The sequence below is a fragment of the Streptomyces sp. NPDC087422 genome (assembly GCF_044744145.1).
Lineage (GTDB): Bacteria > Actinomycetota > Actinomycetes > Streptomycetales > Streptomycetaceae > Actinacidiphila.
Genome location: NZ_JBIUXT010000011.1, coordinates 1 through 57,671 on the forward strand (window position 1 = coordinate 1; position 57,671 = coordinate 57,671).

A 57,671-nucleotide genomic window follows, 5' to 3' on the forward strand; every position below is an offset into this window, starting at 1 on the left:
GCCCCGCGGGCCCCGCGCCCCCATTTTGTGGCCCCTTAGACACCCCGCCCCCCGCCCCCCCCCCCGGGGGGGGGGTGGGGGGGGCGGCGGGGGGCCCCCCCCCCGCCCCAGGACCCGGGCGGAGGAACTCGCCGGGACAAGATCGACCGGAGGCCGCAGGACTCTGGTAGGCTGGTCGCGTTGCAGTTGTGGTACCCAGAACTTTTTGTGCGCCTGGATGATTGCGATTCCGGGCGCACTTTTGTTTTGCCGGATTTCTCCGGTGTGGGGTGATCATCTACAGCGACCCATATCCGTACAGTGCGGGTTTGGAAACTGCCCCACCATAGGGAGATTGTTATGGCTACCGGAACCGTGAAGTGGTTCAACTCGGAAAAGGGCTTCGGCTTCATCGAGCAGGAGGGTGGCGGCCCGGACGTGTTCGCCCACTACTCGAACATTCAGTCCCAGGGCTTCCGTGAGCTGCTTGAGGGCCAGAAGGTCGAGTTCGACGTCACGCAGGGCCAGAAGGGCCCGCAGGCGGAGAACATCCGTCCGCTCTAATTCAGAGTAACCGGGCCGCGACGCTCGGTAACGGGAGGCCCGCACCGCACGGTGCGGGCCTCTCGCGTGCAGCCGCCGCAATGGCTCCCGCCGTGGCGGCCCGAGGAAGGAATCCCGCTTTTGTCACCCGTGTCCCCCGTAAAGCTGTTCTCCGAGCTTCCGCTCGACCCGGCGCTGGTCGCCGCCCTGGACGCCGACGGGGTGACAGAACCGTTCCCGATCCAGGCCGCGACGCTGCCGGACTCGCTCGCCGGCCGTGACGTGCTCGGCCGCGGCCGTACCGGCTCCGGCAAGACGCTGGCCTTCGGCCTGCCGATGCTGACCCGCGTCAAGGCGCTCGGCCGCCGCGCCGACGCCAAGCGTCCGCTGGCGCTGGTGCTGGTGCCCACCCGCGAGCTGGCCACCCAGGTGACCGACGCGCTCGCGCCGTACGCGAAGGTGCTCGGGCTGCGGACCACCGCGGTGGTCGGCGGCGCCTCCATCACCAAGCAGATCGCCGCGCTGCGCGGCGGAGCCGAGATCCTGGTCGCGACGCCCGGACGGCTCTTCGACCTGATCGAGCGGCACGCCTGCTCGCTGGACCAGGTCGGCGTGACGGTACTGGACGAGGCCGACCAGATGGCCGACATGGGGTTCCTGCCGCAGGTCACGCGGCTGCTGGAGCAGGTCAAGCCGGGCGGGCAGCGAATGCTGTTCTCGGCGACGCTGGACCGCAATGTCGACAAGCTGGTCAAGCGGTTCCTGAAGAATCCGGTCACGCACTCGGTGGACCCGTCGTCCGCGACGGTGACGACGATGGAGCACCACGTGCTGCACGTCGACGAGGCGACCAAGCGGGCGGTGACCGCGGAGATCGCCGCCCGGCAGGGCGGCGTGATCATGTTCGTCGGCACCAAGCGCGGCGCCGACCGGCTCACCAAGCACCTGCTGGGCCTCGGGGTGCGGGCGGTGGCGCTGCACGGCGGCAAGTCGCAGCCACAGCGGAACCGGGCGCTCGACCAGTTCCGTACGGGGACGGCCGACGCCCTGGTGGCCACGAATGTCGCGGCGCGCGGGATTCACATCGAGGGTCTCGACCTGGTCGTGAACGTCGATCCGCCGACCGAGGCCAAGGACTATCTGCACCGCGGCGGGCGTACGGCGCGGGCCGGTGAGTCCGGCACGGTCGTCACGCTGGTGCTGCCCGAGCAGCGGCGCGAGAACGCCCGGCTCATGACGCAGGCCGGTATCCGGCCGCACACCGCCCGGGTCCGTCCGGGCGACGCGGATCTGGTCAGGATCACCGGTGCCCGGCAGCCGTCCGGCACCCCGGTCACGCTGCCCGCCGCCGAGGTCCCGGCGCCCAAGGCCAAGGCTCCCGGCGCGGCCCCGTCCCGCCGCCGTCGTGGCGGCAGTGGGCGCGGCGGCGCCGCCACCGCCGGTGAGCGTCAGCAGCCCGCCAAGAAGGCCGCATCCCGCCGTACCGGCGCCACCGCCAACGAGGGCGCCGCCGGCCGCGGCCGCCGCACCGGCCCCGGCGCCGCCGCCGGCCGCGGCGGCGCGGTGGGCCGCCGCGCCCGCGGCGGCGACACCGGCAGCTCAGGCCGCGCGGCCTGACCCCACCCCGCACACCGAAGCGCCCCCGCCGATCCCCTCGGCGGGGGCGCTTCCCCCTCTCCGCCGCACCGCCTCGGCCGGCGAGCGGCTCCGAAACAGCCCCCGCCCGCAGGCCGAATCGGCGACCCGAAGCCTCCGCCCCCTGCACCACACGAGCCGGAGGCACCGGGCAAAGCCCCGGCCGAAAGGCCGACCCCACGCCGGAGGCAAGCACCCGGCCGGAGGCCAGCTCCGCTGAGGAGGCGGGCCCCGGTCGGAGGGCGGTTAGCGGAGGAGGCCGGCGGTCATGCCCTCCGTTTCCGGGGGGATGGCCATCAGGCCGAGCTCGGCGGGAGTGGCCAGGTGGGGGTGGGTGGGGAGGACGCGGACGGTGTAGCCGAAGGGGCCGGTGCGGTCGAGGGTGAGAGGCCCTTCGTAGTGGTAGCGCCCCGCGCTGTCGGTGCGGGAGGTGGGCTTGAGCGAGGCGACGGTGGGATCGGCGAGCCGGTCGGCGGCGTCGACGCGGCCGGACAGGAGCTGGACGTCGACGTCCGTCGGGTCCAGCTCGCCGAGGGCGACCTCCACCCGGAGGGTGAGCGTGGAGCCCAGCTCCGGGGTGCCGCCGACCGAGCCGGTCTCCACGTGCTGGACCGAGACCCGCGGCCACTGCTGCCGTACCCGCCGCTTCCAGGCGGCCAGCGCCCCGGCCTCCTCCCCGTGTACGGCGCGGTGCGAACGGGCGGCGGGCGCGTACAGCGTGCGGACGTAGTCCTGGACCATCCGGCCGGCCACCACCTTCGGGCCGAGGGTGGTGAGGGTGTGCCGGACCATTTCGATCCAGCGGCCGGGCAGGCCCTGCGCGCCCTGGTCGTAGAAGCGCGGCGCGACCTGCTTCTCCAGCAGGTCGTAGAGCGCGGCGGCCTCCAGCTCGTCGCGGCGGTCCTCGTCGATGACGCCGTCGGCGGTGGGGATCGCCCAGCCGTTGTCGCCGTCGAACCACTCGTCCCACCAGCCGTCGAGCACCGACAGGTTGAGGCAGCCGTTGAGCGCGGCCTTCATCCCCGAGGTGCCGCAGGCCTCCAGCGGACGCAGCGGATTGTTGAGCCAGACGTCGCAGCCGGGGTAGAGCAGCCGCGCCATCCGCATGTCGTAGTCCGGCAGGAAGACGATGCGGTGCCTGACCCGGGGGTCGTCGGTGAACCTGACCAACTCCTGGACCAGCCGCTTGCCGCTGTCGTCGGCCGGGTGCGCCTTGCCCGCGACCACGATCTGGATCGGCCGCTCGGCGTGCAGCAGCAGGTCCATCAGCCGGTCCTGGTCGCGCAGCATGAGGGTGAGCCGCTTGTACGACGGGACCCGGCGCGCGAAGCCGATGGTGAGCACGTCGGGGTCGAGGACGCTGTCGGTCCAGCCCAGTTCTGCCTCTCCCGCGCCGCGCTGCCGCCAGGACTCGCGGACCCGGCGCCGTACGTCCTCCACGAGCTGTTCGCGCAGTTCGCGGCGGAGTTCCCAGACGGCGGCGTCGGGGATGTCGGCGATGCCCTCCCAGCGGTCGGCGCCGCCGACCGTCAGGGCGTCCTCGGCGCGCTGCGTGCCGATCTGCCGGGCGCCGAGCCGGAACACCTCGGGGGCGACCCAGGTGGGCGCGTGCACGCCGTTGGTGATGGACGTGATCGGCACGTCCTCCGGGTCGAAGCCCGGCCAGAGCCCGGCGAACATCTCGCGGCTGACGGAGCCGTGCAGGGTGGAGACGCCGTTGGCGCGCTGGGCCAGCCGCAGGCCCATCACCGCCATGTTGAACAGGTTGGGGTCGCCGCCGGGGTAGGTCTCCATGCCCAGTTCGAGGACGCGGCCTATGTCGACGCCGGGCAGCTCGCCGCCGTCGCCGAGGTGGCGGCCGACCAGTTCGCGGTCGAAGCGGTCGATGCCCGCGGGGACGGGGGTGTGCGTGGTGAACACCGTCCCGGCCCGTACGGCCTCCAGCGCCGCGTCGAAGTCGAGCCCTTCGAGGGCCAGTTCGCGGATGCGCTCCAGGCCGAGGAAACCGGCGTGGCCCTCGTTGGTGTGGAACACCTCGGGTTCGGCGTGGCCGGTGATCCGGCAGTAGGTGCGGACGGCGCGGACGCCGCCGATGCCCAGCAGCATCTCCTGGAGCAGCCGGTGCTCGCTGCCGCCGCCGTAGAGCCGGTCGGTGACATCGCGCTCGGCGGGTTCGTTGGCCTCGACGTCGGAGTCGAGGAGCAGCAGCGGGACGCGTCCGACCTGGGCCTTCCAGATCTGGGCGCGCAGCGATCGGCCGCCGGGCAGGACGAGGGAGACCTCGGCGGGGGCGCCGTTCGTCTCGCGGAGCAGGGTGACGGGCAGTTCGTTGGGGTCGAGGACGGGGTACTGCTCCTGCTGCCAGCCCTCGCGGGAGAGGGTCTGGCGGAAGTAGCCGTGCCGGTAGAGCAGGCCGACGCCGATGATCGGGGCGCCGAGGTCGCTCGCGGCCTTCAGGTGGTCGCCGGCGAGGATGCCGAGGCCGCCGGAATACTGCGGCAGCGCGGCGGTGATGCCGAATTCGGGTGAGAAGTAGGCGATGGCTGCGGGCAGGTCGCTCTGTTCCTGATACCAGCGGGGGTTGCTGGTGTAGTCGGCCAGTTCCTCCGCCGCGGCGGCCAGGCGGCGCAGAAAGCGCCGGTCCCCGGCGAGCGCGGCGAGCCGTTCCTTGGACACGGCGCCGAGCAGCCGCACGGGGTCGCCTTGGGCGGCCCGCCAGCCCACGGGGTCGACGCTCTGGAACAGCTCCCGGGTCTCCGGGTGCCATGACCAGCGTAGGTTCTGGGCCAGCTCCCCGAGCGGGCGCAGAGGTTCCGGCAGGACGGTGCGCACGGTGAATCGACGGATTGCCTTCACGTATTCGACCGTAGACCCGATGGCGGGGGGCCTGCGGCCAGTGTCCACGATCCGGTGGTTCAAACGCGCGAACGGCGGCTCACGGAAGCGACCGGTCGCAGTGCGGATCACGCCGGTGGGCGGGGCAGGTCGTACGGGCCCGGTCGGGGGTCACCGGCCCGGCGCGTGACCGCCGTCGCCCTGGGGGTTCCGGGTGACGTGAGGGTACGGCCGTACGCGGGCGTGTCGGGTGCTTCGCGTACGGTGGGGGCGTGCGCGGGGGCGCTCTCGGGGGCGCGTGTCAGGCGCGCCCGTGGTCGGCCCCACAATGGCGTCAGGGGCAGGTCGGGGGTGGCGGATTGAGCATTCGTGACGCGCTCCCGAAACGCTTCGGTGAGGTGCTTTCGTCTCGCGGAGCGTGGGCAGGCTCCGATTGCGGGGCTTCGCGCGGAGCACGAGACTGCACCACACAGCGTCACAACGCACCGTCAGGTCCCACGGCACCACACGTACGGCACCACAGTCATGGCAGCAATCGTCCCGGATCGTCACCTATCACCTCCACACGAGTGAACGCGGACTGGAGCGGCCATGCAGGCAAGCCCGCACTGCCCGGAACAGCTAAAAAGAGCGGGGGCCCGCGAGGGAGCGGCCCGTCGCGACGCTGCTCGCCGCCGCCGTGGGCCGCTGTCCGGCGCCCCCCATCTCCGCCGTCCCATCCACAGCGCTGTCAGGTGAGGCAATGATCGGTCGTATTCCCGTCGTCGATGTCCGTCCGTTGGTGGACTGTGGCCGCCGCCCGGCGAAGGCGGTGGCAGGAGAGACCTTCGAGGTGACCGCCACCGTGTTCCGGGAGGGGCACGACGCGGTGGCCGCGAACGTGGTGCTGCGGGACCCGACCGGCAGGTCGGGGCCGTGGACGCCGATGCGCGAGCTGGAGCCCGGCACGGACCGGTGGGGCGCGCGCGTCACCCCGACGGCCGAGGGGCGCTGGACGTACTGCGTGGAGGCCTGGTCCGACCCGGTGGCGACCTGGCGGCACGCGGCGGGCATCAAGATCCCCGCCGGGATCGACACCGAACTGGTGCTGGCCGAGGGCGCGCTGCTGCACGAGCGGGCGGCGGCGGGGGTGCCCAAGAGCGACGGCAGGGCGGGGGTGCTGGCCGCGGTGGACGCGCTGCGGGACGCCTCGCGCACCCCCGCCGCCCGGCACGCGGCGGCGCTGGCGGACGACGTGGTCGGCGCACTCGACCGGTATCCGCTGCGCGAGCTGGTCAGCGCCTCCCGGCCGCTGCCGCTGCACGTGGAGCGGGAGCGGGCGCTGTACGGGTCCTGGTACGAGCTGTTCCCCCGCTCGGAGGGTGCGGTGCTCGAAGAGGGCGCCCCGCCGCGCTCGGGCACCTTCCGTACCGCGGCCGAGCGGCTGCCCGCGGTGGCCGCGATGGGGTTCGACGTGGTCTATCTGCCGCCCATTCACCCGATCGGCACAGCTTTCCGCAAGGGCCCGAACAACAGCCTGACGCCCGGCCCCGACGACGTCGGCTCGCCGTGGGCGATCGGCTCCCCCGAGGGCGGGCACGACGCCGTCCACCCGGACCTGGGCACCCTGGCGGACTTCGACCACTTCGTGGAGCGGGCCCGCGAGCTGCGGATGGAGGTGGCGCTGGACTTCGCGCTCCAGTGCTCGCCCGACCACCCGTGGGTGGCCAAGCACCCGGAGTGGTTCGCGCACCGCGCGGACGGCACGATCGCGTACGCGGAGAATCCGCCGAAGAAGTACCAGGACATCTACCCGATCGCCTTCGACGAGGACTTCGCGGGCATCGTCAGGGAGACCCTGCGGGTGCTGCGGCACTGGATGGCGCACGGGGTGCGGATCTTCCGGGTGGACAATCCGCACACCAAGCCGGTGGTGTTCTGGGAGAAGGTCATCGCGGACATCAACCGCACCGACCCGGACGTGATCTTCCTGGCGGAGGCGTTCACCCGTCCCGCGATGATGGCCACCCTCGGCCAGATCGGTTTCCAGCAGTCGTACACGTACTTCACCTGGCGTAACGACAAGAGCGAACTGACCGACTACATGCGGGAGTTGAGCGGGGAGGCGGCAGCGTGGATGCGGCCCAACTTCTTCGTGAACACCCCCGACATCCTGCACGCCTTCCTCCAGCACGGCGGCCGTCCGGCCTTCGAGGCGCGGGCGGTGCTCGCCGCGACGCTCTCGCCCACCTGGGGCGTCTACGCGGGCTTCGAACTGTGTGAGGGCACCCCTGCCAAGCCCGGCAGTGAGGAGTACCTGCACTCGGAGAAGTACGAACTCCGGCCGCGGGACTGGGCGGCGGCCGAGGCCGAGGGCCGCTCGCTCGCCCCGCTGATCACCACGCTCAACCGGCTGCGCCGCCGTCACCCGGCGCTCCAGCAGCTACGGGACATCACATTTCACCCAGTGGACAACAGCGCGGTACTGGCCTACTCCAAGCGCCGCGACGACGATGTCGTACTGGTGGTCGTCAACCTGGACCCGTTCCACACCCAGGAGGCCACCGTCTCGTTGAACATGCCGGCACTCGGGCTCTCCTGGCACGAGTCATACCCGGTGCGCGACGAGCTCACCGGGGACACCTACCACTGGGGCAGAGACAACTATGTGCGCCTTGAGCCGGGCCGCGCGCCCGCGCATGTCCTGTCGCTGCGACCGTCTCCTTCGATCGGAGGGTCACTCAGTTGATCGTCAACGAACCCGTCCCTGACACCTTCGAGGACACACCGGCCAAGGACCGTGATCCCGACTGGTTCAAACGGGCGGTGTTCTACGAAGTCCTCGTCCGGTCCTTCCAGGACAGCAACGGAGACGGCGTAGGCGACCTGAAAGGCATCACCGCCAAGCTGGACTATCTCCAGTGGCTCGGCGTGGACTGCCTCTGGTTGCCGCCGTTCTTCGCGTCACCGCTGCGGGACGGCGGATACGACGTGGCCGACTACACGGCCGTGCTGCCGGAATTCGGCGACCTGGCGGACTTCGTGGAATTCGTGGACGCCGCGCACCAGCGCGGCATGCGCGTGATCATCGACTTCGTCATGAACCACACGAGCGACCAGCACGAGTGGTTCCAGCAGTCTCGCAGCGACCCGGAGGGACCGTACGGGGACTTCTACACCTGGGCGGACGACGACAAGCAGTACGACGGCGCCCGCATCATCTTCGTCGACACCGAGACCTCGAACTGGACGTTCGACCCGGTGCGCAAGCAGTACTACTGGCACCGGTTCTTCTCCCACCAGCCGGATCTCAACTACGAGAACCCGCGGGTGCAGGAGGAGATCCTGGCCGCGCTGCGCTTCTGGCTCGACCTCGGGATCGACGGTTTCCGGCTGGACGCGGTGCCCTATCTCTTCCAGGAGGAGGGCACCAACTGCGAGAACCTGCCGCGTACCCACCAGTTCCTGAAGAAGGTGCGCTCCGAGATCGACGCGCACTACCCCGACACCGTGCTGCTGGCCGAGGCCAATCAGTGGCCCGAGGACGTCGTCGACTACTTCGGCGACTTCCGCAAGGGCGGCGACGAATGTCATATGGCGTTCCACTTCCCCGTCATGCCGCGCATCTTCATGGCGGTCAGGCGGGAATCGCGCTACCCGGTGTCGGAAATCCTGGCGAAGACTCCCGCCATCCCGGCGAGTTGCCAGTGGGGCATCTTCCTGCGGAACCACGACGAGCTGACCCTCGAAATGGTGACCGACGAGGAACGCGACTACATGTACGCGGAGTACGCCAAGGACCCGCGGATGCGCGCCAACATCGGCATCCGCAGGCGGCTGGCACCGCTGCTGGACAACGACCGCAACCAGATCGAGCTGTTCACCGCGCTGCTGCTCTCCCTGCCGGGATCCCCGATCCTGTACTACGGCGACGAGATCGGCATGGGCGACAACATCTGGCTCGGTGACCGGGACGCGGTCCGTACACCGATGCAGTGGACCCCCGACCGCAACGCGGGCTTCTCGTCCAGCGACCCCGGACGGCTCTACCTGCCCACGATCATGGACCCGGTCTACGGGTACCAGGTCACCAATGTCGAGGCGCAGATGAGCTCACCCAGCTCGCTGCTGCACTGGACGCGGCGGATGATCGAGATCCGCAAGCAGAACCGTGCCTTCGGGCTCGGTTCCTACACCGAGCTGCCGTCGAGCAACCCGGCCGTGCTGGCGTTCCTGCGCGAGTCCGGCGACGACCTCGTGCTGTGCGTGAACAACTTCTCGCGGTTCGCCCAGCCCACCGAGCTGGATCTGCGGAGCTTCGCCGGGCGGCACCCGGTGGAGCTGATCGGCGGGGTGCGCTTCCCCGCGATCGGTCAACTGCCGTACCTGCTCACCCTCGCGGGCCACGGCTTCTACTGGTTCCGGCTCCGCCGCGAGCAGGTGTGACGGCGGGGGGCCGGAGCGACCGGCCCCCCGCAGCCGACGCGGGTGGCGCACCGCCCCCGCGGCCGGCCCCCGCTCCGAGTAGCGGGCATCCCGGACCCCTGGCAGTATCCGGAGTACCCCAGCAGCACCCGCGGGGCGCATTCCGTCGTACGTCGGCTCGCTGACACATGATCGTCACGCGGGCGGGCCGTACGGCGGTTTCCTGTCACCCGCCCGGGGCAGGCTCCCCGTGTCGCCGGACAGCCCGAACCCGTCATCCGGGAGGCTGGCGCCCCCGCCGCGCGTCGAAGCGGCCGGGTGCGCGACTCCCCGGGGAAAGGACGTCATGTCGGACCGCTCCTGGACCCGTGCTCCTTCCGTACCCACCTCACCATCCGGATCCACCTCACCGTCCGTATCGAATTCACCATCGAGTTCACCATCCGTGTCGGGGTCACGCCCCGTGACGGACGCGCGCTCGGCCGCGGCTTCCTCATCCGCTCCGGCCGCCGCCTCGGCCGCCGCTTCGCCGACCGGCCCGGACGTGCCGTCCGCGAGCGGTGTGCCGCCCGTCGCCGGGCGGCCGCTGGCGCCCGGCCTGCTGCGGTCGCTCGAACCGCTGCTGCGCTCCTGGCTGCCCAAACAGCGCTGGTTCGCCGGCAAGGGCCTGCCCATCGGCGGCTTCCGGCTGGCCGCGGCCACCGAGCTGATGCCTCCCGGCGGCCGGCTCGGCCCGCTGGGGCTGCTGCACGTCCTGGTGGACGTCGAGCAGCCCGGCCGCCCCGCCGACTGCTACCAACTGCTGCTCGGCGCGCACCCGCTGCTGCCGTCGGCGCTGGTACGGGCCGCGCTCGGCCCGGCCGTCGGCGGCCCGTACGACGGCCTGACGCTCTACGACGCGCCGCACGACCCCCGGCTGGCCGCGCTGCTGCTCGAACGGCTCCGCGCGCCCGGCACCACCGGGCGGCTGCGTTTCAGCGTCGAACCGCAGGAGGAGTTCCCGCCGGGGCTGACCCCGCGCGTCTCCACCGCCGAGCAGTCCAACACCTCGGTCGTGTACGGGGACGCCTACATCCTCAAGCTGTTCCGCCGCGTCTCCCCCGGCACCAACCCGGACCTGGAGCTGTCGCTCGCGCTGGCCCACAAGGGCTCGCGGCGGGTCGCGGAGCCGGTCGCCTGGTTCGAGGCGCTGCCGCCGGAGGGCGTCATGGGCCCGCAGGGCGCGGCGGCGGGCACGACGGAGCCGACCACGCTCGGTGTGCTCCAGCGCTTCCTGCCCGGCTCGTCCGACGGCTGGGCCCTGGCCCTGGCCTCGGTCGCCGAGGACGGCGACTTCACCGGCGAGGCGGCGGCGCTCGGCCGCGCCACGGCCGAGGTGCACGGCGCTCTGGCCGACGCGCTGCCGGTCCGTACCCTGGACGGCCCAGCGCTGGAACGTATCGCCTCGGCGATGACCCGGCGGCTGGACGAGACCGCGAAGGAGGTCCCGGCCGTACGGCCGCACGTCGCGGCGCTGCGCTCGGCCTTCGACGACCTCGCGCGGCTCGGCGCGGCACCCGGCAACGCGGTGACCGCCCAGCGGATCCACGGCGACCTGCACCTGGGGCAGGCGCTGCGCGGTCCGGACGGCGAGTGGGTGCTGATCGACTTCGAGGGCGAGCCCGCCCGGCCGCTGGCCGAACGGCGCCGGGCGGCGCCGCCGGTCCAGGACGTGGCGGGCATGCTGCGGTCCTTCGACTACGCCGCCCACCACAGCGGCAACGGTCCCTGGGCCGCCCGCCACCGGGACGCCTTCTGCGCCGGGTACGCCGCCGTGTCCGGGGTGGACCCGCGCGAACAGCCCGTGCTGATACGGGCCTTCGAGACCGACAAGGCGGTCTACGAGGCCCGGTACGAGGCGCGGCACCGCCCCGCCTGGCTCCCCATCCCGCTCTCCGCCCTGGCCCGCCTGGCCGCCGCCACTTCTGACGCCGCCCCTTCTGAGGAGTCCAGCCCGTGACACGCCCCGACGACCGTTTCCTCCCCGAGGCCCAGGCGCGCGGCTACGACCGCGGCACCCCCCACCCGGCCGCCTCCGGCACGGCTCCGGTGCCGGCCCCGCTTGCGGATACGACCCCGCCTGCCCCCTCGTCCGACGCCGCGGCGGTACCGGCCGCCCCGGTGCCGGGCGCGGGTCCTGTGGCACCGGCGGTCACGGTGCCCGGCGCGGGCCCGGCCGCGACCGGCCGACTCGCGGAGAGCGCCCCGCAGGGGCGCGGGGCCGAGTCCGACGTGCCGCTGCCGCCGCGTGAGCGCGAGCAGCCCACCACCGGCGGGAGGTCCGGGGCCGACCCCGAGCCCTCCTTCGGGCCGGAACCCGGAAGCCTGGTCGGCGACGACCGCCGACGGCTGCTGGACGGCGCGCACCACGACCCGCACGGAGTGCTGGGGGCGCACCCGGTGGACGGCGGCGTCCGGATCAGGGCGCTGCGGCCGTTCGCACGGGCGGTGGCGGCCGTCGTGGACGGCGAGCGGTTCGACCTCACCGACGAGGCCGACGGCCTCTTCTCCGCGGTGCTGCCCCGCACCGACGTGCCGGAGTACCGGCTGGCCGTCACGTACGACGACGGCGAGCACATCGTGGAGGACCCGTACCGCTTCCTGCCGTCCCTCGGGGAGCTGGACCTGCATCTGATCGGGGAGGGGCGGCACGAGGAGCTGTGGAAGGCGCTGGGCTCCCGGCCGATGACGCACGGCGGCGTGACCGGTACGCGCTTCGCGGTGTGGGCGCCGAACGCGCGCGGGGTGCGCGTGGCCGGGGAGTTCAACTACTGGGACGGCACCGGCTTCCCGATGCGCTCGCTGGGCGCGACCGGGGTGTGGGAGCTGTTCGTGCCGGGCGTCGGCGCCGGGACGGCGTACAAGTACGAGATCACCCGGCCCGACGGCTCGCGCGGGATGAAGGCCGACCCGATGGCGCGGGCCACCGAGGTGCCGCCCGCGACCGCGTCGGTCGTCACGGAGTCGGCGTACGAGTGGGCCGACCAGGAGTGGATGGCCCGCAGGGGCGAACTCCCGGTGCACCGGGCGCCGTTCTCGGTCTACGAGCTGCACCTGGCCTCGTGGCGGCCGGGGCTGACCTACCGTGAGCTGGCCGAGCAGTTGCCCGCGTATGTGAAGGAACTCGGCTTCACGCACGTGGAGTTGATGCCGGTCGCCGAGCACCCCTTCGGCGGCTCCTGGGGCTACCAGGTGACGTCGTACTACGCGCCGACCTCGCGGCTCGGCTCGCCCGACGACTTCCGGTACCTGGTGGACGCCCTGCACGCGGCCGGGATCGGCGTGATCATGGACTGGGTGCCCGCGCACTTCCCCAAGGACGACTGGGCACTGGCCCGGTTCGACGGCGCGCCGCTGTACGAGCCCGCCGACCCGCGCCGGGCGGAACACCCGGACTGGGGCACCCTGGAGTTCGACTTCGGCCGTACCGAGGTGCGCAACTTCCTTGTGGCGAACGCCGTGTACTGGTGCGAGGAGTTCCACATCGACGGGCTGCGGGTGGACGCGGTGGCCTCGATGCTCTACCTCGACTACTCCCGCGAGGGCGGCGACTGGCTGCCCAACGCGTACGGCGGCCGGGAGAATCTGGACGCGGTGGCGTTCCTCCAGGAGATGAACGCGACCGTCTACCGGCGCTGTCCCGGCACCGTCACCATCGCCGAGGAGTCCACGGCCTGGGACGGGGTCACCCGGCCCACCCACCTGGTCGGCCCGGCCGGCTTCGGCGGCCTCGGCTTCGGCCTGAAGTGGAACATGGGCTGGATGCACGACTCGCTGGACTACGTCTCGCACGAGCCGGTGCACCGCAAGTACCACCACAACGAGATGACGTTCTCCATGGTGTACGCGTACTCGGAGAACTACGTGCTGCCCATCTCGCACGACGAAGTGGTGCACGGCAAGGGCTCGTTGGTGGCGAAGATGCCCGGCGACTGGTGGCAGCAGCGGGCCACCGTACGGGCGTACCTGGGCTTCATGTGGGCGCACCCCGGCAAGCAACTGCTCTTCATGGGGCAGGAGTTCGCGCAGGGCGCCGAGTGGTCGCACGAGAACGGCCCCGACTGGTGGCTGCTGGACGAGAGTTACCCGGCCGCGGCCGACCACAAGGGCGTACGCGACCTGGTCCGCGACCTGAACGCGGCGTACACGGCCGCGCCCGCGCTGTGGCAGCTCGACACCGACCCCAGCGGTTTCACCTGGATCGACGGCGGCGCGGTGGAGGACAACACCTTCTCCTTCCTCCGCTACGACGAGGCGGGTGACCCGCTGCTGTGCGTCAGCAACTTCTCCCCCGTCGTCCGCGAGAACTACCGCCTCGGCTCCCCCGACGTCGTCTGGAAGCAGGTGCTGAACACCGACGAGGCCCGCTACGGCGGCAGCGGCGTCGTGGTCGCCGAGCCCGTCAAGAGCGAGCCGACGCCCTGGAACGGCCAGCCCCACAGCATCTCGCTGACCCTTCCCCCGCTGGCGACCCTCTGGCTGCGCCCGGCGTAGCCCCCGCATGACGGACACGGCCCCCGCGGGCCGGGCGACGGCCCGCCCCGCGGGGGCCGTTTGCGCCCCACCAGCAGGACAGGAAAGTTTCCTAACCAAAACCCTTGTTGCGGACACGCCAGCGCTACTACCGTTCCGGCAACGCCTTTCCGGGCCCTTCCGGAAGCTCGACTCCCCGCTCAGGCAAGGAGTGTCCCCCCATGTCGTCCTCCGCAACCCCCCGCCTCCGCAGGACCGCCCTCGCCGCCGCCACCGGGCTGACCGCCGCCCTCGCGCTCGGCCTCGGCACGGCGGCCGGTTCCGCCCACGCGGCGGCGACCGCGCTGCCCAGCGGCATCTCGGCGCCCTATCTCTACCTGGGCTGGGGCAACCCGCCCTCGGCCACGTCGGTGATGTCGGCGACCGGCATCAAGCAGTTCACGATGGCCTTCATGCTCTCCGACGGCGGCTGCAACCCGAAGTGGGACGGCAGCCGCGCGCTGACCGGCGGCACCGACCAGTCCACGATCAACGCGATCAGGAACGCGGGCGGTGACGTCACCGTCTCCTTCGGCGGCTACAGCGGCAACAAGCTGGGCCAGAAGTGCACATCGGCGTCCGCGCTCGCCGGGGCGTACCAGAAGGTGATCGACGCCTACTCCCTGAAGTCGATCGACATCGACATCGAGGCGGGCGAGTTCAGCAACGCGACCGTGCGGCAGCGGGTGGTCGACGCGCTCAAGACGGTCCGCGCGAACAACAGCGCCCTGAAGATCTACGTCACCTTCGGCACCACGCCGACCGGGCCCGACTCCGCGGGCAAGGACCTGATCAAGAAGGGCGCCGCCGCCGGGCTGAACATCGACGCCTGGGCCGTCATGCCCTTCGACTACGACCAGGGCGGCACCACCGACATGCTGGCCACCACCAAGTCGGCGGTGGACGGCCTGAAGAACGCCGTCGCCAGCGCGTACGGGCTGTCCTCCGACGCCGCCTACCGCAAGGTCGGCCTGTCCTCGATGAACGGCAAGACCGACAGCGCGGGCGAGACCGTCTCGCTCGCGGACTTCAAGTCGATCGTGTCCTACGCGACCGGCCACCACCTGGCCCGCGTCAGCTTCTGGGCCCTCAACCGGGACCGCAAGTGCGGCTCCGGCGAGTCCGCTGGCGACTCGTGCAGCGGCATCACGCAGAACACGTACGACTTCACCAAGGCCCTGGCCGCGTACACCGGCTGAGGCCGCGTCAGACGGCCTCAGCCGGCCTCGGGCGAGGGCAGCAGCGGAAGGGGCGGGGTCAGAAGACCGACTCCGCCTCTTCCATGCGCTCCTCGGGGACGGTCTTGAGCTGGGTGACGGCGTCGGCCAGCGGGACCAGGCCGATCGTCGTGCCCTGGAGCGAGGTCATGTGACCGAAGGCGCCCTTGTGGGCGGCCTCCACCGCGTGCCAGCCGAAGCGGTTGGCCAGCACCCGGTCGTACGCGGTCGGCACGCCGCCGCGCTGGACGTGGCCGAGGATGACCGGGCGGGCCTCCTTGCCCAGCCGCTCCTCCAGCTCCATGGCCAGCGTGGCGCCGATGCCCGCGAAGCGCTCGTGCCCGTACTTGTCGATCTCGCCGACGCCGTAGTCCATGCTGCCCTTGGCCGGGTGGGCGCCCTCGGCGACGCAGATGACGGCGAATTTCTTGCCGCGCGCGAAGCGTTCCTCGACCATCGCCACCAACTGGGACGGCTCGAAGGGGCGTTCGGGGATGCAGATGCCGTGCGCGCCGCCAGCCATGCCCGCCTCCAGGGCGATCCACCCGGCGTGCCGGCCCATCACCTCGACCACCATCACGCGCTGGTGGGACTCCGCGGTGGTCTTCAGCCGGTCTATGGCCTCGGTGGCGACGGTCACGGCGGTGTCGAAGCCGAAGGTGCGGTCGGTGCCGTTGATGTCGTTGTCGATGGTCTTGGGCACGCCCACGACCGGCATCCCGGCGTCGGAGAGCATCCGGGCGGCGGTCAGCGTGCCCTCGCCGCCGATCGGGATCAGCACGTCGATGCCGTACTCGGCGCACATCTCGTCCGCGTTGTCCGCCGCCTCGCGCAGCCGGGCGCGCTCCAGCCGGGCCGAGCCGAGGATGGTGCCGCCGCGGGCGAGGATGCCGCTCACCGAGTTGAGGTCGAGCGGCCGGAAGCGGCCCTCCAACAGGCCGACGAAGCCGTCCTCGAAGCCGATGACCTCGTCGTCGTACCCGGTCAGCGCGCGGTGCACGACCGACCGGATGACGGCGTTGAGGCCGGGGCAGTCGCCGCCGGCGGTGAGGACTCCGATACGCATGGGCCTGTCTCTCCAGACGGTCGTCGGCTGCTGCTGTGGCGCGTGCTGTCACGCGCTGTCGGTATCCAGTGGATCACAGCGCCTGGTCACCCCGGAGCGGGGCTCCAGGTCACGGGGACTTCGGGACCAGCGTGCACTCGGTGATCCGGCCCGCCACATAGTCGTCCACATTGCGGACGGTGGCGGCGACGATCTCGTCGATCGCGTCCACCGTGAAGTACGCCTGGTGCGAGGTGATCAGCACATGCGTGAAGGTCAGCAGCCGGGCCAGGGTGTCGTCCGTCATCACCTCCAGCGACTTGTCGTAGAAGAAGACCCCGGCCTCCTCCTCGTACACGTCGAGCCCGACGCCGCCGAGCCTGCCCTCGCGCAGCGTCTCGACCAGCGCGGCGGAGTCGATCAGGCCGCCGCGGCTGGAGTTGATCAGGATCGCGTCGTCCTTCATCAGCGCCAGCCGCCGCTCGCCGACCAGGTGGTGGGTGGAGGGCATCAGCGGCACATGGAGGCTGATCAGGTCCGACTCCCGGAAGAGCCGGTCCAGTTCGACGTACTCCATCCCCAGTTCGGTGCAGGCGGGGTTGACCGCGATGTCCCAGCCGAGAATCCGCATGCCGTAGCCGCGGGCGATGGCGGTGAATGCGGTGCCGATCCTGCCGGTGCCGACCACGCCGACCGTACGGCCGTGGAAGTCCCGGCCGAGCAGGCCGTCGAGCCGGAAGTCGAAGTCGCGCGTGCGGCTCGCGGCCCGGACGATCCGCCGGTTCAGCGCCGAGGCGAGCGTCCAGGCGAACTCCGCCACCGAATACGGGGAGTAGCGGGCCACGCGCGCCACCGTCATCCCCAGCCGCTCCGCGTGGTCCAGGTCGATGTTGTTGTAGCCCGTCGAGCGCTGCGCGATCAGCTTCGTGCCGCCGCGCACCAGGGCTTCGAGCACCGGCGCGTCCAGCACCGCGTTCACACTCGTCGACACGGCCTCGTACCCCGCCGCCAGCGGCAAGGTGTCCTTGGTGAGGAACGTCTCAAGACACCGCACCTGATGGCGCGCCCCGAAGGCCGCCTCCAGCAGAGGGCGCTCGTCGCGCTGCACCCCAGTCGCCAACACGTCCACAGGACCGGCCCTCCTTACGTGAGTCCTTCCTCACTCTACGTGCGCGCCGCGCGCCCCGCGCCACGCCTCGCGGAGGCGGGCAGGTGCCCCTGGGCGGCAGGCGGTACCCGGGAGCGTTAGCGTCAGGGGTGCGTACGGCCGTACGCGAAGGGTTCAGGGCAGAACGGACGGATCAAGCGTGACGCGCAGCGTCTACCTCACGGGGATCGGCCGCGGCGACGGCCGCCAGGTGATCGAGCTGGGGGTGATGGAGCTGCTGACCCGCCAGGTCGACCGGGTCGGCGTCTACCGCCCGCTGGTCCACGACACCCCCGACCGTATTTTCGAGCTGCTGCGCAGCCGCTACCGGCTGACCCAGGACGCGGCGAGCGTCTTCGGCATGGGGTACGAGGAGGCGGCGGCGCTCCAGGCCGAGCAGGGCCAGGAGGCGCTGACCGCCCGGTTGGTGGACGGCTACCTGAGGGTGGCGGCGGAGTACGAGACGGTGCTGATCCTGGGGTCCGACTTCGCGGGCACCAACCTCCCGGCGGAGCTGGGCGTCAACGCGCGGCTGGCGAACGAGTGCGGCGCGTCGGTGCTCGCGGTGATCGGCGGTCTGGAGCAGTCGGCGGAGTCGGTGGTCGCCGAGGTGCGCAACGCGTACCACGCGTACACGAATCTGGGCTGCGACGTGATCGCGATGATCGCGAACCGGGTGGCCCCGGCGGAGGTCGCGGAGGCGGCGGAGCGGCTGGGCCGGGTCCCGGACGTGCCGGTGTACGTGCTGCCGGACGAGCCCGCGCTGTCGGCGCCGACGGTGGCGCAGATCGCGGAGACGCTGGGCGCGCGGGTGCTGCTGGGCGACGACGCGGGGATGTCCAGGGACGCGCTGGACTTCGTGTTCGGCGGCGCGATGCTGCCGACGTTCCTGCCCGCGCTGACCCCCGGCTGTGTGGTGGTGACGCCCGGCGACCGGGCGGATCTGGTGATCGGGGCGCTGGCGGCGCACTCGGCGGGGTCGCCGCCGATCGCGGGGGTGCTGCTGACGCTGGACGAGAAGCCGCCGCCGCACATCCTGGCGCTGGCGAACCGGCTGGCGCCCGGCACCCCGGTGCTGTCGGTGGCGACCGGCTCCTTCCCGACGGCGGCCGGGCTGTTCGCGCTGGACGGCAAACTGGGCGCGGGCACACCGCGCAAGGCGGAGACGGCGCTCGGCGTGTTCGAGACGCATGTGGACACCGCGGAGCTGACCGAGCGGCTGTCGGTCGCCAGGTCGGCGCGGGTGACGCCGATGATGTTCGAGCACGCGCTGATCGAGCGGGCGCGGTCGGCGCGCAAGCGGATCGTGCTGCCCGAGGGCGGCGAGGAACGAATCCTGCGGGCCACCGAGGTGCTGCTGCGCCGCGGGGTCTGCGACCTGATCCTGCTCGGCGAGGAGGACACGCTGCGCAAGAAGGCGGCCGACCTCGGGATCTCCCTCGACCAGCCGGGCGTGAGCGTCGTCGACCCGCAGACCTCACCGCTGCGGGACCGGTTCGCCGCGCTGTACGCGCAGCTGCGCGCGCACAAGGGCGTCAGCTACGAGCTGGCGTACGACGTGGTCGCGGACGTGTCGTACTTCGGCACCCTGATGGTCCAGGAGGGCCTGGCCGACGGCATGGTGTCGGGCGCGGTGCACTCCACGGCCGCGACGATCCGCCCGGCCTTCGAGATCATCAAGACCCGCCCCGACGCGGCGATCGTCTCCTCGGTGTTCTTCATGTGCCTGGCGGACAAGGTGCTGGTGTACGGCGACTGCGCCGTCAATCCGGACCCGGACGCCGAGCAGTTGGCGGACATCGCCATCCAGGCGGCGGGCACCGCGGCCCGCTTCGACGTACAGCCGCGGATCGCGATGCTGTCGTACTCGACCGGCACCTCGGGCTCGGGCGCGGACGTCGACAAGGTGCGGGCGGCCACCGAGCTGGTCCGCGAGCGGCGGCCCGACCTGCTGGTGGAGGGGCCGATCCAGTACGACGCGGCGGTGGCGCCCTCGGTGGCGGCCACCAAGATGCCGGGGTCCGCGGTGGCCGGGCAGGCGACCGTGCTGATCTTCCCCGACCTGAACACCGGCAACAACACGTACAAGGCGGTGCAGCGCTCGGCGGGCGCGGTCGCCGTCGGACCGGTGCTCCAGGGTCTGCGCAAGCCGGTCAACGACCTGTCGCGCGGCGCGCTGGTGCAGGACATCGTCACGACGGTCGCGATCACCGCGATCCAGGCCCAGGGAGAGAACCCGTGAGCGCGACCCGTGTACTGGTCATCAACTCCGGCTCCTCGTCGGTGAAGTACCAACTGCTGGACATGGCCGACCACGCGCGTCTGGCGACCGGTCTGGTGGAGCGGATCGGCGAGGGCGGCGGTGCGCCCGACCACGCGGCGGCGCTGCACACCGTGGCGGAGCAGCTCGACGGGCAGGGCCTCGGCCTGGACTCGCCGGAGCTGGCGGCGATCGGCCACCGGGTGGTGCACGGCGGTACGCGTTTCACCGAGCCGACGCTGATCACCGACGAGGTGGTGGCCGCGATCGAGGAGCTGGTGCCGTTGGCACCTCTGCACAATCCGGCCAACATCACCGGTATCAAGGTGACGCGTGAGCTGCGGCCCGATCTGCCGCAGGTCGCGGTCTTCGACACGGCCTTCCACTCGACGATCCCGGAGGCCGCGGCGCGGTACGCGATCGACGCGGCGACCGCCGACCGGTACGGCATCCGCCGCTACGGTTTCCACGGCACCTCGCACGCCTTCGTCTCGCGGGCGACGGCGGAGCTGCTCGGCAGGGAGCCGGCCGACGTCAACGTGATCGTGCTGCACCTGGGCAACGGCGCGTCGGCCTCCGCGGTGCGCGGCGGGGTGTGCGTGGACACCTCGATGGGCCTGACGCCCCTTGAGGGCCTGGTCATGGGCACCCGCTCCGGCGACCTCGACCCGGCGGTGGTGTTCCACCTGGAGCGGGTGGCCGGCATGGGCACCGACGAGATCGACACGCTGCTGAACAAGCGCAGCGGTCTGCTGGGCCTGTGCGGTGACAACGACATGCGGGAGATCGGCCGCCGGATGGCCGAGGGCGACCGGGCGGCGCAGCTCGCCTTCGACGTCTACGCGCACCGGATCCGCCGTTACGTAGGGGCCTTCAGCGCGGTGCTGGGCCGGGTGGACGCGATCGCCTTCACGGCGGGCGTCGGCGAGAATTCGGCCGCAGTTCGCGAAGCGGCTTTGTTGGGTCTCGACAATCTAGGTGTCACTATGGACCCTGTACGCAACGCGCTTCGCGGCACTGCGGCCCGGCTGGTCTCGGCGGCGGCGTCGCGGGTGGCCGTCGCGGTGGTGCCCACTGACGAAGAGCTGGAGATCGCCCGCGATACTTACGTACTGGCGACCGAATAAGCATGGCTGACCGTCCCGCAGCCACGACCGCCCCTGGAATATTCCGGAGCGGAACAAACCGATAGGATAGCGCCCATGCGCCGAGCCAAGATCGTCTGTACCCTGGGTCCCGCCGTCGACTCCTACGACCAGCTCAAGTCGTTGGTCGAGGCGGGCATGAACGTGGCCCGTTTCAATTTCAGTCACGGCAGCCACGCCGAGCACGAGGAGCGCTACCAGCGCGTCCGTAAGATCGCCGCCGAGACCGGCCGGGCGATCGGAGTCCTCGCCGACCTCCAGGGTCCCAAGATCCGCCTCGCCAAATTCGCCGACGGACCGGTCGAGTTGATCGCGGGCGACGAGTTCACCATCACCGTCGAGGACGTCGCGGGCGACAAGTCCATCTGCGGTACCACGTACAAGGGTCTGCCGGGCGATGTCTCCAAGGGCGACCCGATCCTGATCAACGACGGCAACGTGGCGCTGCGCGTCATCGAGGTCGAGGGCCCGCGGGTCCGCACGCTGGTGGTCGAGGGCGGCGTGATCTCCGACCACAAGGGCATCAACCTGCCGGGCGCCGCGGTGAACGTGCCGGCGCTGTCCGAGAAGGACATCGACGACCTGCGGTTCGCGCTCCGGATGGGCGTCGACATGGTCGCGCTGTCCTTCGTGCGCGACGCCAAGGACGTCCGTGACGTGCACCGCGTCATGGACGAGGAGGGGCGCCGCGTCCCGGTCATCGCCAAGGTGGAGAAGCCGCAGGCGGTCGAGAACATGGAGAGCGTCGTCGCGGCGTTCGACGCGGTGATGGTGGCGCGCGGCGACCTCGCCGTGGAGTACCCGCTGGAGCAGGTGCCGGTCGTGCAGAAGCGGCTGGTCGAGATGTGCCGGCGCAACGCCAAGCCGGTGATCGTGGCGACCCAGATGATGGAGTCGATGATCACCAACTCGCGGCCCACGCGCGCCGAGGCGTCCGACGTGGCCAACGCGATCCTGGACGGCGCGGACGCGGTCATGCTGTCCGCCGAGTCGTCGGTCGGCAAGTATCCGATCGAGACCGTCAAGACGATGTCGCGGATCGTCGTGGCCGCCGAGGAGGAGCTGCTGTGCCGCGGGCTCCAGCCGCTGGCCCCCGGCAAGAAGCCCCGCACCCAGGGCGGCGCCGTGGCCCGTGCCGCCGCCGAGCTGGGCGACTTCCTGGACGCCAAGTCCCTGGTCGCCTTCACCAAGTCCGGTGACACCGCCCGCCGCCTGGCCCGCTACCGCGTGCCCGAGCCGGTCCTGGCCTTCACCACCGACCCCGCCACCCGCAACCAGCTCGCGCTGACCTGGGGTGTGGAGTCCTTCGTGGTCGAGCACGTCGACAACACCGACGCCATGGTCGAGCTCGTCGACCGCGAGATGCTCAAGCTCTCCGAGTACGCCAAGGGCGACACCGTCATCATCACCGCCGGCTCCCCTCCGGGCGTCCCCGGCACCACCAACCTCGTCCGCGTCCACCACCTCGGCGACTGACCACCCCCTCCCCCGTAGAAACCAGAGACCAGCGACCAGCAACCGCCCGCGGCCCGCGCCCCTTCCGAAAGGGGTGCGGGCCGCGCGGCGTTGGGGGCTCGGCTAGCCGGGGGTGCCGTAGATGTGCATGCCGGGGACGTGGAGGGTGCCGCCGAACTGGGCCGCCTGGATGACGGTGGCGTTGGTGAAGAACAGTTCGGGGAGGGTCAGCGGCGGGGGCGCCTTCGGGGTGAAGGTGATGGGGATCAGCCCGAGGAGATTGCCGCTGAGGGACTCGGTGTAGAGCGTCACCGTGCCGTTGGTGAACTTCGAGGTGGAGCCCTTGGCCGCCTCGACGTTCGTCTTCGTGCCCTTGGGGCCGTCGACTATCTGGTGCAGATTGTCGATGTCGATGCCGGAGACGGTGAACTTCAGGACGTCCTTCACCGTGCCGTTGTGCGTCTTGACCTTGACTATGCCGTGGTACGACAGGCCGTGCAGGGTCAGCTTCGTGGTCTTCAGGACCCACGGGGTGTCCGGCAGCAGGGGTATGCCCTGCTCGACATCGGCGTCGGCGAGCGCCTTCGCGTCGTACACCGGGCACGGGTAGGACTGCGGGTCGTCGGTGCCGCCCGCGCTCGGGGTGGCACTGGGCGACGCCTTGTCCTTGGCGTCCTTGGCCGCGTCCTTGGCGTCCTTGGCGTCCTTGGCGTCCTTCACCGTCTTGTCGAGACCGCCGACGGCGGTGTCCACGGTGTCCTTGACGGTCTTGCCGGCCGTGCCCACCGGGTCGTCGCCCTTGGCGGGCGCGCTCGCCGACGGCGACGTGCTCGGCTCGGGCTTCGCGGTCGTCGGCGCCGGGTCCGGCTGCGGGGCCTGGGTGGTGGGCGTCGCGGTCGGGGTCTTGCCGCCGCCGAGCAGCCCGCTCACCAGGTCGCCCAGGCCCAGCGGGTCCCACGGGTTGACCGACTTGGTCGGGCTCGGGGTCGCGCTCGGCGTGCCGGTCGCCCGGGACGTGTTCTCGGTCTTGCTGTCGGCGCCGCTGTCGGACGACGGGGCCTTCGCCGAGTCGGTCGGCGCGGGCGCCTCCGGGCTCGTGGAAGGACTCGGACTGCTCGACGGGCTCGGGCCGGTCGTCGGCTTCGACGTCTCCTGCCCGCCCGGCTTGTCCGTGGCCTTGCCGTCCGCCGCGCTCTTGGAGGCCGAAGGGCTCGGGGTGTCCGACTGGGTCACGCAGGGGCCGGGCTTGTACGGGTTCTTGGGCATCTCGTCGGCCTGCGCGAGGTGCGGCGTGAAGCCCATGCCCATCAGCACGGCCGTGGGCATCGCGGCCAGGGCGACCGCCTTCCCGGCGGGCACGTGCAGCTTGGTCAGCAGGGACTTGCGGGGAGCCGCGTGCCGCGGTCCCGAGGTGGCCCGGTTACGGGACCCGTCGCTCTCGGCCTGCTGAGCGTCGTCACCCAGCACGGTGCCTCCCGTTCTCCTCGGTGTTCTCTTCGTCGGGCCGCGCTCCGGCGTGGACCGGCTCGGGCTGTCCGTACGCCTCAGCGGGCTCGTGGGGCCCCTGGGACTGCGCGGGCAGGGTGGGCGGAGCGTTCTCGTCGCCGCCGCCCTCAGGGGCGCCGTCGGGCAGCTCCGCCTTCTCGCCCGGCTCGTCGGTCGCCGGGACACCCGGCGCCCAGGAGACGGCGAGCGCGCCGCCGAGCAGCGCGGGCAGGAAGCCGACGAGGAAGCCGCCGAAGTTGGAGACCACCAGCGACACCAGGGCGAGCAGGATCGACGCGACACCGGCGAAGATGCGTACCGCGCTCTGGAACCACATGGTGAGGCCGAGCACGAACAGCAGGACACCGATGATCAGCGAGCCGGAGCCCGCGGTCGTCGCCATCCGGACGGTCAGTTGGCCGAGCGTGAGGTTCGCGTACGGGAAGTAGGCGATCGGCACTCCGGCGAGGAGGGTCAGCAGACCCGCCCAGAACGGGCGCCCCCAACGCCAGTGGCGGAACGACAGCCGCCAATAACGGATCCGGGCACTCAGTCCTGTTGACTCGGCGCTCATAGGAAACAGCTCCCTGGGACTGGCTTTGCTGAGAGATCGATCGGTGGCGCCGGGTGAGCCGCGTCCCGCGCGGCTCACCCGGACCACTCAGGCGGTGCTTAGTAGCACTCCACCCCGGCGCCGGAGCCCTTCTTGACGCCGAGGCTGAGGCCCGCGAGCTTGAAGGTGCCCGCGCTGGTGGCCCAGGCGGTCTGGTGCACGCCGTCGAGGATGGCCCGGTCGGCCTCCTGGGCGAACGACCCTGGGTCCGTCGCGTCCTTGTCCTTGATGCCAGGACCCTTGTGACTGTCACCGGCCGCGACACCGATGTTGATGTTCCGGAACTCCGCATCGGCGTCGAGCTGGTCGAGGTCGATGTAGAGGTTGTGTGCCACAACCGGCTTCTTCGGGTCCTTGCCGGCGGTCAACTTCAGGGTCACGTCACCGATCGGCGTCGGGACGACCACGGACTGGCACAGGCCGTTGATGGTGGCGTCGGTGAACGCCGAGACCGCGACCGGAATGTACTTGCCACCGTGCTGAACGTCGAGCGCGCCGTACTGCTCGAAGCCGGTGCCGTCCAGGTGATCCGCCGTTACCTTGAACTGCTGACCTGACACGCTGAATGACGCGGCGAGCGCGCCCTGAGCGATGGCTATACCCACCGCGGCCGTAGCCGCGACACTCGGCACCATGACGACGGCGAACCGCCGCCATCTGGTACCGCCACGAACGAGCGACTCCATTTTTCCTCCTTCTCGGACGTACATCTCCGGCCGGGATGTTCGGGTCCTGGCCTGGGATGGGAGAAGTGCTACGTCCTCGGGAAGGAGAGCGCCGGTGATCGGCGGACCGTCCCTCCCCACGAAGAAGCAAGGAGTACGGACGGCGGTGTCCGAATCTTCGGCGATCACCCCCGAGCGACAACCACTGGCCACGCTCTCGCGCAACCTGCTGGACAGGCTCCGCCGGTAGGCGAAGACCCCCCTGTCCCGGAGCGGCGGCATGAGCCGTACGCACCCACTCGGCGGGGACCCGCGGACCGTGGCGCCGACTGGCGGCCGGGCTGTGGCAACGGACCGAGCTTGGCCGATCGTGGTCCATTCGGGCGCGCCGCACAAGGGGCTCATTACTAGCGAGTAACGGATGGGTGTCGCGGCCGTGCGCCCCGGACGGGGCGATTTCACGCAGAGTGAGGAAGACCGGGGCAGGTAAATCCGGCATAAAGAACATCAGCGGTCGAAACGGAGCTGATTTCTTACCGGAGGTAACGGCGACCGCTCATTGTCACGGTTTGATAAAGTGCGGTCGCCGTATCGCTAAATCTCTGAGTAAAACCGGGGCGGGCACTCGGGGAACCGGCGGTAACTGACCGCAGGGTCAGCTCGGCGGAGCGTCCCGTTCAGCCGCCCGGCCGCCTCAGAAGAGGACTCTGATCAGCGCCGTACGCGCGGCGACCACCCGGGGGTCGTCGGGGCCGATGACCTCGAACAGCTCCAGCAGCCGTACGCGGACCGCGTCGCGGTCGTCGCCCGCGGTGCGGCGCACGGTGTCCACCAGCCGCGAGAAGGCGTCCTCCACATGACCGCCCACCAGATCGAGGTCGGCGGCGGCGAGCTGCGCGGTGACGTCGGAGGGTGACGCGGCGGCGGCCTCGCGGACCGCCTGCTGGTCGGCGCCCTGCACGCGGTCGAGCAGCTCGGCCTGGGCCAGGCCCAGCTTGGCCTCGGCGTTGCCCGGCTCGTCGGAGAGCACATTGCGGTACGCCTGGATGGCGCCGCCCAGGTCACCGGCGTCCAGCGCGTCGTGCGCGGCGGACAGCGCCAGCTCCTGCGGGGTGGCCGGGCGCGGCGGCGCCTCGGCGGCCGGGGCCGCGCCCTGGGCGGCGGCGTCCGTGTCGACCTCGGGGCCGACGATGCCGAAGCGCTGCTCGGCGACGGCGATCAACTGGTCGAGCACTTCGGTGATCTGGTCCTCGGGCGCGCTGCCCTGGAAGAGCGGCATGGCCTGCCCGGCCAGCACCGCGAAGACCGCGGGCACTCCCTGGACACCGAACTGCTGGAAGAGCATCTGGTTGGCGTAGACCTCGGCGGTGGCGAGGACGAAGCGCCCGCGGTACTCGGCGGTGAGCCGTTCCAGTACCGCGTTGAGCTGCTTGCTCGCGTCGGCCTGGTCGGCCCAGAAGCTGATGACGACCGGGACTTCGGCGGAGCGCTGGAGGACGTCGCTCTCGAAGGTCTCCTCGGTCACCTCGATGACGAGCGGCGAAGCGGTGTGGGCGTCGGCGTTCGCGGGGTCCTGCCGCTGCGCCCTGGCCTGCTCGGCCTTCACCTTGGCCTCACCGGCCGCCTTCACCGCGGCGAGGTCGACCACGCCGCTCATGGACATGTTCCGTGGCTGCATGAGGTCAATCCTCCCCCCTACCGGAGCCGATCGTGCACAGACCCCGGATAGACCCCGGATCTGGTGGTGCTGAGCGGTGCTGTCGGTACGGATCCCCATCCGCACCCGTGGTTGTCGCACGTTTCGCTACGGGTCGTAGCGTAACTGCCCTGAGCTGCCCGGCGGAAGCCGCCCGATGTGATACCGGTCACTCGTCACGTAACCTACCGGCCGGTATGGTCCGCCTTATGGAGCCGCTCGTGGAGCCCCCCGCCCCTCACAGACGCACCGGCCGCCCGCGAAGTGCCGAGGCGGACCGCGCGATCCTCGGCGCCACCCGCGAGGCGCTGGTCGAACTGGGCTGGGGAAAGCTGACGCTGAGCGACGTGGCGGCCCGCGCGGGCGTCGCCAAGACCACCCTCTACCGGCGCTGGAACGGCAAGAACGAGCTGGTCGTCGACGCCATCGCCGCCCTGTTCGAGGAGCAGCTCGACCTCCCGGACCTCGGCAGCCTGCACGCCGACATCCGCGGCGTGGTCCTGCGCTTCGCCGAACTCCTCAACCGGCCCGCCATCAGAACGGGCCTGATGGCCGTCGTCGCCGAGGCCACCCACGACGACGCCCTGCGGCTGCGCATCCGCGAGGCGATCGTCGACCGCCAGAAGCACCTCGTCCTCCTCGGCCGACACCGCGCCCAGCAGCGCGGCGAACTCCCCCCGGACCCGCCCGCTCCGTGCGACCCCGCCCTCGCCGGCCGCGACGCCGACCTCATCTTCGACGTCATCGCCGGCACCGTCGTCCACCGCGTGATGGTCAGCGCCGGCCCGGTCGACCCCGACTGGGCCGACCGCCTCGCCCTCCTCCTGACCACCGGCCTCACCGGCGTCAGAAGCTAGGGGGCCGGAGCCAGGGGGCCGGAGTCAGGGGGCCGGAGGCGGCCGGCCCCGGCGTCAGGGGGTCGCGTTCACAGCGCCGCACTCCGGGGTCTCCACGCCTGCCACGAAGTGGTCGAACTCCCCGGCGCGGACGCCCTTGACGAAGGCCTCCCATTTGGCGGGGGTGGTGACGGCCACGATCTCCGGCTGCTCGGTTTCGCGGATGTGAATCATCCCGTCGTCGCCGACGGTCGCTTCAAGGGCCACGAACGTCCTTTCGCTGGAGGGCCGGTGGATTGCGCACGAGATGTCGAGGCTACCCAGCGAACAGCGAACGGAACGGGCCGTGACGACGACGGACTACACGGCGCGCCGGACGGACGACAGGCCACGGCCCGACCGGCGGCGTACCACCGCGGGTCAGAAGCGGGCGGGCTCGGTGTAGGTGCCCCATTCGGCGCGCAGGGCGTCGCAGATCTCGCCGAGGGTGGCCTCGGCGCGGACGGCGTCGAGCATGGGCGGGATCATGTTGGAGCCGTCGCGGGCGGCGGTGAGCATGGCGTCCAGGGCGGTGCGGACGGCGGCGTCGTCGCGGGCGGTGCGGCGGGAGGCGAGGTCGCGGACCTGGTCGCGCTCGACCTCGTGGCTGACCCGCAGGATCTCCAGGTCGCCGGTGACGGAGCCGTGGTGCACGTTGACGCCGACGACGCGCTTGTCGCCCTTTTCGAGGGAGCGCTGGTACTGGAAGGCGGACTCGGCGATCTCGCCGGTGAAGTAGCCGTCCTCGATGCCGCGCAGGATGCCGGAGGTCATCGGCCCGATCGGGTGCTCGCCGCTCGGCACGGCCTTGGCGCCCAGCGCCCTGATCCGGTCGAAGATCTTCTCCGCGTCGGCCTCGATGCGGTCGGTCAGCGCCTCGACGTACCAGGAACCGCCCAGCGGGTCCGCGACGTTGGCGACGCCGGTCTCCTCCATCAGCACCTGCTGCGTGCGCAGCGCGATCTCGGCGGCCTGCTCGCTGGGCAGCGCCAGCGTCTCGTCGAGGGCGTTGGTGTGCAGCGAGTTGGTGCCGCCGAGCACGGCGGACAGCGCCTCGACGGCGGTACGTACGACGTTGTTGTACGGCTGCTGCGCGGTCAGCGACACCCCGGCGGTCTGGGTGTGGAAGCGCAGCCACTGCGCCTTGTCGCTGGTGGCGCCGTACTCGTCGCGCATCCAGCGGGCCCAGATACGGCGCGCGGCGCGGAATTTGGCGATCTCCTCGAAGAAGTCGAGGTGTGCGTCGAAGAAGAAGGACAGGCCGGGCGCGAAGGTGTTGACGTCCAGGCCGCGCGACAGGCCGAGCTCCACGTAGCCGAAGCCGTCGGCCAGGGTGTACGCCAGCTCCTGCGCGGCCGTCGCCCCGGCCTCGCGGATGTGGTAGCCGGAGACGGACAGCGGCTTGTACGCGGGGATGGAGGCGGCGCAGTGCTCCATCAGGTCGCCGATCAGCCGCAGGTGCGGGGCGGGCTCGAAGAGCCACTCCTTCTGGGCGATGTACTCCTTGAAGATGTCCGTCTGGAGCGTGCCGTTGAGCACGGCCGGGTCGATGCCCTGCCGCTCGGCGGCGACCAGGTACATGCAGAAGACCGGGACGGCGGGTCCGGAGATGGTCATCGAGGTGGTGACGTCGCCGAGCGGGATGTCGTCGAACAGAACCTCCATGTCGGCGGCCGTGTCGATGGCGACACCGCAGTGGCCGACCTCGCCGAGCGAGCGGGGGTCGTCGGAGTCGCGGCCCATCAGGGTCGGCATGTCGAAGGCGACGGAGAGGCCGCCGCCACCCGCGGCCAGGATCATCTTGTAGCGCTCGTTGGTCTGCCGCGCGTTGCCGAATCCGGCGAACTGCCGGATCGTCCACGTACGCCCCCGGTAGCCGGTCGGGTGCAGTCCGCGTGTGAACGGGTACTCGCCCGGCCAGCCGATCCGCTCGAACCCGGGGACGTCCGCACCCGCCGGCGGGCCGTACACCGGCTCCACGGGGTCGCCCGAGAGCGTGCTGAAGTCGGCCTCCCGCTTACGGGCTGAGTCGTACCGTGCCTGCCAGCGCTGGCGGCCTGTCTCGATGCCTTGGGAGTCCATACCCTTGAATTTACTAGGACGTCCTAGTAAATGTCGATGGGAACACGGCTCACCCTTGGGGTGAGCCGGGTCTCAGAGGGCCGGGGCCCGGGCATGACGGCCCAGACGTGACGGCCTTGACGGGCTCGGGCTTGACGCGCTCAGGCTTGACGGGCGCGGGCTTGACGCGCCCAGGCGGTCGACGGGCTCAGGCGTTGACGGGCTCGGTCTTCTCGGGCTGGATCACCTTCGGCGCCAGCTCACGCGTCACGCGGCGCTCCACGAAGAACGCGGCGGTCGGGACGGTGCCCGCCAGCAGCACCCAGGCCATCCGGCCGATCGGCCACTTCGCCTTGTTGCACAGGTCGAAGGCCATAACGAGGTAAACGACATAGAGCCAGCCGTGGGCGAAGCCCACCGCGCTGGTGAAGGTGCCCGCGCCATTGATGTCGAACACGTACTTGGCGATCACGCCCAGGGTGAGCGCGATCAGCAGCACGCCTGTCACGTAGGCCATCACGCGGTAGCGGGTCAGCACGCTGGATTTCATGGCATCGAGCCTAGCCGCCCCGAAATGCCGGGCTCATCCGGGTCGGGGGACGACGGGACGCGCGGAGCCGACCGCAGGTCAGGACTCCTCGAAGTCGCCCGCCGCTATCCGCAGGGGGCGCAGGAGCGCGAAGATCTCGCCGCACTCCTCCGCGTCGTAGGCGCTGAGGCCGAAGTCCATGGCGACCAGATCGCGGGTGGCGGACTCGACGATCTCGCGGCCCTTGTCGGTGATCGAGGCGAGGGTGCCGCGGCCGTCGTTGGGGTTGGGGCGCTTGGCGACGAGACCGGCGGAGACCAGCCGGTCCACGGTGTTGGTGACGGACGTCGGGTGCACCATCAGCCGCTCGCCGATCTTGGACATCGGCAGCTCGCCCGCCTTGGAGAAGGTGAGCAGCACCAGCGCCTCGTACCGCGCGAAGGTCAGCCCGTACGGCCTGACCACCGCGTCGACCTGGCCGAGCAGGATCTGCTGGGCGCGCATGATCGAGGTGATGGCACCCATCGAGGGGACCCCGCCCCAGTGCCGGGTCCACAGCTCGTCGGCGCGGGCGATCGGATCGAAGGGCAGGCTCAGCGGCTTTGACACGGCGAAGAGCCTACCCGTCGGTCACATAGTGGGCACAAGTGTCTCGTCAGGCGAGCGCGCTGAGCCGGCGCCACGCGTCCTTGCCGAGGTTCCACTCACCGAAGCCGTTGCCCTTGTCGACGGTGGCGCGCGTGGAGCCCGAGGTGATCACCAGGTCGCCGCGGACCGCCCGGTCGAAGAACCACTTGGCGTCCGCGGTGTGCATGCCGATGCACCCGTGGCTGCCGTTCTGCACGCCCATCATCGCGTCGTTCCAGGGCGCCGCGTGGGTGTACGTGCCGGAGGTGGTGATGTGGACCGCGTACTTCACGTCCTTGTCGTAGAAGTCCGCCGAGTCCTCGGAGGTGGCGATGCCGACCGACGAGGACGTCATCCGCACGGTGGACTGCTTGCTGATCACCACCATCTGCCCGTTCCAGGTGGGGAAGGCGGGCTTGCCGCCGGAGATCTTGAAGTTCTTGACGGTCTTGCCGTTCTCGGTGACCCGCATGGTGTGCGCCTTGAGGTCGACGTACGAGATCCGGGCGGTGCCGATGGTGAACGTGTCGTGGATGTCGCGGCGCAGATAGCGCCCGCCCCCGGTGTCGATGCCGCTGAGCCTGGCGGTCAGCGTGACCTTGGTGTTCGGCGTCCAGTACGTGTCCGGCCGCCAGTCGACCCGCTGAATGCCGGTCAGCGGGTCGGTGATCCAGCCCCAACTGCCCTGGACGGCCGGGCTGGTGGTGACGGTCAGCGCCTTCTCGACCGCCGCCCTGGCCGCCTTGTCGGTGACCGGCTTGTCGAAGGCGAGGGAGACGGGCAGGCCGACGCCGACGACCGCGTTGTTCAGGGGGGTCGGGGTGACGCCGTTGACCTTGGCCGCCGTCAGGGTGCGGAAGGCGCTGGTGGTACGGGTCTGCTTGCCCGCGCTGTCGGCCGCGGTGACCTGGACGGTATAGGCGGTGCCGGGGGTCATCGTGCGGTCGGAGGTCCAGGTGTGCTTGGCGGCGTCCAGGGCGCCGGTCACCTCGATCGGCGTCACGCCGTCCTTGGACGTGCCCTCGGGGGTCACGGTGACCGTGCCGAGGGTGCCGCCGTCGACGGTGACCTTGACCGGCGCGGCCGGGTCGACGTCCGCGGTGTCCTTGGCCGGTGTGACGGTGATCCGCGCGGCGGAGTCGGCGGACGCGGACCGGCCCGCGCCCTTGCCGTCGGACGAGCCGCCCGCCTTGTCGCCGTCGTGGCCGCCGCACGCGGTGACGCCCATCGCCACGGCCAGCAGGAGGGCGGGCACGGCGAGCGCCCGCGGTCGGGGGTTGCGTATGCGAGTGCGGTACACGGCAGTCGGTTCCTTGTCAGAGGTGGTCGGGGCGAAGAGTGTTTGGATCGGCGGCGGGCGGGTCGGCGGCGGGTGAGGTCAGGACAGAACGCGGCGGCTCAGCACGACTTCCCGTCGCCGACGAAGCCGCGCGACATCGTGGACCCGCCGCCGACCCCGCTGCCGACCCCGCCGCTGGTGCCGTCGATGGAGACGTCCGGCGGCGACATGGAAGCGCTCGGTCGCGCGCCGGCCTCCGTCAGCCGGTTCAGCGACGCCGCGATGCAGGCGATCGGCTGCGGGTGCTTGTTGGCATAGTCGCTCCCGGAGCCCAGCGGGTTCCCCAGCCCGCGGATCAGCAGCACGGCGAGGTAGGCGCCCTGCCGGTTCATCAGGATCTGCACCCCGGTGCCCGTTCTGCTGCTGCCCTGGTAGGTGACCGGACTGTCGGCGGCCTCACCGGTCGTGCCGAGGTCGGTGGTCAGCTCGACACCGCACGTGTCCTTCACCGCCTCGCCGAACCGTTCCGTCCGGTAGCGGGCGGCCTCGGCGTCGGTGAACGCGTAGAGCAGGTACTCCGCCTCCTCCCCCGCCGACGCGCCGTACAGCCGCACCGCGCCGGCCCGTACGTCTCCGGCGGGAGACGGCACCGGGCAGGCCCCCATGAGCTTGAGCGCGGTGCCCGGGGCGAGGGTCTTCCAGGGGGCCACCGGGAAGAACGGCAGGGCGCCGGGCGGCAGCAGCTCGTCGGTGAGGCGGTGGGCCAGGGCGGCCGGGTCGGGCGGCTCCGGCGGGGGCGTGGTGGACGCGACGGTGCCCGGCAGCGCGCCGGTGCCGCGCGGGCCGTCGGAGCCGGGCAGCAACTGCCAGGTGCCGACGGCGACCGCGAGAGCCGCGACCAGCGACACGGCCCCGGTCCTGCGGCGGGCGCGCCGCCGTTCGCCGAGCCTGCGGGCGGCCGGGGCCCCGGCGAGTACGACCAACGGCTCGGTGTCGCGGGCGAGTCCGCGCAGCCGCTCGTCCAGCGGATCGGCGGAGTCCGAGCCGATGTCGGAGTGCGAGCCGATGTCGGTGTCCATGTCGGCGGCGGGGGTGTCATCGGCGGTGCCGAGGGGGTCGGGACCGGCCGGGCGGCCGAACGGGTCAGCCATGGAGGGGCACCTCCTCGGTGCGGTGGCGCGCCGCACGTGCGTGGCGTGCGTCGTCGGCGGTGGCTGTGGCTGTGGCAGTGGCGGTAGCGGTAGCGCTGGCGGTGGCGGCGTCCCGACCGGCGGGGTCGTGAGCGCCGCGACCGGCGGTGTCGTGGGCGGCGGACGCGTACGCGGCGGGTTCGGGCTCCGCGTCGTCCGCCGGGTCGTCCTTGAGCAGGGCCCCCAGTGCTCTCCTCCCCCGGCTCAGCCGGGTCCGTACGGCGGCGCTGGACACGCCGGTCTGCCGGGCGATCTCCTCCACCGGCAGGTCGAGGAGGTGGTGCATGACCACGGCGGTGCGCTGGTCGTCGCCGAGTGCGCGCAGGGCGTCGATCAGCGCGACCCGGTCGGGTGCGAGCGCCGGGGCGTCGGGCGGCGGCCCGTGCCGGAAGTGCGCGCGCACCCGGTTGCGGGCCTTGCGCCAGGTGCTCACCGCCAGACGTACGGCGACGGTACGCACCCAGGGCGCGGGGTCGCCCTCCGCGGTGAGCTTCGGCCAGCGCTGCCATGCCCTGGCGTACGCCTCCTGCACGGCGTCCTCCGCCTCACCCAGGTCCCCGGTGATCGTGTAGACGACGGCCACCATGCGCTTCGCCGTGGCGGCGTAGAACTGGTCGAAGTCCGCCGCCGGTTCTGGCTGTGCGGTCATGTGGTTCTTCCCTCCCTCAGAACTACACGCGCGGCGGCGGCCTTATGTGACGGGCGGACGGGAGTTTTTTTCCGTGGGCCCCGCGCCGCGCCTCTTGGCAGGCCCTCCCGTGAGCCGCGACACCGGTCCGAGGTCGAGCCCGAGCGGCCGGGCCAGCACCAGCGCGGGCAGGCACAGGGCGGCGGCGCCCAGCAGCAGGCCCGTGAGGTCGCCTGCCGGGCCGCCGCCGAGCCGGGCGGTGACGGCGTGGGCGGTGAGCAGCGCCAGGGCGGCGCCCGGCAGGAAGGCCGCGGTGAGCCGTACGTGGTGGCCCAGGACGCGGGGCCGCCAGCCCAGGCGGCGGCGCAGCAGCGCGGCGGTGGCCAGCAGGCCGACCGTACAGGCGAGCGCGTATCCGGCGGCCATGCCGGTGACCGCCCAGCGGGCCGGGAGCAGCGCGTAACAGGCGGCGGCGCTCGCGGCGTTGACGGCGGCGATGAGGACGTTGAGGAAGAAGGGCGTACGGGTGTCGCCGAGCGCGTAGTAGCCGCGCGCGAGCAGGTACTGGCCCGCGAAGGCGGGCAGGCCGACGGCGAAGGCGACCAGCATCCAGGCGATGGCGCGGGCGTCCGCCTCGCTGGTGGCGCCGTGCTGGAAGACGACGCCGGTGATCTGCGGGGCGAGCGTGAGGAAGGCGAAGACGGCGGGGACGACGGCGGTGCCGGAGACGGTGAGGCCGCGCGTGAGGTCGGCGCCGATCGCCGCGTGGTCGCCGTCGGCCGCGGCCCGGCTCATGCGCGGCAGCAGCGCGGTGGCCAGCGACACGGTGACGATGCCCTGCGGGACGACCCACAGGCTGTACGCGTTGCTGTAGGCCGCGTAGCCGACGCCGGTGGAGTGGCCCGAGGCCAGCGCGCGCAGTCCGGCGGAGGTGGACAGCCGGGTCACCACCCAGTACGCGCCCTGGTTGACCAGGACCAGCAGCAGCGTCCACACGGCGGCCCGCATCGGCTGGGTGAGTCCGGCGCCGCGCCAGTCGAACCGCGGGTGCCAGCGGAAGCCGGTGGCGCGCAGCGACGGCAGCAGCGCGAGGGCCTGCACCGCGATGCCCGCGGTGCTGCCGAGGCCGAGCAGCAGCGCGTCCCGGTGTCCGATGCCCCCGCTCGCGACCGCGAGGTACAGGCCGAAGACGGCGATCACGACGAGGTTGTTGAGCACCGGGGTCCACATCATGGCGCCGAACCGGTCGCGGGCGCCGAGGACCTGGCCGAGGAGCGTGAACAGGCCGTAGAAGAGGATCTGCGGCAGGCAGTAGCGGGCCAGCGACACGGTCAGGTCGCGTTGGCCGCCGCTGAAGCCGGGCGCGTACGCGCTGACCAGCCAGGGCGCGGCGAGCACCGCGAGGGCGGTGACGGCGAGCAGCGCGACCGCGCACAGGGTGAGCAGCCGGTCGGTGTACGCCTGGCCGCCGTCGGCGTGCTCGCGGGCGGCGCGGACGAGTTCGGGGACGAAGACGGACTGGAGGGCGCCGCCGATCATCAGCGCGTAGATGATGTTGGGCACGGTGTTGGCGACCCCGAAGGCGTCTCCGGCCGCCGCCGTGCCGAGCGCGGCGGTGATCGTCGCCAGCCGCAGGAAGCCGGTGGCGCGGGACACCAGCGACCCGGCCATCATCAGACCGCCGCTGCGCCGCAGGGAGTTGGTGTCGCGGGCGTGCGCCCGCCGCCCCTTGCGGTGCGTGGAGCCGTCCACTGCTGAAGTCACCCGTCGGTCCCCTGTTCACGCTGATCGTCCTGTGCCCGGTACCGGCTGGTCGCGCGGGTCCCCGTCCCCTGGGCAGACGCGCAGTCTGCCCCGGCGGTCACGGCTGACGGAAGTCGCGGGGCGGTACGGCGGGTGTCGGAAAAGTCTCTGTCACCTGACGGCCGCGCCGGGCGTGTCCTTCGTGAGCGGGCCGCCCCGGCCCGCCCCGCAGCGCGGAGGACGACGCCTTGACGATGACCACTCACCAGCGTTCCGGCTCCGGCTCCGACCGCGCCGCGAGCGACAAAGGCACCGGCACCGGCACCGGTGCTCTGCGGCTGCTGCCGATGCCCGCCTCCGCGCACGCCGACTTCGTCCGCCGCCCCGGCCCGTACACCGCGAGCTTCCTCCAGACGCCCGCCTGGGCGCGGGTGAAGTCCGGCTGGCAGGCGGAGAGCCTGGCCTGGCTGGACGAGCACGACCGGCCGGTCGGCTCCGCGCTGGTCCTGTACCGCCAACTGCCGGGCGTACGGCGGTCGTTCGCGTACCTCCCGGAGGGCCCCGCGGTGGACTGGGCCGATCCGCGCCTGGACCGCTGGCTCGACCCGCTGCTGGAACACCTGCGCGGTACGGGGGCGTTCGCGGTACGGATGGGGCCGCCGCTGGCGTACCGGCGGTGGACGGCGCGGACGTTGAAGGACGCGTCGGGCCCCGGGCGCCGGGTCGGTGACGTGCTGCCCGACCTGGTCGAGCCGTTGGGCGCGGCGGTCTCCGACCGGCTGCGCGAGGGCGGTTGGCGGCGCTGCGGCGAGGACGGGCAGGGTGGGGACGCGCAGCCGCGGCTGGTGTTCGAGATACCGCTGGCCGGGCGCGGTCTGGACGACCTGTGGACCGGCCTCAACCAGGAGTGGCGGCGCAACGTGAAGAAGGCCGCCAAGTGCGGTGTGCGCACGGGTGTCGAGGGCCCGGAGGCGCTGCCGGCCTTCCACGAGCTGCTGCGGGTCACCGAGGCCCGCGACGGCTTCGACCTCGGCCGGTCGCTGGACTACTACCGGCGGCAGTACGAGGCGCTCAACGCCGAGGAGCCGGGCCGCATGCGGCTGTACACCGCGCGGCACGAGGGCGAACTCCTCGCCGCGCACACGCTGTTGACCGCGCCGGACGGCGGCCGGGTCTGGTACCAGACGGGTGCCTCGGCCGACCACCGCCGCGAGGTGCGGCCGAGCAACGCGCTCCAGTGGCGGATGCTGTGCGACGCGCAGGCGATGGGCGCGGCGGTCTACGACATGCGCGGGGTGCCCGACGGCCTCGACCCGGCGGCGCGCGCCTACGGGCTGCTGCGCTGGAAGTTGGGCACCGGCGGGGAGGCGGTGGAGACGGTGGGCGAGTGGGAGCTGCCGCTCCAGGGCGCGGTCAACAAGACGCTGCACCGGGCGATGCACGCGTATCTGACCCGGCGCTGAACGCTCGGGGGCCACGGGCTGACAAATTCACGGGCTCACGGGCCCACGGGCTCAACGCGTAGCCCCGAAAGGGCCGTTGCCGCTCAGGCGGGGCTGGCCGCGGCGCCCATCGGCTGCGTACGGCGTACCGACCGCAGCACGGGCACGACGCTGAGCGTGCCGAGTATCCCCGCGCCCGCGATCACCGCGTAGGGCGGCACCCACTCCGCGACGGCGCCGCCGACCGTCATGCCGACGCCCTGGAGCGTCATGATCCCGGCGCCGAGCAGCGACATGGCCCGGCCGCGCATGTCCTCGGGCACGTCGTGCACGAACCACTTGTCGATGCCGAGCGCGTACGCGGTGGTGACCCCGGTGATCAGCAGCAGCACGATCGCCAGCGGCAGCGAGGGGTGCACGAGGAAGCAGACGAAGGGCAGCATCGAGACGGCGGCCAGCGGGATGGCGATCCGTTCGCGGGCGGACGGGGTGAGCAGCGTGCCCGCCAGCACCTCGCCGACGACGGTGCCCGCGGGCATCGCGGCGAGCAGGATGCCGAAGCCCGCGGAGCCCGCGCCCGCCGCGTCCGCGTAGGGCGCGGCGACGCCCTCGGCGACGACGCAGAACATCGGCGGCACCCACCACATGAGCATCAGCGAGCGGATTCGCGCGTTGCGGAACAGCCGCCCCGCGGAGCCGATCGAGTCGCGCATCATGGCGCCGGTCCCGGTGACCCGGGCGGGCCGGTCGCGGGTGCCGAAGCGCAGCAGCAGCGCGGAGCTGAGGAAGGTGCCGATCGTCACCAGCAGCGCGGCGCGCGGCGACAGCCACACCAGGACGAGACCGCCGATTCCGTAGCCGATGATCTGCGAGCTCTGGCCGACGATCCGCACCAGGGAGCGGCCGAGCACGAAGACGTCGCCGTGGAGGATGTCGGCCAGGCTGGCGGCCCTCGTGCCGGTGAACAGCGGTGTGATCATCGAGACGGACACGCGTAGCACGAAGAGAAGGGCGAGCGGCGTGGCCGGCACGGCCATCACCGCGACGAAGGCCGCGCAGAGCAGATCGCAGGCCACCAGGACGCGGCGAGTGGGGTACCGGTCGGAGATTCCGGACAGCAGGATGCCGCTGAGCGCGTAGGGCAGGAAACCGAGCGCGAAGATCAGCGCGGTGAGGACGGCGGAGCCGGTCTGCCGGAAGACGAGGACGGCCAGCGAGACCTCGGCGAAGACGCTGCCGAGGACGGACAGGACATGCGCGGCGAAGATCGGGCGGAATTCCCTGACCGCGAAAACGGCACCGTAGCCGGTGGGGGTGCTGTCGCCGGTGGCGGTCGCGCCGCTGGTAGGAGGCGTGCCGTCGCCCTTCCCGTGGGTGGTGGGAGCGGGCTGCGAACCGGTCGGCGATGGGGTGCGTCCACCTGGTGGGGGGTGCTCGCTGTCCGTTGTCATGACATCACCCTGGTGGCATGAGCACTGCATATCGTAGTGTTTCGGACTGAGCCGAATCTTGGGGGTCGTGATGTCGTTTCGTATGCGATTTGCGGCTGAGGACCTTCTGCGGTGCCGCTTCGCCATCTCACCGCTGCGGGAGACCCAGGGGGCGATACGTACCCTGTCCCGGCCGGACCGACACGGCTACCACCTGCCCTGGTTGCGGCAGGTCAGGGCCGCCGCGGCCGGTCTCGACCTGGCTCCGCTGTGGCTGCTGGCACCAGATCACGGGCACCCCCCGGACTTTCTGCACCCCCCGCCCCAGGCGCCCCTGGGCACCCTGGACGACGAACTCGACGTCGTACGGGCCACGGACCCGGACGAGGCGCACCGCCAGATCCAGGCCGCGCTGGCCCAGACCCCGGGCGCGGAGCACGGCAAGCGGGGCCGCGCGATGCTCGCCGATCCGGCCGGAACCGTACGGCAGTTGGCCGGTTTGTACGAGCATGTGTGGGCTGCCCTGCTCGCCCCGCACTGGCCCCGGCTGCGGGCGGTGCTCGAGGCGGACATCGCCTATCACGCGCGGCGGCTGGCGGACGGCGGCATGCAGCGGCTGTTCACCGCGCTGCACCCGAAGCTGAGCTGGTCGGAGGGCGCGCTGACGGCGGCGGGGCACACCTCGCACCTGCCGGATCTCAGCGGTCAGGGGCTGGTGCTGGTACCCAGCGTCTTCTTCTGGCCCGAGGCGGGCAACGCCTTCGACCCGCCCTGGCAGCCCACCGTCGTCTATCCGGCACGCGGCATCGGCGGGCTGTGGGCCGAGACCGGGCCGACCGCGTCCGCCGCGATGATCGCGCTGCTCGGCGCCAACCGGGCCGCGATCCTCAGCGACCTCGACGCGCCCAGCACCACGACGGCGCTGGCCCACCGGCACGCCCTCGCGCTGTCGTCGGTCTCCGCGCATCTGGCGGTGCTGCGCGACGCGGGTCTGCTGGCGTCCCGGCGCTACGGGCACCAGGTGCTGTACGAACGGACGCCGCTGGGGATCGCGCTCACGACCGGCGGGCTGTTCTGAGCACGCGGGACAACGGGCCGCTGACGGCGCCCGCCGCCATCCGGGCGTCCGCCATCGCGGCACTCCGCCGCCCCGCCGCTCCGCTACTCGGAGAGGTGGCGCTCCACCGTCTCGACCTTCGAGGTCAGTCCGTCCGTCACGCCTGGCCTGATGTCGGCCTTGAGGACCAGCGACACCCGGGGCGCACGCGCCTCGACCGCGGCGACGGCCCGCCGTACGACGTCCATCACCTCGTCCCACTCCCCCTCGACGGAGGTGAACATCGCGTCCGTACGGTTCGGCAGCCCGGACTCGCGGACCACGCGGACGGCGTCGGCCACGTACTCGCCGACGTCCTCGCCGACGCCCAGCGGGGTGACGGAGAAGGCGACGATCATGCGCCGACCGCCTCGCCCTGAGCGCCGCGCGCGGCCATGACCGACTCCTCGGACTCGCGGCGCAGCATCCGCTCGGCGAAGAAGCCGCCGGTGGGCAGGACGGACAGCACGAAGAAGAGGGCGCCGCGGGCCGGCGACCACTTGGCGCGGCGCCAGGCGTCCGCCCAGAAGACGACGTAGAGGACGAACAGGACTCCGTGCACCATGCCCATGACGGGCACCGCGTTGAAGTCGGTGGTCCGCTTGAGCACCGAGCAGACCATCAGCAGCAGGAACGACACCGCTTCCGGGGCGGAGATCAGACGGAGTCTGCGCAGGGCGGTGGCGGTCTTCAGGTCCACGAGAACCTCACTGTCGGTGACGGGAAACAGGCTTGTGAACGTGATCACAAGACCACCCCATTATCACCGGCCCGTATCGATGGTCCGCCCCGGGGGTAGGAAACCGCGGGACGGGCGATAGCGTCCCTGTCCACGACACGACCCGTACGCACCACCCGCACGACGTGATCCGCACGACCTGACCGACCACCCAACGGGGACCGAGACACGATGACGATGGACTGGGACCGGCGGCACTGCGCCCGCAAGGGGCACATCACCTACGCGCCCGACGAGAACCACCTGCGGCAGAAGCTGCACGCGAGCACCGCCGTCGGCACGGTGTGGCGCTGTCTGCGCTGCGGCGACTTCGTCCTCGGCGACCCGCACGGCGCCGGCCCCGCCGACCGCGCCCCCGAGGTGCCGCGCGGCCGGGCGCTGCGCGACCTGTTCATCCTGCGCTTCCTGGCCGTCGAGCGAATCCTGCGCGGCCTGCTGGTCCTGATCGCCGCCTGGGCGGTCTGGCGGTTCAGCAACTCGCAGAACGCGGTGCGCGACCTGTTCGAGAAGGACCTCACCGTCTTCAAGCCGGTCGCCGAGCACTTCCACTACGACCTGGACCACTCGCCGGTCGTCGACACCATCCGCAAGACGTTCGACTACAAGCACTCCACCCTCCAGCTCGTCGCCGCGCTGCTGCTGGCGTACGCGCTGATCGAGATCATCGAGGGCTTCGGCCTGTGGTGGGGCAAGCGCTGGGCGGAGTATCTGGCGGTGGTGGCGACCGCCGCGTTCCTGCCGATCGAGGGCTACGAGCTGACCGAGCGGGTCAGTTGGTTCAAGGTCGCCACGATCACGCTCAATGTGCTGGCCGTCCTCTACATCCTGCTCGGCAAGCGGCTGTTCGGGCTGCGCGGCGGCCACAAGGCGTTCGAGGCCGAGCGCCGGAGCGCGTCGCTGCTGGAGGTCGAGGAGGCCGCGGGCGAGGTGCCGGGCGACCACGCGCCCAAGCCGCCGCTGCCGGTGCGGCAGCGGTCCACGGCGGACGGCGTCTGATCCGCGATGCCACGCTTCCGGCTCCAGGGCACCCGGGTGCTCGCCGTGGACCTCACCGGCGACACCGTCAAGGCGAAGAACGGCGCGATGGTCGCCTATGAGGGCGAGATGACGTTCAAGAAGATGACCGGCGGCGGCGAGGGCCTGCGCGGCCTGGTCACCCGCCGGATCACCGGTGAGTCGATGGCCGTCATGGAGGTGAAGGGGCACGGCACGTGCTACTTCGCCGACCGGGCCACCGAGATCAATCTGGTCCGGCTGAACGGCGAGAAGCTGTACGTCGAGGCGAGCAATCTGCTGGCCACCGACTCCGCGCTGCGCACCGGCACCACCTTCACCGGGCTGCGCGGCGCCTCGCAGGGCAACGGCCTGTTCACCACGACCGTCGAGGGCACCGGGCAGGCGGCCGTGATGTCCGACGGGCCCGCGATCGTGTTGCGGGTGTCGGCCGCGACGCCGCTGATCGTGGACCCGGGCGCGTATATCGCGCACACCGGGAATCTGCGGCAGCAGCTCCAGCAGTCGGTGGGCTGGCGCACGGTGATCGGCGAGGGGTCGGGCGAGAGCTTCCAGATCCGCTTCGAGGGCGAGGGGCTGGTGTACGTGCAGCCCAGCGAGCGCACCACGATCGGGGGTCAGCTCTGATGCCGTTCACCAGGATCAACTCCAAGATGGTGGAGGCCGCGATCGCCCCGGGTCAGCGGATGTTCAGCCAGCGCGGGGCGATGCTGGCGTACCGCGGGGAGGTCTCCTTCACGCCGAGCATCACCGGCGGGCAGGGCGGTGTGATGTCGATGATCGGCCGCCGGGTCGCCAACGAGGCGACGCCGCTGATGACCATCGAGGGCGACGGCTCGGTGATGTTCGGGCACGGCGGGCACCACATCCACTCCATCGACCTCGCGGGCGAGACGCTGTACGTCGAGGCCGACCGGCTGCTCGCCTTCGACGGCTCGCTCCGGCAGGGCACCATGTTCATGGGTTCGCAGGGCGGTGTCATGGGCGTCATACGCGGTCAGGTCACCGGGCAGGGCCTGTTCACCACCACGCTCCAGGGCAAGGGGTCGGTCGCCGTCATGGCGCACGGCGGTGTCATCGAACTGCCCATCGCCCCGCAGCGCCCGGTGCACGTCGACCCGCAGGCGTATGTCGCCCACCGCGGCGACGTACGCAACAAGCTGTCCGCGGCGCTCGGCTGGCGCGAGATGGTCGGGCGCGGTTCGGGCGAGGCGTTCCAACTGGAGCTGTCCGGGCAGGGAATGGTCTACGTACAGGCGTCGGAGGAGAAGCTGTGAGCGGCGGTCCGATGGGCTGGGGCCCTCCGGGGGGCGGCGTACCGGGCGGCGCGCCGGGCGACAGCGGCGGTCCCGTGGTGTACGACCCGTACACGCTGCCGGTGAACGACAACGTCAACCCGTACGCCTTCTGCGTGGAGTTGGACGGGCAGTGGTTCCTCCAGAAGGGGAAGATGATCGCCTATTACGGGCAGGTCGACTTCCACGCGATCGGGCACGGCCCGCTGGACCGGCTGGTCGCCACCAGTTTCCACTCGCCGCTGCACGCCGCGGACTGGGTGGTGGCGCAGGGGCGCGGCAAGATGCTGCTCGCCGACCGGTCGTACGACATCAATTCGTACGATCTGGAGGACGGCAATCTGACCATCAGGTCGGGGAATCTGCTGGCCTTCGAGCCCACGCTGGCGCTCAAGCAGTCGATCATTCCCGGCTTTCTGACGCTGATCGGCACGGGGAAGTTCGTGGCCGCGTCCAACGGCGCGGTGCACTTCGTGGAGCCGCCGATCCGGGTCGACCCGCAGGCGCTGGTCGGCTGGGCGGACTGCCCGTCCCCCTGCCACCACTACGACCACGCGTATCTGCGCGGTGTCCTCGGCGGTATCCGCGCGATGACCGGGCTCGGCGGGGCGTCGGGCGAGGAGCACCAGTTCGAGTTCGTCGGCGCGGGGCAGGTGCTGCTCCAGTCCACCGAGACGCTGATGGCCGAGGTCGACACCGGCGGCGTGCCGGGACAGGCCGGACCCGGCGTCCCCGGCGCGGGCGCACCCGGGCAGGGCCGTTTCGGACGGTGACCGTCCCGCTACCCTGACGATCATCCGTGGTGTGACCGCCGGTAGAATTCACTCTATGGAGACCGTGACAGCAGAAGCTGAAAGCGCTACGGCTTGGCTCACCGAGGACGAGCAGCGCGCCTGGCGCATCCATCTGGACGTCAGCCGGCTGCTCATGTACCAACTCGAGCGGGACCTCCAGTCCTTCGGCCTGACCAACAACGACTACGAGATCCTGGTCAACCTCTCCGAGGCCGAGGAGCGGCGGCTGCGCATGAGCGATCTGGCGCGCTCCACGCTCCAGTCCAAGAGCCGCCTCTCGCACCAGATCACCCGCATGGAGGCGGCCGGTCTCGTCCGCCGCGAGAACTGCGAGTCCGACCGCCGCGGTCTCTACGCGGTCCTCACCGACCAGGGCTGGGCCACCATGCGCCAGGTCGCCCCCCGTCATGTCGCCGCGGTCCGCGCGCACTTCATCGACCTCATCGCGCCGGAGGACCTCGCGACCTACCGCCGCGCCATGGCCCCGGTGGCCGACCACCTCCGCACGGTCCGCGAGAAGTAGCCCCGCGGGCCTCAGCGCCTCAGGGGCTCAGTGCCTCAGGGGCTCAGGAGAGGTCCCGGGGCTCGTTCGAGGTGAGGCCGGCGATCAGTTCGTCGGCCGCCGCGTAGGGGTCGAGGGTGCCGTCGGTGACGCGCTCGGCGAGGGAGTCCAGGCGCTGGTCGCCGCGGAGGTCGCCGATGCGGGAGCGCAGGGCGGTGACGGCGATGTGCTCGACCTCGGTGGCGGCGCGGGCCCGGCGGCGGGTGGCCAGGACGCCGCGTTCCTCCATCCAGGCGCGGTGCTTCTCCAGGGCTTCGACGACTTCGTCGATGCCCTCGCCGCGCGCGGCGACGGTCTTGACGATGGGGGGCCGCCAGTCCCCCGCCTCGCGGGCTTCGCCGAGGCCGAGCATGTGGTTCAGCTCGCGGGCGGTGGCGTCGGCGCCGTCGCGGTCGGCCTTGTTGACCACGTAGACGTCGCCGATCTCCAGGATTCCGGCCTTGGCGGCCTGGATGCCGTCGCCCATGCCGGGGGCGAGCAGCACGACGGAGGTGTCGGCCTGCGCGGCGATCTCGACCTCGGACTGCCCGACGCCGACGGTCTCGACGAGGACGATGTCGCAGCCCGCCGCGTCCAGCACCCGGATGGCCTGGGGGGCGGCCCAGGCGAGGCCGCCGAGGTGGCCGCGGGTGGCCATGGAGCGGATGTAGACGCCGGGGTCGGAGGCGTGCTCCGACATACGGACGCGGTCGCCGAGCAGGGCGCCGCCGGAGAACGGCGACGACGGGTCGACGGCCAGGACGCCGACCCGCTTGCCCGCCTTGCGGTACGCGGTGACCAGCGCCGAGGTCGACGTGGACTTGCCGACGCCCGGCGACCCGGTGAGGCCGACCACGTACGCGCCGCCGGTCAGCGGCGCGAGTGCGGCCATCACCTCGCGGAGTTGCGGGGACGCCCCCTCCACGAGCGAGATCAGCCGGGCCACGGCCCTCGGCCGCCCCTGCCGCGCCTGCTCGACCAAGGTGAGGACGTCCACCACGTCTGTTCGCTCCCTCTTCCCGCTCACTACCGAAAAAGCCCGAAAAGACCCGGGAAGAACCCGGAAAAGCCGTGGAGCCGAAGGGCCGGGGCCCGTCAGTTCCCCGCGACCGTGATGATCAGCGCGTCGCCCTGTCCGCCGCCGCCGCACAGCGCCGCCGCTCCCGTACCGCCGCCGCGCCGCTTCAGTTCGAGGGCCAGGTGCAGCACGATACGTGCTCCCGACATGCCGATCGGGTGGCCCAGGGCGATGGCGCCCCCGTTCACGTTCACCTTTTCAGGGGTGACGCCCAGGTCCTTCATCGACTGGACGGCGACGGCCGCGAACGCCTCGTTGATCTCGATGAGGTCGAGGTCGTCCACGGTCAGGCCCTGCTTGCCGAGCGCGTGCCTGATGGCGTTGGACGGCTGGGACTGGAGCGAGTTGTCCGGGCCGGCGACATTGCCGTGGGCGCCGATCTCGGCGAGCCATTCCAGCCCCAGCTCCTCCGCCTTGGCGCGGCTCATGACGACCACGGCGGCGGCGCCGTCGGAGATCTGCGAGGCCGTACCGGCGGTGATCGTGCCGTCCTTCTTGAAGGCGGGCCGCAGCTTGCCCAGCGACTCGGCGGTGGTCTCGGGGCGGATGCCCTCGTCCTGGCTGAAGACCACCGGGTCGCCCTTGCGCTGCGGGATCTCCACCGGGGTGATCTCGGCGTCGAAGACGCCGTTCTTCTGCGCGGCGGCGGCCCGCTGGTGGGACAGCGCGCCGAATTCGTCCTGCGGGGCGCGCTCGATGCCGAGCCGCCCGTTGTGCGTCTCGGTCGACTCGCCCATCGCGATGTTCTCGAAGGCGTCGGTCAGCCCGTCGTACGCCATCGCGTCCAGCATCTCGATCGCGCCGTACTTGTGTCCCTCGCGGGACTTGGGCAGCAGGTGCGGGGCGTTGGTCATGGACTCCTGGCCGCCCGCGACCACGATGTCGAACTCGCCGGCCCGGATGAGCTGGTCGGCCAGCGCGATGGCGTCGAGGCCGGACAGGCACACCTTGTTGACGGTGAGCGCGGGCACGCTCATCGGGATGCCGGCCTTGACCGCCGCCTGCCGGGCCGGGATCTGGCCCGCGCCCGCCTGGAGCACCTGGCCCATGATCACGTACTGCACCTGGTCGCCGCCGATTCCGGCGCGGTCGAGCGCGGCCTTGATCGCGACACCGCCGAGGTCCGACCCGGAGAAGGTGCGCAGGCTGCCCAGGAGCCTGCCCATCGGGGTTCGGGCACCTGCGACGATCACGGATGTACGTGCCTGGCTGGTCATGGTGCGGCCCCTTCGGCTGAAGAGAGAAGTTAACGAGGGTTATCGTCAATGTACTGAGGGGTAGGCCGCTCGGTCACCCGTCGGAACGTGTGACGGCGCGCACGTTGCGTGACCACATACCGGTGCGGTGCACTGTGTCCATGGCTACTGGGCTGACCCGCATCGACCACATCGGCATCGCCTGCTTCGACCTGGACGCGACCGTCGAGTTCTACCGTGCCACCTACGGCTTCGAAGTGGCGCACAGCGAGGTGAACGAGGAGCAGGGCGTACGCGAGGCCATGCTCAGGATCAACGGCACCTCCGACGGGGGCGCCAGCTACCTCCAGCTCCTGGAGCCCACCCGGGAGGACTCCGCGGTCGGCAAGTGGCTGGCCAAGAACGGCGAGGGCGTGCACCACATCGCCTTCGGCACCGCGGACGTGGACGCCGACTCCGCCGCGATCCGCGACAAGGGCGTACGGGTGCTCTACGACGAGCCGCGCAGGGGCTCGATGGACTCCCGGATCACGTTCCTGCACCCCAAGGACTGCCACGGCGTACTGACCGAGCTGGTCACCTCGGCGGAAAAGACCACGGCAGAGACAGCGAAGGGCTCCCGGGACCACTGACCCAACCCCCGTCCTGCCCGGTAGAGTGACCGGGCCGACCGGGGTGGGCACGCGGGTACGCTCGCGCTCCGCGACGTTGATCTGACACCATTCTTCGTAGAGCTCTGTCTTCAAACGGAGTGACGAGGAATCTCACCCGGTTGGCGGGTGAGTACGCCAGGAGACCGATGGGACCGCGGAGTGCGGGGCAACGACAGCTACCAGGCTGACGACCACCTCTCTCAGCTCGAAGCCGAGATGGAGCGGCTTCGTACCGAGCGGGGCAAGGCCGTCGACCACGCCGACGACCTCGGATACCAGGTCGAGGTGCTGCGCGCCAAGCTGCACGAGGCGCGCCGCAATCTGGCGTCCCGCCCTGCCTACGACAACATCGGCCACCAGGCCGACCAGCTCCTGCGCAACGCCCAGATCCAGGCCGACCAGCTCCGCGCCGACGCCGAGCGCGAGCTGCGCGACGCCCGCGCCCAGACCCAGCGGCTGCTCCAGGAGCAGGCCGAGCACCAGGCCCGCTTCGAGGCGGAGTGGCACGCCGAGGCCATCGCCCGGCGGCGGCAGCTCGACGAGGAGCTGGGCGAGCGCCGCGCGACCGTAGAGACGCACGTCAACGAGAACGTGGCGTGGGCCGAGCAGCTGCGGGCCCGCAGCGAGTCGCAGGCCCGCCGCCTGCTGGACGAGACCCGCGCCGAGTCCGAGGCCGCGCTGGCCGCCGCCCGCGCCGAGGCCACCCGGGTCGCCGAGCAGACCCGCGAGCGGCTGACCTCGGAGGCGCAGGCCGCGCGCAACGAGGCGGAGCAGCTGCTGCGCCGGGCCCGCACCGACGCCGAGCGGCTGCTGACCGCCGCCTCGACGCAGGCGCAGGAGGCCACCAGCGAGGCCGAGCAGCTGCGCACCTCCACCCGCAGCGAGTCCGACGAGGCCAGAAGCCGGGCGATCGAGCTGTCCCGGCTGGCCGAGGAGCGGCTGCGGGAGGCCGACGAGGCGCTGCGCACCGCCCGCGCGGAGGCCGAGCGGCTGCGCGAGGAGGCCACGGCCGGCGCCGCCAAGCGCCTGGCGGCCACCGAGACGGAGAACGAGCAGCGCACCCGTACGGCCAGGGCCGAGATCGCCCGCATGGTCGGCGAGGCCACCAAGCAGGTGGACAGCGCCAAGGCCGAGGCCGAGCAGACCGTCGCCGACGCCCGCGCCGAGGCCGAGCGCATCCGTACCGAGGCGCAGGAGACCGCCCGCGCCGCCGCGTCCGAGGACGCCGCCGCCCAGCTGGCGCAGGCCGCCAGGTCGGCCGAGGAGATCCTGACCAAGGCGTCGGAGGACGCCCGCTCCACCACGAAGTCGGCGGGCGAGGAGGCCGAGCGGATCCGGCGCGAGGCCGAGGCGGAGGCCGAGCGGCTGCGCAGCGAGGCCGAGGCGTCCGCGCAGGAGCTGCGCGGCGCCGCCCAGGACGACACCGAGGAGTACCGGGCCAGGACCGTCGAACTCCAGGAGGAGGCCAGGCGGCTGCGCGGCGAGGCCGAGCAGCTGCGGGCCGACGCGGTCGCCGAGGGCGAGCGGATCCGCGGTGAGGCCCGCAGGGAGGCCGTCCAGCAGATCGAGGAGGCCGCGAGCCGCGCCGAGGAGCTGCTGGCCAAGGCGAAGGCCGACGGCGACGAGCTGCGGCAGGGCGCGGCCGCCGAGGCCGACCGGATGCGGACCGAGTCCGTCGAGCGGGCCTCCGCGCTGAACACCAAGGCCGAGGAGGCCCTCCAGCACGCCCGCGCCGAGGCCGAGGAGCTGCGCCAGGAGGCGGAGCGGCAGGCCGCGACGGTCAAGGAGGAGGCCGAGCAGGCCGCCGAGCGGCAGCGCACGGAGGGCGAGACGCTCGTCGCCCGGATGCGCGAGGAGGCCGAGACCGACCTGGTACGGCTCCGCGAGGAGGCCGAGGCCCGGCTCGCCGCCGCCGAGCAGTCGCTGCGCGACGCGGACACCGAGGCGGAGCGGCTGCGCCGGGAGGCCGCCGAGGAGGCCGAGCGGCTGCGCCAGGAGACCGCCGAGCGGGTCCGCACCCTCCAGGAGCAGGCCGAGGCCGAGGCGGTACGGCTGCGGGACGAGGCCGCGGCGGACGCGGCGCAGACCCGCGCGGAGGGCGAGAGCGTCGCCGTACGGCTCCAGGCGGAGGCGGCGGCGGAGGCCGAGCAGCGGCGCGCGGAGGCCAAGGAGCACGCGGACCGGGTCCGCGCGGAGGCCGCCGCGGCGGCCGAGCGGCTCGGTACGGAGGCCGCGGAGGCGCTGGCCGCCGCGCAGGAGGAGGCGGCCAGGCGCCGCCGCGAGGCCGAGGAGCTGCTGGGCGCCGCCCGCGGCGAGGCCGAGCAGGAGCGCGCGCAGGCCCGCCGCGAGAGCGAGGAGTTGCTGGCCGCCGCCCGCAAGCGCGTCGAGGACGCGGCGGCGGAGGCCGACCGGCTGGGCGCGGAGGCCGACCAGCGGGCCGCGGAGGCGGTCGCGGCGGCCGAGGCCACCGCGCAGCAGGTCCGCGACTCGGTCGCGCATCTGCACCAGGAGGCCGAGGAGGAGATCGCCGGGCTCCGCTCGGCGGCCGAGCACGCGGCCCAGCGGGTGCGCGGCGAGGCCCAGGGCGAGGCGGACCGGCTGCGCGCGGACGCCAACTCCGAGCGGGAGCGGGCGTCGGAGGACTCGGCGCGGATCCGCCGGGAGAGCCAGGAAGAGGCCGACGCGGCACGGCAGTTGGCCGACCGTACGGTCACCGAGGCGATCGAGGAGTCCGACCGGCTGCGCGCCGAGGCCCGCGACGACGCCAACCGGATGCGTACCGACGCGGCGGGCCAGGCCGACCAGTTGGTCACCAAGGCCCGCGAGGAGGCCGAACGGCTCGGTATCCTCGCCAAGGACGCGCTGGACACCGCGGAGCGCGAGGCCGAGGAGGCGCGGACGCATTCGCAGCGCGTCCTCGACGAGGCGCGCGAGGCGGCCAACAAGCGCCGCAGCGAGGCCGCGGAGCAGGCGGACGAGCTGATCGGCAAGGCGCAGGCGGAGGCCCGCAGGACCGCGGCGACGGCCGAGGAGCAGGCCGACGCGATGGTCGGCGCGGCCCGCGGCGAGGCCGAGCGGCTGGTCAACGAGGCGACGGCGGAGGGCAACAGCCTGGTCGAGCGGGCGCGGACCGACGCGGACACCATGCTCGGCGAGGCCAGGCACGACGCGACGGCCATAAGGGAACGTACCGAGGAGCTGCGCCAGCGCGTGGAGTCCGAGGTCGAGGAGCTGCACGACCGGGCCCGCAAGGAGGCCGCGGAGGCGATGAAGACCGTCGGCGAGCGGGTCGACAAGCTGGTCACCGCCGCCACCGAGCAGCTCGCCGAGGCGGAGCAGAAGGCCGCCGAGATCAAGTCCACGGCCACCTCCGAGGCGAGCAAGGTCCGTATCGCCGCGGTGAAGAAGGTCGAGGGCCTCCTGAAGGAGGCCGAGCAGAAGAAGGCCGAGGCCGAGCGCGAGGCCGAGCGGGTCAAGGGGGAGGCCCGCAGCGAAGCCGATCGCATCGTGACCGAGGGCAGACGAGAGCTGGAGATCCTCGTGCGCCGCAGAGAAGACATCAACGCGGAGATCTCTCGCGTCCAGGACGTGCTGGAGGCGCTGGAGTCGTTCGAGGCACCCGGTGGCGGTGTCACCGCTGGTGCGGGCGCGGGAACCACTCGTTCGAGTGGCAAGCGCATCGACGATGCTCCACTCGATTGAGCGGACATTCTCCATACCTAATAGGCAATGGCTCGGTGACACGCCGCCTGGGCCCCTAGGATTCCCCCTATCACCTCAACCGGTCTGAATCGACAGGATCCCCATGAGCGACACTTCCTCCCCCTTCGGCTTCGAGCTCGTTCGGCGCGGATACGACCGCGGACAGGTGGACGACCGCATCACGAAGCTCGTCGCCGACCGTGACAGCGCACTGACGAGGATCACCGCGCTGGAGAAGCGCATCGAGGAGTTGCACCTCGAAACCCAGAACGCCCAGGCCCAGGTCAATGACTCGGAGCCGTCGTACGCGGGTCTCGGTGCCCGTGTCGAGAAGATCCTGCGCCTCGCCGAGGAGGAGGCGAAGGACCTGCGCGAGGAGGCCCGCCGCGCCGCCGAGCAGCACCGCGAGCTGGCCGAGTCGGCCGCCAACCAGGTGCGCAACGACGCGGAGGCGTTCGCCGCCGACCGCAAGTCGAAGGCCGAGGACGAGGGCGTCCGTATCGTCGACAAGGCGAAGGGCGACGCTTCGCAGCTCCGCGCCGACGCCACGAAGGACGCGCAGAACAAGCGCGAGGAGGCGGACGCCCTCTTCGAGGAGACCCGCGCCAAGGCCGCCCAGGCCGCCGCGGACTTCGAGACGAACCTGGCCAAGCGCCGCGAGCAGTCCGAGCGTGACCTGGCGGGCCGTCAGGCCAAGGCCGAGAAGCGCCTGGCGGAGATCGAGCACCGCGCCGAGCAGCTCCGCCTGGAGGCGGAGAAGCTGCGCACCGACGCCGAGCGTCGCGCGCGTCAGACGGTGGAGACCGCTCAGCGTCAGTCCGAGGACATCGTCGCGGACGCGAACGCGAAGGCCGACCGGATCCGCAGCGAGTCCGAGCGCGAGCTGGCGGCGCTCACCAACCGCCGCGACAGCATCAACGCTCAGCTCACCAACGTCCGCGAGATGCTGGCGACGCTGACCGGTGCCGCGGTCGCCGCGGCCGGTGCTCCGGCCGACGACGAGCCGATCTCGCGTGGCGTCCCGGCGCAGCAGTCCCGCTGATCTCCCGATCGGAAGCTCGGGCCCGGTCAGGAGCCACGGCCGAAGGAAGGGCCAGAGCGTCTGAACACGGGCTGAAGCCTCTGAACACGGGCTGAACGTTCGCCGACGGGTCGCCCGACACCCCCGCCCATCCCGGGCGGGGGTTTCGGTTTACTCCGGGGCGGTTGCTAGCCTCGCCACCATGATTGAGTTGCAGGGGCTCACCAAGCGGTACGGGGACAAGACCGCCGTCGACAATCTGACCTTCACCGTGCGCCCCGGCGTGGTGACCGGCTTCCTCGGGCCCAACGGCGCGGGCAAGTCCACGACGATGCGCATGATGCTCGGGCTGGACAACCCGACGTCGGGCAACGTACGCATCGACGGTCAGCACTACGCGCAGCTCAGCGAGCCGCTGAAGTACATCGGCGCACTGCTGGACGCCAAGGCCATCCACGGCGGGCGGACGGCGTACAACCATCTGCTGTGCCTGGCGCAGTCCAACCGCATTCCGCGGCACCGGGTGGACGAGGTGCTGGAGACGGTCGGTCTGACGGCCGTGGCGAAGAAACGTTCCAAGGGCTTCTCGCTGGGCATGGGCCAGCGGCTCGGCATCGCGGGCGCGCTGCTCGGCGACCCCGAGATCCTGATGTTCGACGAGCCGGTCAACGGTCTCGACCCCGAGGGCATCCACTGGATCCGCAACCTCATGAAGGGGCTGGCCGCGCAGGGCCGTACGGTCTTCGTCTCCAGCCACCTGATGAGCGAGATGGCGCTGACCGCCGAGCATCTGATCGTGATCGGCCGCGGCCGGCTGATGGCCGACACCTCGATGGCCGACTTCATCGAGAAGAACTCCCGCTCCTACGTGCGGATTCGCACCCCCCAGCCGGAGCGGCTGAAGGACGTGCTGGCCACGGCGGGGTTCACCCCGGTGACCACGAGTGACGGCACGTTCGAGATCCAGGACGGCGACACGGCGCAGCTCGGCGAGCTGGCCGCGCAGCATCAGGTGGTGCTGCACGAACTCAGCCCGCAGCGGGCATCGTTGGAGGAAGCGTTCATGCAGCTCACCGCGGACTCGGTGGAGTACCACGCGGGCGGTGTGCTCGCGCCGCCGCCCGGTCCGGGTGGTGCCGCGCCGCAACCCGGCGCCCCCGCCCCGCAGTGGGGTGCGGACTGGCGCAACTCCGGCTCCGGGAAGGGGAACTGACATGGCGTCTCCTACCGCCGTCCTCCAGTCGGAGTGGACGAAGATCAAGTCGGTACGTTCCACGGTCTGGACGCTGGCGCTCGCCTTCATCGTCACCGTGGGTCTGGGCGCGCTGATCTGTCTGGTGGTCAACAACACCTTCCACGACAGGTCCGCCACGGACAGGGCGACCTTCGACGCCACGAACACCAGCTTCTTCGGCATGTCGCTCGGCCAGTTGGCACTGATCGTCTTCGGTGTGCTGGTGATCTCCAGCGAGTACAGCACCGGCATGATCCGCACCTCGCTGGCGGCCGTCCCGCAGCGCGGGATGTTCTACTTCTGCAAGGTCGCCATCGCGGGCCTGCTGGGCCTGGTGGTCGGCATGGCCACCAGCTTCGTCGCGTTCTTCCTCGGCCAGGCGCTGCTCGGCTCGCACAAGACGTCGATCAGCGACTCGGGGGTGCTGCGGGCCGTCTTCGGCGCGGGGCTCTACATGACGCTGATGGTGCTGCTGTGCGTCGGCGCCGCCGCGATGATGCGCAGCCCGATGCTGGGTCTCGGCATCCTGATGCCGTTCTTCTTCCTGGTCTCGCCGATCCTGTCGGCGGTGCCGAAGGTGAAGACGTTCGCCAGGTACCTCCCCGACCAGGCGGGCCAGAAGATCATGCAGGTGGTGCCGGATTCGGGCGACCACACCGCGTACGGCCCCTGGGGCGGTATCGGCATCATGGCGATCTGGGTGATCGTGGCGCTGGTCGGCGGTTACGTGGTGCTGGCCAAGCGCGACGCCTGACGCGGTAGGGGGCCGCCTCCCGGGCGGCCCCGCACGTCGGCCGAGTCCCGATTGTCGCAATGGGGGCACCTCCCGGGTGCAACTCTGGGGGACTGTGGGGGGAACCAACCCCCACCGGCTACGCTTCCTCCCTCACGGGGGCGAGTCGCCTCCGTTGCAGCGAGGGGCGGAGCATGATCCAGGCAGTCGGCCTGACCAAGCAGTACGGCGCGAAAACAGCCGTGTACAACCTGTCGTTCCAGGTACGGCCTGGCACCGTCACCGGATTCCTCGGCCCGAACGGCTCGGGCAAGTCCACGACGATGCGGATGATCCTGGGCCTGGACGAGCCGACCTCCGGCCAGGTGACCATCGGCGGAGTGCCGTACCGGCGGCTGCCGAACGCGCCGCGCAAGGTGGGCGCGCTGCTGGACGCCAAGGCGGTGCACGGGGGCCGCAGCGCCCGCCAGCACCTGCTCTGTGTGGCGCAGCTCTCCGGCATCCCGGCCCGCAGGGTCGACGAGGTGCTGGGCGTCGTCGGCCTCCAGGACGTGGCCTCCCGCCGCTCGAAGGGCTTCTCGCTGGGCATGGGCCAGCGGCTCGGCATCGCGGGCGCGCTGCTCGGCGACCCGGAGGTGCTGCTCTTCGACGAGCCGGTCAACGGCCTCGACCCCGAGGGCATCCACTGGGTGCGCAATCTGATGCGCAAGCTGGCGAGCGAGGGCCGTACGGTCTTCGTCTCCAGCCACCTGATGAGCGAGATGGCGCTGACCGCCGACCACCTCATCGTCATCGGCCGCGGCCAACTGCTCGCCGACATGAGCGTCAAGGACTTCATCGCGCACCACTCGACCGGCTACGCGCTGGTCCGCACGCCCGCCGAGGGCGGTGAGCGGGAGAAGTTCAGCAAGGCGCTCACCGACGCGGGCGCCGCCGTACAGCCGGAGCAGGACGGCGCGCTGCGCGTCACCGGCCTCGAACTGCCCAGGATCAGCGACATCGCGTACGACGCCGAGGTCCGGATCTGGGAACTGTCGCCGCACCAGGCGTCGTTGGAGGAGGCGTACATGCGCCTGACCAGCGGCGCGGTCGACTACCGCTCGACGCAGGACCCGCGCCAGGGCCTCCAGCACGCGGCGCCGTACGCCGTCCAGGGCCCCGGCGGCTACGCGCCGCCGCCGGGAGCGCAGGGCTGGCAGCAGCCGTACGGGCAGCAACAGCCGTACGGGCAGCCGGGTTACGGGCAGCAGCAGCCCGGCTGGGGGTACCAGCAGCAGCCGGTGGCCGCGCCCGTACCGCAGCAGTCGTACGCTCCCCAGCCGCCGCCGGCCGCTCCCGCCGCTCCCGCACCTCAGCCCGCCGCACCCGCCGCCCTGAACATGGACAAGTCCGACAGCGAGGACGCCCGATGACCGCCCCGGCCCAGTTCCCGGCCTCCGCCCCCCACGGCGGCTACCAGCAACAGCAGCCGCCGCAGCCGCAGTTCGCCTCGCAGTTGCCGGTCGCGCAGACCACCCTCGGGCAGGCGGTGCGCTCGGAGTGGACGAAGATCCGGACGGTGCGCTCCACGGTGTGGACGCTCGGCGTGATGCTCGTCCTGGTCATCGGCATCAATCTGCTGGTGGTCGTGCCGATCGACCACAGCAACGACACCAGCGTGCCGGTGCTCGCGCCCGGCCTGTTCGGCCTGATCCTGGGCCAGTTGGCGATCATCACGCTGGGCGTGCTGGTGATCACCTCCGAGTACGGCACCGGCATGATCCGTACCACCCTGACCGCGTGCCCGCGGCGCTCGCGGGTCCTGACGGCGAAGGCGATCGTCTTCTTCCTGCTGTCTTTCGTGACCACCACGGTCGCCTGCACGATGACCGCGCTCATCAGTTGGAGCGTGATGTCCGGCAAGCGGGTCTCCGGATACGACCTGGAGGACCCGCACCCGGGCGTCGTCATCAAGGACGGCGTGACCGCCGCGAGCGGCACCGAATGGCTGGGCGCGACCGTCGGCGTCGGCCTCTACGTGGCGCTGCTCGGCCTGCTGGCGCTCGCCGTCGGCACGCTGCTGCGGCACTCGGCCGGGGCGATCACCACCATGCTGGGCGTCGTCCTGCTGCCGCTGCTGATCGCGATCTTCCTGCCGTCCAGCCTGGACGGGGCCCGCGACAAGCTGGTGCGGTTCTCCGCGCCCAACTCGCTGGCCTCGCTGTACCACTTCCCGATGATCGGCGAGGGCGACCAGAACGGCCTGCCCCAGCTCATCACGCTGGCCTGCGTCACGGCGGTGCTGCTGGGAGCGGCGTACGCGACCCTCAACAGCAGGGACGTCTGAGCGCCAGGAACGTCTGAGCGTCAGCAACGTCTGAGCGTCAGCAACGTCTGAGCGTCAGGGGCGTCTGAACACCGGCGCCGCCCGAGGCGTACCGGACGGCTCAGCCGCTTCAGCCGCCGCCGGACATGGCCCCGGTTCAGTGCCGGGGGGCGTTACGGGACCGCTGCACCTTGCTGGTGCGGCGGTCCCTCGCGTTCCAGCACGCCCGGTGCCAGTGCCGCCGGTCGTCCACTCCCCCGTACTCCCGCCAGGCCACCACGTGCCCGACGCCGGGCGGGATCTCCTGGTCGCAGCCGGGGCAGCGGTAGTGCTTGCCGGAGGCGCTGCCCGCGACCGGGCGCACCACCCACTCCTCGCCCTGCCACTCCACGGTGCTGCCGGCGCCGAACCCCGACTCCTGCTGCTCCGTACGGTCGGCGGGGCGGCCTCCGCCGGGCGGGCGGTTTCGACGCGGCGACACGGGACACCTCGCGCTCTGCTGGGCTTCGCGGACTCTCCGTCAAGGGTACGCGGCCGGTCGGTCCATACCGGAACACCCGCCTCGCGCACACCAGAACGGCTCATCTCCGATATGACTGCCGAAAATCATGAAAACGTCCCAGAAAGCCGTGCCTTTGGCACGTGCCAAGCGTTACCAAGGGAGGAGGGATGAGCAATGCGAGTTGGGACTTTCGTCATAGCGGCCCAGTTCCCCGGTCAGGGCCAGGGAGAGGCGCTGCACCGGGCGATATCCTCGGCCGAGGCCGCTGACGCCGCGGGACTTGACACGGTATGGCTGGCAGAGCACCACTTCGTCCCGTACGGCGTGTGCCCGTCGGCCGTCACCCTCGCCGGGCTGCTGCTCGGGCGTACGCGGCGGATCGGCGTGGGCACCGCGGTGAGCGTGCTGCCGACCGCGCATCCGGTGGCGCTGGGCGAACAGGCCGCGCTGCTGCACCTGGCGTCCGGCGGACGCTTCACCCTCGGGGTCGGCCGCGGCGGCCCGTGGGTGGACCTGGAGGTCTTCGGCACCGGACTGGCCGCCTTCGAGGCCGGTTTCCCCGAATCGCTCGACCTGCTGCTGCGCTGGCTGCGCGAGCCCGCGGTCGGCGCGGACGGTCCGCGCTACGCCTTCCGCGAGGTGTCCGTCGTACCGCGCCCCGACGAGCTGTACGACCCGGCGGCGGAGCCGGTGGCGGGCTCGGGGCCGCCCGTCGTGGTCGCCTGCACCTCCCCCGCCACCGTCCGGCTGGCCGCGGAGCGCGGGCTGCCGATGCTGCTGGGGATGCACTGCGGGGACGAGGAGAAGGCCGCGATGGTGGCGGTCTGGCGGGAGACGGCGCTGGCCGCCGGGCACTGCCCCGACGCCGTGTCGGCCGCCGGTCATGTCTCGGCGGGCGTGGCCCAGGTCGGGGACACCAGGTCGGACGCGGTGGAGACGCTGCTCAAGTCGATGCCCGGCTGGCTCCAGCGCGGGCTCGGCGCCCACCGCACGGTGGACGGCAGCGCGCGGGCCATGCGCGACCCGCACGCCTACACCGAACTGCTCTGTGATCTGCACCCGGTGGGTCCGCCGCGGCTGTGTGCCGACCGCCTCGCGGCGACCGCGGAACGGACCGGTATCACCCGGTTCGCCCTCCTGGTGGAGGGCTCGGGGGACCTCACCGCCACCTTGGACAATGTGGCCAGGCTGGGCGCCGACGTGCTCCCGGAACTGGCCTGATTACGCGGGCGGGTCCGGTTGCGGGAGCGGGCCGCATTGTGCCGACGCCCAGTGCGCGCTAGGGCCGT

Annotated in this window: 47 protein-coding genes; 26 read left to right on the forward strand and 21 right to left on the reverse strand. The window is 71.7% G+C overall.

The features are described 5' to 3' along the window. Window positions 1-339: 339 nt before the first annotated feature. On the forward strand, window positions 340-543 hold the full coding sequence (locus ACIO6U_RS28740; protein WP_188279682.1) for a cold-shock protein: 204 nt from the start codon (window positions 340-342) through the stop codon (window positions 541-543). Between the two features lie 51 nt (window positions 544-594). Continuing rightward, window positions 595-2,139, forward strand: a complete 1,545-nt coding sequence (locus ACIO6U_RS28745) for a DEAD/DEAH box helicase (RefSeq protein WP_391161522.1) — start codon at window positions 595-597, stop codon at window positions 2,137-2,139. 264 nt (window positions 2,140-2,403) lie between these two features. Here ACIO6U_RS28745 and glgP read toward each other — a convergent pair whose 3' ends face one another. Beyond that, entirely contained in the window at window positions 2,404-5,013 is a 2,610-nt protein-coding gene (gene glgP, locus ACIO6U_RS28750) for an alpha-glucan family phosphorylase (RefSeq protein ID WP_401723501.1), read from the reverse strand. Window positions 5,014-5,734: 721 nt separating this feature from the next. Here glgP and ACIO6U_RS28755 point away from each other — a divergent pair. The 5 genes from ACIO6U_RS28755 (at window position 5,735) to ACIO6U_RS28775 (ending at window position 15,146) form a co-directional block, all read left to right on the forward strand. Next, on the forward strand, window positions 5,735-7,720 hold the full coding sequence (locus ACIO6U_RS28755) for a maltotransferase domain-containing protein (RefSeq protein ID WP_391044652.1): 1,986 nt from the start codon (window positions 5,735-5,737) through the stop codon (window positions 7,718-7,720). Beyond that, entirely contained in the window at window positions 7,717-9,417 is a 1,701-nt protein-coding gene (treS, locus tag ACIO6U_RS28760; protein ID WP_355349586.1) for a maltose alpha-D-glucosyltransferase, read from the forward strand. Before ACIO6U_RS28755 ends, treS begins: the two co-directional genes overlap by 4 nt. A 442-nt stretch (window positions 9,418-9,859) precedes the next feature. Then, window positions 9,860-11,395: a maltokinase gene (locus ACIO6U_RS28765; RefSeq protein ID WP_401723505.1), complete on the forward strand. Its 1,536-nt coding sequence runs from the start codon at window positions 9,860-9,862 to the stop codon at window positions 11,393-11,395. Then, complete coding sequence (gene glgB / locus ACIO6U_RS28770) at window positions 11,392-13,929, forward strand: 1,4-alpha-glucan branching enzyme (protein WP_401723508.1); 2,538 nt, start codon at window positions 11,392-11,394, stop codon at window positions 13,927-13,929. The genes ACIO6U_RS28765 and glgB overlap by 4 nt, the downstream gene beginning before the upstream one ends. A 200-nt stretch (window positions 13,930-14,129) precedes the next feature. After that, window positions 14,130-15,146: a chitinase gene (locus ACIO6U_RS28775; protein WP_355349592.1), complete on the forward strand. Its 1,017-nt coding sequence runs from the start codon at window positions 14,130-14,132 to the stop codon at window positions 15,144-15,146. A gap of 58 nt (window positions 15,147-15,204) precedes the next feature. Here ACIO6U_RS28775 and ACIO6U_RS28780 read toward each other — a convergent pair whose 3' ends face one another. Continuing rightward, window positions 15,205-16,230 (reverse strand): ATP-dependent 6-phosphofructokinase, encoded by a 1,026-nt coding sequence (locus ACIO6U_RS28780; RefSeq protein ID WP_355349595.1) that lies wholly within the window; start codon window positions 16,228-16,230, stop codon window positions 15,205-15,207. Window positions 16,231-16,339: 109 nt separating this feature from the next. After that, window positions 16,340-17,338 carry a 2-hydroxyacid dehydrogenase gene (locus tag ACIO6U_RS28785; RefSeq protein WP_401723513.1) on the reverse strand — a complete coding sequence of 333 codons (999 nt, stop codon included), beginning with the start codon at window positions 17,336-17,338 and terminating at the stop codon, window positions 16,340-16,342. Between the two features lie 178 nt (window positions 17,339-17,516). On the opposite strand from ACIO6U_RS28785, the gene pta reads away from it, so the two are divergent. The 3 genes from pta to pyk all read left to right on the forward strand — a co-directional run bounded on the left by pta (window position 17,517) and on the right by pyk (window position 22,237). Then, window positions 17,517-19,598, forward strand: coding sequence for a phosphate acetyltransferase (gene pta / locus ACIO6U_RS28790; RefSeq protein ID WP_355349601.1), 2,082 nt, complete (start codon window positions 17,517-17,519; stop codon window positions 19,596-19,598). Further along, window positions 19,595-20,743 (forward strand): acetate/propionate family kinase, encoded by a 1,149-nt coding sequence (locus tag ACIO6U_RS28795; RefSeq protein WP_401723516.1) that lies wholly within the window; start codon window positions 19,595-19,597, stop codon window positions 20,741-20,743. Before pta ends, ACIO6U_RS28795 begins: the two co-directional genes overlap by 4 nt. 75 nt (window positions 20,744-20,818) lie before the next feature. Further along, window positions 20,819-22,237: a pyruvate kinase gene (gene pyk, locus ACIO6U_RS28800; protein WP_355349607.1), complete on the forward strand. Its 1,419-nt coding sequence runs from the start codon at window positions 20,819-20,821 to the stop codon at window positions 22,235-22,237. 102 nt (window positions 22,238-22,339) lie between these two features. Here pyk and ACIO6U_RS28805 read toward each other — a convergent pair whose 3' ends face one another. From ACIO6U_RS28805 to ACIO6U_RS28820, 4 genes are all read right to left on the reverse strand, one after another. Continuing rightward, window positions 22,340-23,683 (reverse strand): hypothetical protein, encoded by a 1,344-nt coding sequence (locus ACIO6U_RS28805; protein ID WP_401723519.1) that lies wholly within the window; start codon window positions 23,681-23,683, stop codon window positions 22,340-22,342. Further along, a complete protein-coding gene (locus tag ACIO6U_RS28810) occupies window positions 23,673-24,275 on the reverse strand; it encodes a DUF6114 domain-containing protein (protein WP_355349613.1) in 603 nt (200 codons plus the stop codon). The genes ACIO6U_RS28805 and ACIO6U_RS28810 overlap by 11 nt, the downstream gene beginning before the upstream one ends. 98 nt (window positions 24,276-24,373) lie before the next feature. Then, window positions 24,374-25,000 (reverse strand): DUF6230 family protein, encoded by a 627-nt coding sequence (locus tag ACIO6U_RS28815; protein WP_355349616.1) that lies wholly within the window; start codon window positions 24,998-25,000, stop codon window positions 24,374-24,376. Between the two features lie 673 nt (window positions 25,001-25,673). Next, window positions 25,674-26,657, reverse strand: coding sequence for a tetratricopeptide repeat protein (locus tag ACIO6U_RS28820; protein ID WP_355349619.1), 984 nt, complete (start codon window positions 26,655-26,657; stop codon window positions 25,674-25,676). Window positions 26,658-26,884: 227 nt separating this feature from the next. Between ACIO6U_RS28820 and ACIO6U_RS28825 the strand changes: the two genes are divergently transcribed. After that, a complete protein-coding gene (locus tag ACIO6U_RS28825) occupies window positions 26,885-27,532 on the forward strand; it encodes a TetR/AcrR family transcriptional regulator (RefSeq protein WP_355349622.1) in 648 nt (215 codons plus the stop codon). 54 nt (window positions 27,533-27,586) lie between these two features. On the opposite strand, the gene ACIO6U_RS28830 is transcribed toward ACIO6U_RS28825, so the two are convergent. The 8 genes from ACIO6U_RS28830 to murJ form a co-directional block, all read right to left on the reverse strand. Then, a complete protein-coding gene (locus ACIO6U_RS28830) occupies window positions 27,587-27,778 on the reverse strand; it encodes a DUF397 domain-containing protein (RefSeq protein WP_355349625.1) in 192 nt (63 codons plus the stop codon). Between the two features lie 153 nt (window positions 27,779-27,931). Further along, window positions 27,932-29,632: a methylmalonyl-CoA mutase family protein gene (locus tag ACIO6U_RS28835; RefSeq protein WP_391044635.1), complete on the reverse strand. Its 1,701-nt coding sequence runs from the start codon at window positions 29,630-29,632 to the stop codon at window positions 27,932-27,934. 187 nt (window positions 29,633-29,819) lie between these two features. Further along, a complete protein-coding gene (locus ACIO6U_RS28840; protein ID WP_401723524.1) occupies window positions 29,820-30,161 on the reverse strand; it encodes a DUF3817 domain-containing protein in 342 nt (113 codons plus the stop codon). A gap of 78 nt (window positions 30,162-30,239) precedes the next feature. Beyond that, the gene (locus tag ACIO6U_RS28845; RefSeq protein WP_188282203.1) at window positions 30,240-30,749 is read right to left on the reverse strand and encodes a MarR family winged helix-turn-helix transcriptional regulator; all 510 of its coding nucleotides are present in this window, start codon (window positions 30,747-30,749) and stop codon (window positions 30,240-30,242) included. A gap of 46 nt (window positions 30,750-30,795) precedes the next feature. Further along, the gene (locus ACIO6U_RS28850; RefSeq protein ID WP_401723527.1) at window positions 30,796-32,067 is read right to left on the reverse strand and encodes an Ig-like domain-containing protein; all 1,272 of its coding nucleotides are present in this window, start codon (window positions 32,065-32,067) and stop codon (window positions 30,796-30,798) included. A 98-nt stretch (window positions 32,068-32,165) separates the two neighbouring features. Next, complete coding sequence (locus tag ACIO6U_RS28855) at window positions 32,166-33,197, reverse strand: hypothetical protein (RefSeq protein ID WP_391044629.1); 1,032 nt, start codon at window positions 33,195-33,197, stop codon at window positions 32,166-32,168. Continuing rightward, window positions 33,190-33,885: a SigE family RNA polymerase sigma factor gene (locus ACIO6U_RS28860; RefSeq protein WP_401723530.1), complete on the reverse strand. Its 696-nt coding sequence runs from the start codon at window positions 33,883-33,885 to the stop codon at window positions 33,190-33,192. Before ACIO6U_RS28860 ends, ACIO6U_RS28855 begins: the two co-directional genes overlap by 8 nt. Window positions 33,886-33,927: 42 nt before the next feature. Next, complete coding sequence (gene murJ / locus ACIO6U_RS28865) at window positions 33,928-35,628, reverse strand: murein biosynthesis integral membrane protein MurJ (protein WP_391044624.1); 1,701 nt, start codon at window positions 35,626-35,628, stop codon at window positions 33,928-33,930. A gap of 326 nt (window positions 35,629-35,954) precedes the next feature. Here murJ and ACIO6U_RS28870 point away from each other — a divergent pair, with 326 nt between their 5' ends. Then, a complete protein-coding gene (locus ACIO6U_RS28870) occupies window positions 35,955-37,070 on the forward strand; it encodes a peptidoglycan bridge formation glycyltransferase FemA/FemB family protein (RefSeq protein WP_355349677.1) in 1,116 nt (371 codons plus the stop codon). 83 nt (window positions 37,071-37,153) lie between these two features. Here ACIO6U_RS28870 and ACIO6U_RS28875 read toward each other — a convergent pair whose 3' ends face one another. Then, window positions 37,154-38,500, reverse strand: coding sequence for an MFS transporter (locus ACIO6U_RS28875; RefSeq protein WP_391044621.1), 1,347 nt, complete (start codon window positions 38,498-38,500; stop codon window positions 37,154-37,156). A 70-nt stretch (window positions 38,501-38,570) separates the two neighbouring features. Here ACIO6U_RS28875 and ACIO6U_RS28880 point away from each other — a divergent pair, with 70 nt between their 5' ends. Then, entirely contained in the window at window positions 38,571-39,557 is a 987-nt protein-coding gene (locus tag ACIO6U_RS28880; RefSeq protein ID WP_355349647.1) for a DUF5937 family protein, read from the forward strand. Between the two features lie 83 nt (window positions 39,558-39,640). Here the strand turns inward: ACIO6U_RS28880 and ACIO6U_RS28885 are convergent, their stop codons facing one another. Both ACIO6U_RS28885 and ACIO6U_RS28890 read right to left on the reverse strand, forming a co-directional pair. After that, window positions 39,641-39,934 carry an MTH1187 family thiamine-binding protein gene (locus ACIO6U_RS28885; protein ID WP_189873200.1) on the reverse strand — a complete coding sequence of 98 codons (294 nt, stop codon included), beginning with the start codon at window positions 39,932-39,934 and terminating at the stop codon, window positions 39,641-39,643. Then, on the reverse strand, window positions 39,931-40,275 hold the full coding sequence (locus ACIO6U_RS28890) for a DUF3817 domain-containing protein (RefSeq protein ID WP_401723535.1): 345 nt from the start codon (window positions 40,273-40,275) through the stop codon (window positions 39,931-39,933). Before ACIO6U_RS28890 ends, ACIO6U_RS28885 begins: the two co-directional genes overlap by 4 nt. 210 nt (window positions 40,276-40,485) lie before the next feature. Between ACIO6U_RS28890 and ACIO6U_RS28895 the strand changes: the two genes are divergently transcribed. Genes ACIO6U_RS28895 through ACIO6U_RS28915 form a run of 5 tightly spaced genes read left to right on the forward strand, consistent with a single transcriptional unit; the run spans window position 40,486 to window position 43,940 of the window. Further along, the gene (locus tag ACIO6U_RS28895) at window positions 40,486-41,310 is read left to right on the forward strand and encodes a DUF2127 domain-containing protein (RefSeq protein ID WP_355349651.1); all 825 of its coding nucleotides are present in this window, start codon (window positions 40,486-40,488) and stop codon (window positions 41,308-41,310) included. Between the two features lie 6 nt (window positions 41,311-41,316). Beyond that, on the forward strand, window positions 41,317-41,955 hold the full coding sequence (locus tag ACIO6U_RS28900; protein ID WP_355349653.1) for an AIM24 family protein: 639 nt from the start codon (window positions 41,317-41,319) through the stop codon (window positions 41,953-41,955). After that, window positions 41,955-42,605 (forward strand): AIM24 family protein, encoded by a 651-nt coding sequence (locus ACIO6U_RS28905; protein WP_355349656.1) that lies wholly within the window; start codon window positions 41,955-41,957, stop codon window positions 42,603-42,605. The genes ACIO6U_RS28900 and ACIO6U_RS28905 overlap by 1 nt, the downstream gene beginning before the upstream one ends. Window positions 42,606-42,616: 11 nt before the next feature. Beyond that, window positions 42,617-43,396 carry an AIM24 family protein gene (locus ACIO6U_RS28910; RefSeq protein WP_391044824.1) on the forward strand — a complete coding sequence of 260 codons (780 nt, stop codon included), beginning with the start codon at window positions 42,617-42,619 and terminating at the stop codon, window positions 43,394-43,396. Between the two features lie 55 nt (window positions 43,397-43,451). Then, a complete protein-coding gene (locus ACIO6U_RS28915) occupies window positions 43,452-43,940 on the forward strand; it encodes a MarR family transcriptional regulator (protein ID WP_355349659.1) in 489 nt (162 codons plus the stop codon). Window positions 43,941-43,983: 43 nt separating this feature from the next. Here the strand turns inward: ACIO6U_RS28915 and meaB are convergent, their stop codons facing one another. After that, on the reverse strand, window positions 43,984-44,958 hold the full coding sequence (gene meaB / locus ACIO6U_RS28920; protein WP_355349662.1) for a methylmalonyl Co-A mutase-associated GTPase MeaB: 975 nt from the start codon (window positions 44,956-44,958) through the stop codon (window positions 43,984-43,986). 95 nt (window positions 44,959-45,053) lie between these two features. Next, the gene (locus ACIO6U_RS28925; RefSeq protein ID WP_401306279.1) at window positions 45,054-46,253 is read right to left on the reverse strand and encodes an acetyl-CoA C-acetyltransferase; all 1,200 of its coding nucleotides are present in this window, start codon (window positions 46,251-46,253) and stop codon (window positions 45,054-45,056) included. Between the two features lie 140 nt (window positions 46,254-46,393). Here ACIO6U_RS28925 and mce point away from each other — a divergent pair, with 140 nt between their 5' ends. The 7 genes from mce (at window position 46,394) to ACIO6U_RS28960 (ending at window position 55,901) form a co-directional block, all read left to right on the forward strand. Beyond that, on the forward strand, window positions 46,394-46,864 hold the full coding sequence (gene mce / locus ACIO6U_RS28930) for a methylmalonyl-CoA epimerase (protein WP_355349668.1): 471 nt from the start codon (window positions 46,394-46,396) through the stop codon (window positions 46,862-46,864). Between the two features lie 180 nt (window positions 46,865-47,044). Then, window positions 47,045-50,587, forward strand: a complete 3,543-nt coding sequence (scy, locus tag ACIO6U_RS28935; RefSeq protein ID WP_401723541.1) for a polarized growth protein Scy — start codon at window positions 47,045-47,047, stop codon at window positions 50,585-50,587. Between the two features lie 103 nt (window positions 50,588-50,690). After that, window positions 50,691-51,629 carry a cellulose-binding protein gene (locus ACIO6U_RS28940; protein ID WP_188281921.1) on the forward strand — a complete coding sequence of 313 codons (939 nt, stop codon included), beginning with the start codon at window positions 50,691-50,693 and terminating at the stop codon, window positions 51,627-51,629. 181 nt (window positions 51,630-51,810) lie between these two features. Continuing rightward, complete coding sequence (locus tag ACIO6U_RS28945) at window positions 51,811-52,821, forward strand: ATP-binding cassette domain-containing protein (protein WP_355344135.1); 1,011 nt, start codon at window positions 51,811-51,813, stop codon at window positions 52,819-52,821. A 1-nt stretch (window position 52,822) separates the two neighbouring features. After that, on the forward strand, window positions 52,823-53,596 hold the full coding sequence (locus tag ACIO6U_RS28950; RefSeq protein ID WP_355344138.1) for an ABC transporter permease: 774 nt from the start codon (window positions 52,823-52,825) through the stop codon (window positions 53,594-53,596). Window positions 53,597-53,769: 173 nt separating this feature from the next. Beyond that, entirely contained in the window at window positions 53,770-54,987 is a 1,218-nt protein-coding gene (locus tag ACIO6U_RS28955; RefSeq protein ID WP_401723546.1) for an ABC transporter ATP-binding protein, read from the forward strand. Further along, window positions 54,984-55,901: an ABC transporter permease gene (locus tag ACIO6U_RS28960; protein WP_391044602.1), complete on the forward strand. Its 918-nt coding sequence runs from the start codon at window positions 54,984-54,986 to the stop codon at window positions 55,899-55,901. Before ACIO6U_RS28955 ends, ACIO6U_RS28960 begins: the two co-directional genes overlap by 4 nt. A gap of 136 nt (window positions 55,902-56,037) precedes the next feature. Here the strand turns inward: ACIO6U_RS28960 and ACIO6U_RS28965 are convergent, their stop codons facing one another. After that, window positions 56,038-56,361 carry an ATP/GTP-binding protein gene (locus tag ACIO6U_RS28965; protein WP_355344147.1) on the reverse strand — a complete coding sequence of 108 codons (324 nt, stop codon included), beginning with the start codon at window positions 56,359-56,361 and terminating at the stop codon, window positions 56,038-56,040. A gap of 195 nt (window positions 56,362-56,556) precedes the next feature. Here ACIO6U_RS28965 and ACIO6U_RS28970 point away from each other — a divergent pair, with 195 nt between their 5' ends. Beyond that, on the forward strand, window positions 56,557-57,603 hold the full coding sequence (locus ACIO6U_RS28970) for an LLM class flavin-dependent oxidoreductase (RefSeq protein WP_355344150.1): 1,047 nt from the start codon (window positions 56,557-56,559) through the stop codon (window positions 57,601-57,603). Window positions 57,604-57,671: the final 68 nt, after the last annotated feature.

Excerpts from the sequence above, each read along its gene's own strand:
- ACIO6U_RS28740 (WP_188279682.1), top strand. The coding sequence starts at position 340 with ATGGCTACCGGAACCGTGAAGTGGTTCAACTCGGAAAAGGGCTTCGGC.
- ACIO6U_RS28755 (WP_391044652.1), top strand. The coding sequence starts at position 5,735 with ATGATCGGTCGTATTCCCGTCGTCGATGTCCGTCCGTTGGTGGACTGT.
- ACIO6U_RS28775 (WP_355349592.1), top strand. The coding sequence starts at position 14,130 with ATGTCGTCCTCCGCAACCCCCCGCCTCCGCAGGACCGCCCTCGCCGCC.
- ACIO6U_RS28780 (WP_355349595.1), bottom strand. The coding sequence starts at position 16,230 with ATGCGTATCGGAGTCCTCACCGCCGGCGGCGACTGCCCCGGCCTCAAC.
- pyk (WP_355349607.1), top strand. The coding sequence starts at position 20,819 with ATGCGCCGAGCCAAGATCGTCTGTACCCTGGGTCCCGCCGTCGACTCC.
- ACIO6U_RS28810 (WP_355349613.1), bottom strand. The coding sequence starts at position 24,275 with ATGAGCGCCGAGTCAACAGGACTGAGTGCCCGGATCCGTTATTGGCGG.
- ACIO6U_RS28815 (WP_355349616.1), bottom strand. The coding sequence starts at position 25,000 with ATGGAGTCGCTCGTTCGTGGCGGTACCAGATGGCGGCGGTTCGCCGTC.
- ACIO6U_RS28820 (WP_355349619.1), bottom strand. The coding sequence starts at position 26,657 with ATGCAGCCACGGAACATGTCCATGAGCGGCGTGGTCGACCTCGCCGCG.
- ACIO6U_RS28825 (WP_355349622.1), top strand. The coding sequence starts at position 26,885 with ATGGAGCCGCTCGTGGAGCCCCCCGCCCCTCACAGACGCACCGGCCGC.
- ACIO6U_RS28835 (WP_391044635.1), bottom strand. The coding sequence starts at position 29,632 with ATGGACTCCCAAGGCATCGAGACAGGCCGCCAGCGCTGGCAGGCACGG.
- ACIO6U_RS28840 (WP_401723524.1), bottom strand. The coding sequence starts at position 30,161 with ATGAAATCCAGCGTGCTGACCCGCTACCGCGTGATGGCCTACGTGACA.
- ACIO6U_RS28855 (WP_391044629.1), bottom strand. The coding sequence starts at position 33,197 with ATGGCTGACCCGTTCGGCCGCCCGGCCGGTCCCGACCCCCTCGGCACC.
- ACIO6U_RS28860 (WP_401723530.1), bottom strand. The coding sequence starts at position 33,885 with ATGACCGCACAGCCAGAACCGGCGGCGGACTTCGACCAGTTCTACGCC.
- ACIO6U_RS28870 (WP_355349677.1), top strand. The coding sequence starts at position 35,955 with ATGCCCGCCTCCGCGCACGCCGACTTCGTCCGCCGCCCCGGCCCGTAC.
- ACIO6U_RS28875 (WP_391044621.1), bottom strand. The coding sequence starts at position 38,500 with ATGACAACGGACAGCGAGCACCCCCCACCAGGTGGACGCACCCCATCG.
- ACIO6U_RS28880 (WP_355349647.1), top strand. The coding sequence starts at position 38,571 with ATGTCGTTTCGTATGCGATTTGCGGCTGAGGACCTTCTGCGGTGCCGC.
- ACIO6U_RS28885 (WP_189873200.1), bottom strand. The coding sequence starts at position 39,934 with ATGATCGTCGCCTTCTCCGTCACCCCGCTGGGCGTCGGCGAGGACGTC.
- ACIO6U_RS28895 (WP_355349651.1), top strand. The coding sequence starts at position 40,486 with ATGACGATGGACTGGGACCGGCGGCACTGCGCCCGCAAGGGGCACATC.
- ACIO6U_RS28900 (WP_355349653.1), top strand. The coding sequence starts at position 41,317 with ATGCCACGCTTCCGGCTCCAGGGCACCCGGGTGCTCGCCGTGGACCTC.
- ACIO6U_RS28905 (WP_355349656.1), top strand. The coding sequence starts at position 41,955 with ATGCCGTTCACCAGGATCAACTCCAAGATGGTGGAGGCCGCGATCGCC.
- ACIO6U_RS28910 (WP_391044824.1), top strand. The coding sequence starts at position 42,617 with ATGGGCTGGGGCCCTCCGGGGGGCGGCGTACCGGGCGGCGCGCCGGGC.
- ACIO6U_RS28915 (WP_355349659.1), top strand. The coding sequence starts at position 43,452 with ATGGAGACCGTGACAGCAGAAGCTGAAAGCGCTACGGCTTGGCTCACC.
- ACIO6U_RS28925 (WP_401306279.1), bottom strand. The coding sequence starts at position 46,253 with ATGACCAGCCAGGCACGTACATCCGTGATCGTCGCAGGTGCCCGAACC.
- mce (WP_355349668.1), top strand. The coding sequence starts at position 46,394 with ATGGCTACTGGGCTGACCCGCATCGACCACATCGGCATCGCCTGCTTC.
- ACIO6U_RS28940 (WP_188281921.1), top strand. The coding sequence starts at position 50,691 with ATGAGCGACACTTCCTCCCCCTTCGGCTTCGAGCTCGTTCGGCGCGGA.
- ACIO6U_RS28945 (WP_355344135.1), top strand. The coding sequence starts at position 51,811 with ATGATTGAGTTGCAGGGGCTCACCAAGCGGTACGGGGACAAGACCGCC.
- ACIO6U_RS28950 (WP_355344138.1), top strand. The coding sequence starts at position 52,823 with ATGGCGTCTCCTACCGCCGTCCTCCAGTCGGAGTGGACGAAGATCAAG.
- ACIO6U_RS28955 (WP_401723546.1), top strand. The coding sequence starts at position 53,770 with ATGATCCAGGCAGTCGGCCTGACCAAGCAGTACGGCGCGAAAACAGCC.
- ACIO6U_RS28960 (WP_391044602.1), top strand. The coding sequence starts at position 54,984 with ATGACCGCCCCGGCCCAGTTCCCGGCCTCCGCCCCCCACGGCGGCTAC.
- ACIO6U_RS28970 (WP_355344150.1), top strand. The coding sequence starts at position 56,557 with ATGCGAGTTGGGACTTTCGTCATAGCGGCCCAGTTCCCCGGTCAGGGC.